General features: G+C 71.0%; 57 protein-coding genes (2 of these 57 cut by a window edge). 33 read left to right on the forward strand and 24 right to left on the reverse strand.

Translation table 11 applies throughout. The features are described from left to right. Positions 1–608 carry the 3' portion of a P1 family peptidase gene (locus F0L46_RS15735; RefSeq protein WP_149819221.1) on the forward strand. It extends 391 nt beyond the left edge of the window, so the window shows 608 of its 999 coding nt (coding positions 392–999); its start codon lies off the left edge, out of view; its stop codon occupies positions 606–608. Between the two features lie 42 nt (positions 609–650). Here F0L46_RS15735 and F0L46_RS15740 read toward each other — a convergent pair whose 3' ends face one another. Continuing rightward, a complete protein-coding gene (locus F0L46_RS15740; RefSeq protein WP_188311988.1) occupies positions 651–1112 on the reverse strand; it encodes a hypothetical protein in 462 nt (153 codons plus the stop codon). A gap of 81 nt (positions 1113–1193) precedes the next feature. After that, positions 1194–1376, reverse strand: coding sequence for a hypothetical protein (locus F0L46_RS15745; RefSeq protein ID WP_149819223.1), 183 nt, complete (start codon positions 1374–1376; stop codon positions 1194–1196). A 26-nt stretch (positions 1377–1402) separates the two neighbouring features. Here F0L46_RS15745 and F0L46_RS15750 point away from each other — a divergent pair, with 26 nt between their 5' ends. Beyond that, positions 1403–1747, forward strand: coding sequence for a hypothetical protein (locus tag F0L46_RS15750; RefSeq protein ID WP_149819225.1), 345 nt, complete (start codon positions 1403–1405; stop codon positions 1745–1747). 60 nt (positions 1748–1807) lie between these two features. Here F0L46_RS15750 and F0L46_RS15755 read toward each other — a convergent pair whose 3' ends face one another. Together F0L46_RS15755 and F0L46_RS15760 are read right to left on the reverse strand one after the other, a co-directional pair. Then, positions 1808–2029 carry a hypothetical protein gene (locus F0L46_RS15755; protein WP_149819227.1) on the reverse strand — a complete coding sequence of 74 codons (222 nt, stop codon included), beginning with the start codon at positions 2027–2029 and terminating at the stop codon, positions 1808–1810. Positions 2030–2171: 142 nt separating this feature from the next. Next, on the reverse strand, positions 2172–2921 hold the full coding sequence (locus tag F0L46_RS15760) for a hypothetical protein (protein WP_149819228.1): 750 nt from the start codon (positions 2919–2921) through the stop codon (positions 2172–2174). Positions 2922–3167: 246 nt separating this feature from the next. Here F0L46_RS15760 and F0L46_RS15765 point away from each other — a divergent pair, with 246 nt between their 5' ends. Then, a complete protein-coding gene (locus tag F0L46_RS15765) occupies positions 3168–4223 on the forward strand; it encodes a glycosyltransferase family 4 protein (RefSeq protein WP_149819230.1) in 1056 nt (351 codons plus the stop codon). Here the strand turns inward: F0L46_RS15765 and F0L46_RS15770 are convergent. Further along, the gene (locus tag F0L46_RS15770) at positions 4169–4540 is read right to left on the reverse strand and encodes a gamma-butyrobetaine hydroxylase family protein (protein WP_149819232.1); all 372 of its coding nucleotides are present in this window, start codon (positions 4538–4540) and stop codon (positions 4169–4171) included. The genes F0L46_RS15765 and F0L46_RS15770 overlap by 55 nt on opposite strands. Before the next feature lie 88 nt (positions 4541–4628). On the opposite strand from F0L46_RS15770, the gene moaA reads away from it, so the two are divergent. The 8 genes from moaA (at position 4629) to F0L46_RS15810 (ending at position 12151) form a co-directional block, all read left to right on the forward strand. Then, on the forward strand, positions 4629–5663 hold the full coding sequence (gene moaA / locus F0L46_RS15775; protein ID WP_149819233.1) for a GTP 3',8-cyclase MoaA: 1035 nt from the start codon (positions 4629–4631) through the stop codon (positions 5661–5663). Between the two features lie 305 nt (positions 5664–5968). Beyond that, positions 5969–6424, forward strand: a complete 456-nt coding sequence (locus F0L46_RS15780) for a (2Fe-2S)-binding protein (RefSeq protein ID WP_149819235.1) — start codon at positions 5969–5971, stop codon at positions 6422–6424. A 9-nt stretch (positions 6425–6433) separates the two neighbouring features. Next, positions 6434–8611 (forward strand): xanthine dehydrogenase family protein molybdopterin-binding subunit, encoded by a 2178-nt coding sequence (locus F0L46_RS15785; protein WP_149819237.1) that lies wholly within the window; start codon positions 6434–6436, stop codon positions 8609–8611. Between the two features lie 183 nt (positions 8612–8794). Next, positions 8795–9406: a glutathione S-transferase family protein gene (locus F0L46_RS15790; RefSeq protein ID WP_149819239.1), complete on the forward strand. Its 612-nt coding sequence runs from the start codon at positions 8795–8797 to the stop codon at positions 9404–9406. Positions 9407–9408: 2 nt separating this feature from the next. After that, on the forward strand, positions 9409–9864 hold the full coding sequence (locus tag F0L46_RS15795) for a hypothetical protein (protein WP_149819241.1): 456 nt from the start codon (positions 9409–9411) through the stop codon (positions 9862–9864). After that, positions 9833–10453, forward strand: a complete 621-nt coding sequence (locus F0L46_RS15800) for a uracil-DNA glycosylase family protein (RefSeq protein ID WP_240540021.1) — start codon at positions 9833–9835, stop codon at positions 10451–10453. The genes F0L46_RS15795 and F0L46_RS15800 overlap by 32 nt, the downstream gene beginning before the upstream one ends. 232 nt (positions 10454–10685) lie before the next feature. After that, positions 10686–10895, forward strand: a complete 210-nt coding sequence (locus F0L46_RS15805; protein WP_149819243.1) for a hypothetical protein — start codon at positions 10686–10688, stop codon at positions 10893–10895. A gap of 83 nt (positions 10896–10978) precedes the next feature. Further along, positions 10979–12151: a PIN domain-containing protein gene (locus tag F0L46_RS15810; protein ID WP_149819245.1), complete on the forward strand. Its 1173-nt coding sequence runs from the start codon at positions 10979–10981 to the stop codon at positions 12149–12151. Positions 12152–12209: 58 nt separating this feature from the next. Here the strand turns inward: F0L46_RS15810 and F0L46_RS15815 are convergent, their stop codons facing one another. Continuing rightward, positions 12210–12830 (reverse strand): PRC-barrel domain-containing protein, encoded by a 621-nt coding sequence (locus tag F0L46_RS15815; protein WP_188311989.1) that lies wholly within the window; start codon positions 12828–12830, stop codon positions 12210–12212. Between the two features lie 276 nt (positions 12831–13106). On the opposite strand from F0L46_RS15815, the gene rpsD reads away from it, so the two are divergent. Beyond that, the gene (gene rpsD, locus F0L46_RS15820; RefSeq protein ID WP_149819248.1) at positions 13107–13724 is read left to right on the forward strand and encodes a 30S ribosomal protein S4; all 618 of its coding nucleotides are present in this window, start codon (positions 13107–13109) and stop codon (positions 13722–13724) included. A gap of 274 nt (positions 13725–13998) precedes the next feature. Here the strand turns inward: rpsD and F0L46_RS15825 are convergent, their stop codons facing one another. Then, entirely contained in the window at positions 13999–15825 is a 1827-nt protein-coding gene (locus F0L46_RS15825; RefSeq protein WP_188311990.1) for an aminopeptidase P family protein, read from the reverse strand. 312 nt (positions 15826–16137) lie between these two features. On the opposite strand from F0L46_RS15825, the gene F0L46_RS15830 reads away from it, so the two are divergent. Continuing rightward, positions 16138–16359: a hypothetical protein gene (locus F0L46_RS15830; RefSeq protein WP_149819250.1), complete on the forward strand. Its 222-nt coding sequence runs from the start codon at positions 16138–16140 to the stop codon at positions 16357–16359. 153 nt (positions 16360–16512) lie between these two features. Here F0L46_RS15830 and F0L46_RS15835 read toward each other — a convergent pair whose 3' ends face one another. Further along, positions 16513–17439 carry a 50S ribosomal protein L11 methyltransferase gene (locus F0L46_RS15835; protein ID WP_149819252.1) on the reverse strand — a complete coding sequence of 309 codons (927 nt, stop codon included), beginning with the start codon at positions 17437–17439 and terminating at the stop codon, positions 16513–16515. A gap of 239 nt (positions 17440–17678) precedes the next feature. Here F0L46_RS15835 and F0L46_RS15840 point away from each other — a divergent pair, with 239 nt between their 5' ends. Continuing rightward, entirely contained in the window at positions 17679–18530 is an 852-nt protein-coding gene (locus F0L46_RS15840) for a hypothetical protein (RefSeq protein ID WP_149819254.1), read from the forward strand. An 81-nt stretch (positions 18531–18611) separates the two neighbouring features. Then, positions 18612–19490 (forward strand): manganese catalase, encoded by an 879-nt coding sequence (locus F0L46_RS15845; RefSeq protein WP_149819256.1) that lies wholly within the window; start codon positions 18612–18614, stop codon positions 19488–19490. Between the two features lie 179 nt (positions 19491–19669). On the opposite strand, the gene F0L46_RS15850 is transcribed toward F0L46_RS15845, so the two are convergent. Beyond that, positions 19670–20194: a thermonuclease family protein gene (locus tag F0L46_RS15850; RefSeq protein WP_188311991.1), complete on the reverse strand. Its 525-nt coding sequence runs from the start codon at positions 20192–20194 to the stop codon at positions 19670–19672. Positions 20195–20297: 103 nt separating this feature from the next. On the opposite strand from F0L46_RS15850, the gene F0L46_RS15855 reads away from it, so the two are divergent. After that, entirely contained in the window at positions 20298–21812 is a 1515-nt protein-coding gene (locus tag F0L46_RS15855; RefSeq protein WP_149819260.1) for a sensor histidine kinase, read from the forward strand. A gap of 259 nt (positions 21813–22071) precedes the next feature. On the opposite strand, the gene cobT is transcribed toward F0L46_RS15855, so the two are convergent. Then, entirely contained in the window at positions 22072–23094 is a 1023-nt protein-coding gene (gene cobT, locus F0L46_RS15860) for a nicotinate-nucleotide--dimethylbenzimidazole phosphoribosyltransferase (RefSeq protein ID WP_149819262.1), read from the reverse strand. Positions 23095–23254: 160 nt separating this feature from the next. On the opposite strand from cobT, the gene cobS reads away from it, so the two are divergent. From cobS to F0L46_RS15875, 3 genes are all read left to right on the forward strand, one after another. Next, positions 23255–24100: an adenosylcobinamide-GDP ribazoletransferase gene (gene cobS, locus F0L46_RS15865; protein ID WP_188311992.1), complete on the forward strand. Its 846-nt coding sequence runs from the start codon at positions 23255–23257 to the stop codon at positions 24098–24100. A gap of 105 nt (positions 24101–24205) precedes the next feature. Next, entirely contained in the window at positions 24206–24403 is a 198-nt protein-coding gene (locus F0L46_RS15870; protein WP_149819266.1) for a DUF1289 domain-containing protein, read from the forward strand. Between the two features lie 2 nt (positions 24404–24405). Beyond that, positions 24406–25107, forward strand: coding sequence for a retropepsin-like aspartic protease family protein (locus tag F0L46_RS15875; protein WP_149819268.1), 702 nt, complete (start codon positions 24406–24408; stop codon positions 25105–25107). Positions 25108–25295: 188 nt separating this feature from the next. Here F0L46_RS15875 and F0L46_RS15880 read toward each other — a convergent pair whose 3' ends face one another. The 7 genes from F0L46_RS15880 to F0L46_RS15910 form a co-directional block, all read right to left on the reverse strand. Further along, on the reverse strand, positions 25296–25730 hold the full coding sequence (locus F0L46_RS15880) for a RidA family protein (RefSeq protein WP_149819270.1): 435 nt from the start codon (positions 25728–25730) through the stop codon (positions 25296–25298). Beyond that, positions 25727–26185 carry an acyl-CoA thioesterase gene (locus tag F0L46_RS15885; RefSeq protein ID WP_149819272.1) on the reverse strand — a complete coding sequence of 153 codons (459 nt, stop codon included), beginning with the start codon at positions 26183–26185 and terminating at the stop codon, positions 25727–25729. Before F0L46_RS15885 ends, F0L46_RS15880 begins: the two co-directional genes overlap by 4 nt. Before the next feature lie 5 nt (positions 26186–26190). Further along, positions 26191–27831 carry a benzoate-CoA ligase family protein gene (locus tag F0L46_RS15890; protein ID WP_149819274.1) on the reverse strand — a complete coding sequence of 547 codons (1641 nt, stop codon included), beginning with the start codon at positions 27829–27831 and terminating at the stop codon, positions 26191–26193. Positions 27832–27883: 52 nt separating this feature from the next. Then, a complete protein-coding gene (locus tag F0L46_RS15895; RefSeq protein ID WP_149819276.1) occupies positions 27884–29080 on the reverse strand; it encodes an acyl-CoA dehydrogenase family protein in 1197 nt (398 codons plus the stop codon). 272 nt (positions 29081–29352) lie between these two features. Beyond that, positions 29353–30180, reverse strand: coding sequence for an enoyl-CoA hydratase family protein (locus tag F0L46_RS15900; RefSeq protein ID WP_149819278.1), 828 nt, complete (start codon positions 30178–30180; stop codon positions 29353–29355). Beyond that, a complete protein-coding gene (locus F0L46_RS15905) occupies positions 30177–30674 on the reverse strand; it encodes a MarR family winged helix-turn-helix transcriptional regulator (RefSeq protein ID WP_188312009.1) in 498 nt (165 codons plus the stop codon). The genes F0L46_RS15900 and F0L46_RS15905 overlap by 4 nt, the downstream gene beginning before the upstream one ends. An 8-nt stretch (positions 30675–30682) precedes the next feature. Then, a complete protein-coding gene (locus F0L46_RS15910; protein ID WP_149819282.1) occupies positions 30683–31447 on the reverse strand; it encodes an SDR family NAD(P)-dependent oxidoreductase in 765 nt (254 codons plus the stop codon). A 272-nt stretch (positions 31448–31719) separates the two neighbouring features. On the opposite strand from F0L46_RS15910, the gene F0L46_RS15915 reads away from it, so the two are divergent. The 5 genes from F0L46_RS15915 to F0L46_RS15935 all read left to right on the forward strand — a co-directional run bounded on the left by F0L46_RS15915 (position 31720) and on the right by F0L46_RS15935 (position 36459). Continuing rightward, positions 31720–32895 carry an ABC transporter substrate-binding protein gene (locus tag F0L46_RS15915; protein WP_149819284.1) on the forward strand — a complete coding sequence of 392 codons (1176 nt, stop codon included), beginning with the start codon at positions 31720–31722 and terminating at the stop codon, positions 32893–32895. Between the two features lie 207 nt (positions 32896–33102). Further along, positions 33103–34023 (forward strand): branched-chain amino acid ABC transporter permease, encoded by a 921-nt coding sequence (locus F0L46_RS15920; RefSeq protein WP_149819286.1) that lies wholly within the window; start codon positions 33103–33105, stop codon positions 34021–34023. Between the two features lie 38 nt (positions 34024–34061). After that, positions 34062–35015, forward strand: coding sequence for a branched-chain amino acid ABC transporter permease (locus F0L46_RS15925; RefSeq protein ID WP_240540030.1), 954 nt, complete (start codon positions 34062–34064; stop codon positions 35013–35015). Then, positions 35008–35760, forward strand: a complete 753-nt coding sequence (locus tag F0L46_RS15930; RefSeq protein WP_149819290.1) for an ABC transporter ATP-binding protein — start codon at positions 35008–35010, stop codon at positions 35758–35760. Before F0L46_RS15925 ends, F0L46_RS15930 begins: the two co-directional genes overlap by 8 nt. After that, a complete protein-coding gene (locus tag F0L46_RS15935; protein WP_149819292.1) occupies positions 35761–36459 on the forward strand; it encodes an ABC transporter ATP-binding protein in 699 nt (232 codons plus the stop codon). A 319-nt stretch (positions 36460–36778) separates the two neighbouring features. On the opposite strand, the gene F0L46_RS15940 is transcribed toward F0L46_RS15935, so the two are convergent. Beyond that, positions 36779–39130 (reverse strand): bifunctional salicylyl-CoA 5-hydroxylase/oxidoreductase, encoded by a 2352-nt coding sequence (locus F0L46_RS15940; protein ID WP_149819294.1) that lies wholly within the window; start codon positions 39128–39130, stop codon positions 36779–36781. 448 nt (positions 39131–39578) lie between these two features. Here F0L46_RS15940 and F0L46_RS15945 point away from each other — a divergent pair, with 448 nt between their 5' ends. From F0L46_RS15945 to F0L46_RS15950, 3 genes are all read left to right on the forward strand, one after another. Beyond that, entirely contained in the window at positions 39579–39815 is a 237-nt protein-coding gene (locus F0L46_RS15945) for an Lrp/AsnC ligand binding domain-containing protein (RefSeq protein ID WP_149819296.1), read from the forward strand. Between the two features lie 95 nt (positions 39816–39910). Then, positions 39911–40078, forward strand: coding sequence for a cyclic nucleotide-binding domain-containing protein (locus tag F0L46_RS27155; protein WP_306461775.1), 168 nt, complete (start codon positions 39911–39913; stop codon positions 40076–40078). Positions 40079–40081: 3 nt separating this feature from the next. Further along, on the forward strand, positions 40082–40639 hold the full coding sequence (locus F0L46_RS15950) for a Crp/Fnr family transcriptional regulator (protein ID WP_306461776.1): 558 nt from the start codon (positions 40082–40084) through the stop codon (positions 40637–40639). A gap of 15 nt (positions 40640–40654) precedes the next feature. Here F0L46_RS15950 and F0L46_RS15955 read toward each other — a convergent pair whose 3' ends face one another. The 3 genes from F0L46_RS15955 to F0L46_RS15965 all read right to left on the reverse strand — a co-directional run bounded on the left by F0L46_RS15955 (position 40655) and on the right by F0L46_RS15965 (position 42320). Beyond that, the gene (locus F0L46_RS15955) at positions 40655–41023 is read right to left on the reverse strand and encodes a hypothetical protein (protein ID WP_149819298.1); all 369 of its coding nucleotides are present in this window, start codon (positions 41021–41023) and stop codon (positions 40655–40657) included. A 140-nt stretch (positions 41024–41163) separates the two neighbouring features. After that, positions 41164–41547: a GtrA family protein gene (locus F0L46_RS15960; protein WP_240540022.1), complete on the reverse strand. Its 384-nt coding sequence runs from the start codon at positions 41545–41547 to the stop codon at positions 41164–41166. Beyond that, on the reverse strand, positions 41544–42320 hold the full coding sequence (locus tag F0L46_RS15965) for an SDR family NAD(P)-dependent oxidoreductase (protein WP_149819300.1): 777 nt from the start codon (positions 42318–42320) through the stop codon (positions 41544–41546). The genes F0L46_RS15960 and F0L46_RS15965 overlap by 4 nt, the downstream gene beginning before the upstream one ends. A 448-nt stretch (positions 42321–42768) precedes the next feature. On the opposite strand from F0L46_RS15965, the gene F0L46_RS15970 reads away from it, so the two are divergent. From F0L46_RS15970 to F0L46_RS15980, 3 genes are all read left to right on the forward strand, one after another. After that, entirely contained in the window at positions 42769–43530 is a 762-nt protein-coding gene (locus F0L46_RS15970) for a Crp/Fnr family transcriptional regulator (RefSeq protein WP_188311993.1), read from the forward strand. Between the two features lie 225 nt (positions 43531–43755). Beyond that, entirely contained in the window at positions 43756–45810 is a 2055-nt protein-coding gene (locus F0L46_RS15975; RefSeq protein ID WP_149819304.1) for a hybrid sensor histidine kinase/response regulator, read from the forward strand. Between the two features lie 250 nt (positions 45811–46060). Then, the gene (locus F0L46_RS15980) at positions 46061–49438 is read left to right on the forward strand and encodes a PAS domain-containing protein (RefSeq protein WP_149819306.1); all 3378 of its coding nucleotides are present in this window, start codon (positions 46061–46063) and stop codon (positions 49436–49438) included. A gap of 10 nt (positions 49439–49448) precedes the next feature. Here F0L46_RS15980 and F0L46_RS15985 read toward each other — a convergent pair whose 3' ends face one another. From F0L46_RS15985 to mutY, 3 genes are all read right to left on the reverse strand, one after another. Then, positions 49449–50375 (reverse strand): DUF2336 domain-containing protein, encoded by a 927-nt coding sequence (locus F0L46_RS15985; protein ID WP_188311994.1) that lies wholly within the window; start codon positions 50373–50375, stop codon positions 49449–49451. Between the two features lie 278 nt (positions 50376–50653). Further along, positions 50654–51172, reverse strand: coding sequence for a glycine cleavage system transcriptional repressor (locus tag F0L46_RS15990; protein WP_149819309.1), 519 nt, complete (start codon positions 51170–51172; stop codon positions 50654–50656). A 52-nt stretch (positions 51173–51224) separates the two neighbouring features. After that, entirely contained in the window at positions 51225–52355 is a 1131-nt protein-coding gene (gene mutY, locus F0L46_RS15995) for an A/G-specific adenine glycosylase (RefSeq protein ID WP_149819311.1), read from the reverse strand. Between the two features lie 56 nt (positions 52356–52411). Here mutY and F0L46_RS16000 point away from each other — a divergent pair, with 56 nt between their 5' ends. The 3 genes from F0L46_RS16000 to smc all read left to right on the forward strand — a co-directional run. Beyond that, a complete protein-coding gene (locus tag F0L46_RS16000; protein ID WP_149819313.1) occupies positions 52412–52915 on the forward strand; it encodes a DUF721 domain-containing protein in 504 nt (167 codons plus the stop codon). Positions 52916–53020: 105 nt separating this feature from the next. Next, entirely contained in the window at positions 53021–53650 is a 630-nt protein-coding gene (locus F0L46_RS16005) for a DsbA family protein (RefSeq protein ID WP_149819315.1), read from the forward strand. A 306-nt stretch (positions 53651–53956) separates the two neighbouring features. Continuing rightward, positions 53957–55322, forward strand: partial view of a chromosome segregation protein SMC gene (gene smc, locus F0L46_RS16010; protein ID WP_149819317.1) — the 5' portion only. The gene runs 2087 nt beyond the window's last position; the window shows 1366 of its 3453 coding nt (coding positions 1–1366); its start codon is at positions 53957–53959; the stop codon falls past the right edge of the window.

The following is a 55322-nucleotide window of genomic DNA, read 5'->3' on the forward strand; positions in this document are numbered from 1 at the left end:
CGGCGGCCGAGGCGGCGGCCGTGGATTTCAGCCTCGGCAGCGTCGGGGCCGGCTATGGCGCCACCACGGTCGATCTCAAAGGAGGCGTCGGCTCCGCGAGCGCGGTCCTGCCCTCCGGACATCGGGTCGGGGCGCTCGCCGTGGTCAACGCGCTCGGGTCCGCCCTGGCGAACGAGGGGCCGCATTTCCTCGCCGCGCCCTACGAGGTGGAGGACGAGTTCGGCGGGCTCGGCCTGCCCCCGGATCTGCGGCTACGGGCCCCACGCTGGAAAGGCGGCGCGCAGCCGGCCACGACGCTCGCCGTCGTGGCGACGGATGCGGTTCTGACCAAGGCTCAGGCAAGGCGGCTGGCCTTCGCGGCCCAGGGCGGGCTCGCCCGCTCGCTCACCGTCGCCCATGCGCTCCTCGATGGGGACACCGTCTTCACGGTCGCCACGGGACGGCGTGGGCTGGACGGCGGAGCCTCCGACCTCGTCGCGATCGGCGCGGCGGCGGCGGCGTGCCTCGCCCGGGCGGTGGCGCGGGGCGTCTACGAGGCACGGTCCTGGCCCGGCTCGATCCCCTCGTGGAGCGAGCGCTTCGGCTCACCGGGACGGAACGGGGCATGAAAAAAGGCGGGCCCGGTGCCCGCCTTCTCGTTCGATGCCGTCTCAGTAATAGGAGCGGCGCACGACCCGGCGGGTGGTGTAGACCGGGCCGTGATGCACCACGCGGCGCACGACCCGACGGTGCCCGTAATAGACCGGCTGGCGATAGACCACCCGGCGGGGCGCGTAATAAGCCGGCTGCCGGTAGACGACCCGGCGCACCACGCGGCGCGGCGCGTAGTAGACCGGCTCACGGTAGACCACCCGGCGCACCACGCGACGCGGCGCGTAGTACACGGGCTCGCGAACGACGACACGGCGGACCACGCGACGGGGACGGTAATAATCGCCATAGCCGTAGCTGGCCGGGGCATAGTTGTAGCGGGGGCCGTAGCCATAGCCGTAAGCCGGACCGCCGATGCCGACGGAGACGCCGAAGCCCTGGGCCTTCGCCTCGGGGGCGCCGAACGACGCGACGGCCGCGGCCAGCGCGCCGACGACGCCCATGAGAAGCTTCTTCTTCATCACGTTCTCTCCCACATGCGGATCACGGGAATCCCCGCTCCGCTCGCAGGTCAACGCAAAGCACCCGAATTGGATCCCGCATCAAAACGTGAGGATCGAGACTAGAGCTGGAGTAGATGAACGGATGTTCATGTCGAGCACGCCGGTAAAGGCCAAGTAGACGATCATGGCAATACGAGTTGCGGCATGATTTCCGGGAACATCGAGATGTACGGCACGTTGACAGGATCTCAGGCCGGCGACCATCCCGTCGATCGTCCGCACGGCCACGTCATTCTTGGAGGAAGCCAATGCGCAAGACCACGTTCACGCTCGCGCTCGCCGCCGCAACCGCTCTCGGCCTCGGCGCCGCCTCGGCGCAGCAGCGCCAGATGCAGCACGACATGTCCGGCTCGTCCATGGGCGGCTCGTCGATGAGCGGCTCCCGCACGATGCAGCGTGAGGGGTCGGGCACGTCGCGGACCATGGAGCGCTCGACCCGCGGCGCCGAGACCCGCCAGACCCGCGAGCCGCGCAGCACGGGCACCGTCAGCCCCGGTGCGTCGCGCTACGCGCCCGGCCAGGTGAAGAAGCGCGAAGGCGAGACGAGCGCACGCGAGTTCGCGCCCGGCCAGCGGATGAACAACACCCGCTAACCCGACGCCCAAAGCCTGGAAGAGCCGTCTCCGCCCCGCGGAGACGGCTTTTTCGTGCGCTCAGCCGCGAACCTGCAGCGCGGTGGCGGGAGCCGGCGCGGCCGGGCGGCAGGCCGCCTGATAGAGGTAGAACGGCGCGCGCGAGGTGTCGCACACCACCGTGTAGCCCGGCGGCGGGGGCGGGAGCGGGTCGCGGGCGACGATCTGGTTGGGTCCGGTCGCGCAGGCGGCGAGCAGGAGAGGCGTCGAGAGGAGGAGAACGGCGCGGGCCGTGAAACGCATGGGTGCTTCCCCGCTGGGCAGGATCGTGACGGCACCCTGCCGCCCGGCGCGCTTCCGTTCAAGGGAGATGGCCGCGCCCGGCTCACGTTGGGGCGGGAGCGCGGCTTTCCGGCAACGCTCCCCGGCTTACGGACGGCGCGCGTCAGCAGCCGCGGCAGATGCTGCCCATCACCGAGCGGCGGATCCGCTCGTTGGATCGCTCCAGGGCCTCGAGCTGGCGCCGGTTGGCGTTCACGTCGGCTCCGGCATTGGAGGCGTTCGCTCCGGCGACGTTGGCGTTCGCGCCGCGCCCGGCCGTGCCCGTCCGGTTGGCCGTTCCGCCGCTCGACCCCTCCGATCCCGGGCCGGTGACGGACCGGTTCGGGTCGGTCACCCTGCCGGTCGCAGGCACGCGGGTATTCGCGCCCGACGAGCGCGGCGCCCCGGACAGGGCCGCCGGCGCCGACGGGTTGGCGGGAGAGGAGGTGGCCGTCGGAGCCCCCGTGCGCTCGGAGCCCGGCGGGGTCGATTCCGTGCCCCCGGTCGGGGTGCCGCCGGCGCCGACGCTCCCCGAGGAGAGCGAGGTGCCGCCCCCGGTGGGTCCGCCGACGGGCTCCTGGCCCGTGCTCGCCGAGCCGAGGGGCGGGGTCTGGGTCGAGGCGCCGCCGGAGGGCGAGGAGCCCGAGAGGGACGAGCCGGACGCCGGGTTGAGGGGCGAGGCGGTGGGAGCGTTGTTCGTGGTGGACGACGCGCCGCCCGTGCCGCCGGAGGAGAGGGAGCTGCCGCCCGTCGATCCGCCGACGGACCCGCCCGAGGATCCGGAGGAGCCGCCCCCGGACGAGCTCGTCTGCGCGAGAGCTGCCCCGCATCCGAGCAGCAGGGCCACCGTGGAGAGCATCAGCTGTCGGCGCATCGATCCAACCCTCATGTCACTGTTCGTCGCGACACCAACGCCGAACCAGGCGTTTGCGTTCGACGTTCCCCGTCAAGAGGCGCAACCGCCTCCCGATGCGTCCCGCCGGCGGCTGGCCCTCGCCGGCCGGGACACCTACAATGGAGGCCATGCGGCGGGGCGGGATGGGACGATGCAGGGGCGGACCGAGCCATGGAGCGGCGTCGTGACCGCGCCCGGGGCCCCGTGCGCCGGAGAGCGGCCGCGATGCGCCTCCTGATCGCCACCGATGCCTGGCACCCGCAGATCAACGGCGTGGTGCGCTCGCTGGAGGCCATGGCGGCCCATGCTCCGGCGCAGGGAGCCGCCGTGTCGTTCGTCACGCCGCGAGGGTTCAATACCCTGCCCATGCCGGGCTACCCCGAGATCCGAATGGCGCTCGCCACCCCGGGCCAGGTCTCCCGGCGGATCGACGCGCTCGCGCCCGACTGGGTCCACATCGCGACGGAGGGGCCGATCGGCCTCGCGGCCCGCGCGGCTTGCCTTGCCGCCGGGCGCCCGTTCACGACGAGCTACCACACCCGCTTTCCCGAATATCTGGCGGCCCGCGCGCCCGTGCCCGAGAGCTGGTCCTACGCGGCGCTGCGGCGCTTCCACCGGGCGGGCCGGGCCTGCATGGTCGGCACGCCCTCGCTCGCCCGCGAGCTGGAGGCGCGGGGCTTCACGGGGCTCGTGCCCTGGACGCGCGGCGTCGACACAGCCCTGTTCCGCCCTCGAAGCCATGCCTGCCTCAGGGGGCAACGCCCGGTCTTCCTCTGCGTCGGCCGCCTTGCCGTGGAGAAGAACGTCGCGGCCTTCCTCGCCCTCGACCTGCCGGGCACGAAGGTGGTGGTCGGCGACGGGCCTGCCCGGGCCGACCTGGAGCGGATCGATCCGCGGGCGCGCTTCCTCGGCGCGCTCACGGGCGAGGCGCTGGCGCGCGCCTACGCGGCCGCCGACGTGTTCGTGTTCCCGAGCCTCACCGACACCTTCGGCCTCGTGCTCCTGGAGGCGCTCGCCTCGGGGCTGCCCGTCGCGGCCCATCCCGTCACGGGCCCCCTCGACGTGGTAGGCGACACCGGCTGCGGCGTGCTCGATCGGGATCTGCGGGAGGCGTGCCTTGCCGCCCTTGACGTGGACCGGGCGCGGTGCCGGGAGCGCGCGCTGCTCTTCTCCTGGGAGGAGAGCGCCCGCCAATTCTTCGGCAACATCCGGGCGGCGGCCGCGCCTCAGGCTCGGCGGGGCTCGCGCGACAGCCCCTTGGCGTCGAGCTCGGCGAGGTAGTTCGCCCAGCGCTCGGCCTGCTTCTCGCCGAGCTCGGCGAGATAGGGCCAGCCGAAGATCCCCGTGTCGTGCATGTCGTCGAAGGTGATGCGCACCGCGTAGTTGCCCACGGGCTCCACGCCGATGATCTCCACGTTGCGCTTGCCCGGCACGGTCTTGCGCTCGTCGGGGCTGTGGCCCTGGACCTCCGCCGACGGGCTCGCGATGCGCAGGTACTCGGCGGGCAGCTCGAAGCGCCGGCCGTCGTCGAACGCGATGGTGAGGGTGCGGCGGTCTCCCGCGACGCGCAATTCCGTCGGCCAGCTTGCTGCGGTCATCACTTGGCCCCACATGCGTATAATTGACGCCCACGGCCCTGATACTAATCTCTCGGCCGCCGGCCAATAAGAACCCGACGAGGAAACGATGACGATGCGGGGCGCACCCGACACCCTGGCCACGGACGCCAGCCCTTTCGTCGACCCGTTCGGCCGGGCGATCTCGTACCTGCGCGTCTCGGTCACGGACCGGTGCGACCTGCGCTGCGTCTATTGCATGTCCGAGGACATGCATTTCCTGCCCAAGCGCGACCTCCTCACCCTGGAGGAGCTCGACCGGGTCTGCACCGTCTTCGTGGAGCGCGGGGTGCGCAAGCTGCGCATCACCGGCGGCGAGCCCCTGGTGCGCCGGGACATCATGACCCTGTTCCGCTCCCTCTCGCGCCACCTCGACAGCGGCGCCCTGGAGGAGCTGACCCTCACCACCAACGGCACGCAGCTCGCCCGCCACGCCGCCGAGCTCGCGGCCTGCGGGGTGCGGCGCATCAACGTGTCCCTCGACACCCTCGACCCCGCAAAATTCCGCTCCATCACCCGCTGGGGCGACCTGAAGCGCGTCATGGAGGGCCTGGACGCCGCGCAGGCAGCGGGCCTCAAGGTGAAGATCAACGCGGTGGCGCTCGCGGGCGTCAATGAGGACGAGATCGAGGGCCTGATGCTGTGGGCGCACGGGCGCGGCATGGATCTCACCCTCATCGAGGTGATGCCGCTCGGCGAGGTCGAGCCCTCCCGCGTCGACCAGTTCCTATCGCTCGCCACGGTGCGCGGGCGCCTCTCGGAGCGCTATACCCTGGATGACCTCGCCGATCGGACGGGCGGCCCCGCGCGCTACGTGCGGGTGGCGGAGACCGGCGGCAAGCTCGGGCTCATCACGCCGCTCACCCATAATTTCTGCGAGAGCTGCAACCGCGTGCGCCTCACCTGCACGGGCACGCTCTATATGTGCCTCGGCCAGGAGGACGCCGCCGACCTGCGGGCGCCCTTGCGCGCCTCCGAGGGCAACGAGCGCCTTGTGGCCGCCATCGCCGACGCCATCACCCGCAAGCCCCGCGGCCACGACTTCGTCATCGAGCGCAGCCGCAAGGCGGCGGTGGGCCGCCATATGAGCGTAACGGGGGGCTAAGCCCCGCAACAAACCCTTCCAGCTGTCGCCACTTTCCCGGACAAGCTGCGCGAAAGCGCGGCGCAGATCCGGGACCCAGCGCAAGACTCGCTGCGAAGCCGCACAGCTGAGAGCCGCTGCGCGGCTGGCTCCCGGATCGGCGATCCGCTCCCCCTGCGGCTGCGCTCCTCTTGCCTGGGAAAGCGGTAGAGGGCGGGGTCATGGTGCACGGGCTCCACCCCTCACGCGATCGTTGGTCGCCCCAGGCTGGCCGGCGCCTCTCCCCCACATTACCTTGGGCCTATGAGCCACCTGCAAGGCCGCACATGATCGAGATCACCGTCAACGGCGTCGCCCACCGGCTCGACGTCGACCCCGACATGCCGCTGCTCTGGGCGATCCGCGACCATGTGGGGCTGACGGGCACGAAGTTCGGCTGCGGCATCGCGCAATGCGGCGCCTGCACGGTGCACCTTGACGGCGTGCCGACCCGCGCCTGCGTGACCCGGGTCGGCGACGTGGGCGGGCAGGCCGTGACCACCATCGAGGGCACGGGCGGGCCCGTGGCAGAGGCGGTGCGCGCCGCCTGGCGCGGGATCGACGTGGTGCAGTGCGGCTATTGCCAGTCGGGCCAGATCATGTCCGCGATCGGCCTCCTCTCGCAGAACAAGGCCCCATCCGACGACGAGATCGCCGCCGCCATGGACGGCAACCTGTGCCGCTGCGGCACCTACCAGCGCATCCGCACCGCGATCCGCGATGCGGCCCGCACGCTCGCCTGAGGGGATGCCATGACCCTGCCCTCCCCCTCCCGCCGCGGTTTCCTCGTCGGCGCGGCTGCCGTCGGCGGCGCTCTCGTGGTCGGCACCTACATGTCCCTCGGGCGCCCGGGCCGGGCCGTGGCGGCGACGCCCGCCTCGGGTCCGGTGAAGCCCAACGCCTTCATCCGCATCGCGCCCGACGACACGGTCACCGTGCTCGTCAAGCATCTCGAGATGGGCCAGGGCGTCTCCACGGGCCTTGCGACCATCGTCGCCGAGGAGCTCGACGCCAGCTGGGCCCAGATGCGCGCCGCGCCCGCCCCGGCCGACGCGGAGCTCTACGCCAACCTCGCCTGGGGTCCCGTCCAGGGCACCGGCGGCTCGACCTCCATCGCCAATTCCTGGACCCAGCTGCGCCTGGCGAGCGCCGCCGCGCGGGCCATGCTGGTCGCGGCCGCGGCGGAGGCCTGGGGCGTGCCGGCCTCCGAAATCGCCATCGCGGCTGGGGTGATCCGTCACCCGGCGAGCGGGCGCACCGGGGGCTTCGGCGCCTTCGCGGCCCGCGCCGCCGCCCTGCCCGTCCCCGCCGACATGCGGCCCAAGGATCCCGCGGCGTGGGTCCATATCGGCCAGCCGCGCCCGCGCCTCGACTCGTCGGCGAAGACCGACGGCACCGCCGTCTATTCCCTCGACGTGCGCCGCCCCGGCATGCTCACGGCGGTCGTGGCGCACCCGCCGCGCTTCGGCGCCCGGGTCCGCTCGGTGGACGAGACCGCGGCCCGCGCGGTGCCCGGCGTGGTCGACGTGGTGCGCATCCCCACCGGCGTGGCGGTCTTGGGCCGCGACACCTGGTCGGCGATGCGCGGGCGTGATGCCCTTGTCGTCACCTGGGACGACGCCCGCGCCGAGACCCGCTCCAGCGCGGCGCTCGCCGCCGAGTATCGGGCCCTCGGCGGGCGCCCCGGCGCTGTCGCCGCGAGCCGCGGGGACGCGGGCGCGGCGCTGGCAAAGGCCGCCCGGGTGATCGAGGCGGAGTACGATTTTCCCTATCTGGCCCACGCGGCGATCGAGCCCCTCAACGGCACCATCGCCCGCAACCCCGACGGCTCGGTGGAGGCCTGGGGGGCGTTCCAGATCCCCACCATGGACCAGGGCACCATCGCGTCGATCCTCGACCTCACCCCGGACCGGGTGACGCTACACACCCTGCCGGCAGGCGGCTCCTTCGGCCGGCGCGCCAGCACGACCTCGGACTGGATCGCCGAGGCCGCGTGGATCCTCAAGGCCTCGGGCGGCGGCGCGCCGATCCACCTCGTCTGGACCCGCGAGGACGACATGCGGGCCGGCCATTTCCGCCCCATGGCGCATCACCGGGTCAGGGCGGGGCTCGACGCCGCGGGCCGGATCTGCGGCTGGGAGCACCGGATCGTCGCGAAGTCACTCCTCATGGGCACGCCCTTCGAGGCGATGCTCGCCGGCGGCGTCGACCCGTCCACCACGGAGGGCGTCGCCGACACCCCCTATGCCATCCCCGATCTCAGGGTCGAGGCCCACAACGCCCGCGAGGGCGTGCCGGTGCTCTGGTGGCGCTCGGTGGGGCACACCCATACGGCGCACGTCATGGAGACCATGATCGACGAGCTCGCCCGCGCGGCGGGTCAGGACCCCGTTGCCTTCCGCCTGGGCCTCCTCGGCAACGCGCCGCGTTCGGCCGCCGCCTTACGGCTCGCGGCCGAGCGGGCGGGTTGGGGCGAGCCCCTGCCGGCGGGGCGGGGCCGGGGCGTCGCGGTCCATGCTTCCTTCGGCTCCGTCGCCGCCATGGTGGCGGAGGTGACCGCCGATGGGCCCCGTCTCCGGGTCGATCGCATCGTGGCGGCGGTCGATTGCGGCGTCGCCGTCAACCCGGACGTGATCCGGGCCCAGGTCGAGGGCTCGGTGGGCTTTGCTCTCTCTGCCGTCCTGCGCAACCGCGTCACCCTCGCGGACGGCGTGGTGCAGGAGACGAACTTCGACGCCTACGAGCCCACCCGCTTCAGGGAGATGCCCCGGGTCGAGGTGCACATCGTCCCCTCGGGGGTGGATCCGACGGGCATCGGCGAGCCCGCCGTGCCCCCGCTCGCCCCCGCCATCGCCAACGCGGCCGCCGCCGCCACGGGCACGCGGATGCGCTCGCTGCCGCTCGAGGCGTCGGCACGGCGCGGCGCGTGATCTGGCGCACGTCGTTTCGCGTGGAACCCGGGCATGGTCGTCGGCGTTGAATGCACGACCCCAAAGTAGACCCTTCGGGCCCGGCAGAGATGCCGGGCCCTTCTTTTTGCCGCCAGAGTGTCGCGGCGCGGCCCTCCCCGGCGCGGTTGATCCCCGCCCCCGCTCTCGCGTATCCAGGGCCGCATGAAGCTCCATGACAGCGGGCGGGCGCCCAATCCCCGCCGGGTCCGCATCTTTCTCGCCGAGAAGGGCGTGACGATCCCCCTCGTCCCGGTCGATATCGGCCGCGGCGACCACAAGAGCCCCGCCTTCACGGCCCTGAACCCGTTCCAGCGCTCGCCGGTCCTGGAGCTCGACGACGGCACGGCGATCGCCGAGTCCGTCGCCATCTGCCGCTATGTCGAGGAGCTGCATCCCGCCCCGGCGCTCTTCGGGACGGACGCGCGGGAGCGGGCGATCGTCGAGATGTGGCAGCGGCGCCTGGAGTTCGGGTTGCTCGCCGCCATCGCCGCCGTGTTCCGCCACCTCCATCCCGCCATGGCCGAGTGGGAGGTGCCGCAGGTCGCCGCCTGGGGCGAGGCGAACCGGCCGAAGGTGGAGGAGACCCTGCGCATCCTCGACGCGCACCTCGCCGACAAGCCCTTCGTGGCGGGCGAGAGGTTCTCCATCGCCGACATCACGGGGCTCGTCGCCCTCGACTTCCTCAAGCCCGCCCGGCTCGCGATCCCCGCCGATCTGGCGCATGTGCGGCGCTGGCACGAGACGCTGCGGGCCCGCCCCAGCGCGGAGGCCTGACCATGCGCGCCACCCTGGCGGGGATCGCGCTCGTGCTGCTCGCGGCTTCGGGTGCCCGGGCGCAGGACGTGCCGGGCGAGACCCTGCGGGGCGAGATCAGCGGCCAGACCCTGAGCGGGATGCATACGGGCGGCGTGGTCTTCTCCGAATACCACTCGCCGGACGGGCGCGTGTTCGGCTTCAACAACGGGGAGCCCGTGCAGGAGGGCTGCTGGGACATCCGCCGCGACGCGGTCTGCTACTATTACGCCAAGGGCTCGATCCCCGGGACCTTCTGCTGGCGCATGGCGCGGGCCGGGCCCGACGGCTACCGGATGCGCTCGGTCGAGACCGAGGCCGTCGGCATCGCGCGGCTGGCGGCCGGCAATCCGCAGAACCACACCGACCGGGGCAAGCCCTGGACCTGCGAGCCCCTGATGTCCCGCCGTGACCCGCTCCTTCAATACGCTCGTCGCTGACCTGCGGGCCTGCCGGATCTGCCGCGACGCGCCCCGGTTCGGCGGCCCGATGCCGCACGAGCCGCGCCCGATCATCCAGGGCAGCCCGGCGGCGCGGCTGTGCATCGCGAGCCAGGCGCCCGGCACCCGGGCGCATGCGAGCGGCATCCCATTCCAGGACCCGTCGGGCGTGCGCCTGCGCGACTGGCTCACCCTCGACGAGACGGCCTTCTACGACGCGAGCCGCGTCGCTATCGTGCCCATGGGCCATTGCTTCCCGGGCCAGGACGCGCAGGGGGGCGACCTGCCGCCGAGGCGCGAATGCGCGCCCGTCTGGCGCGAGCCCGTCTTCGCGGGCCTGCCGAACCTGGAGCTCATCCTCGCCATCGGCCAATACGCGCAGGCCTGGCATCTGGGCCCCGAGCGGCGGCGGGGGCTCACCGAGACCGTGCGCGACTTCCGGACGATCCTCGCCGCCGACCGCCGGCCCCGCATCCTTCCCCTCCCCCACCCGTCCTGGCGCAACAGCGGCTGGCTCAAGCGCCACCCCTGGTTCGAGGCCGAGCTCCTGCCGGTGCTGCGGGCCGAGGTGGCGCGGCTGATGGGGTAATGATCGAGCCACCGATCTCCCCTCCCCCTTGTGGGGAGGGGCCGGGGGTGGGGGTCGTAAAGTCGGAGCTCTCGGGCAGATGAGGGAGCACGCAGGCCGGTACAGCCCTATCCTGGACCGGGACTTCTCGCGTCCCGACCCCCACCCCTAACCCCTCCCCACAAGGGGGAGGGGGAAATCCCGCGACAGCGGGGCCTTTTCGTGCGCCCTCCCCGGCCCTACCTCTGGGGTCATGCGCACCACCACCATCATCCTCGGCCTTGCGACCCTCACCCTCGTGATCGGCCTCTACGTCTCGGGCAGCCCGGAGCAGGGCGAGAAGCTCGCCCGCATGCAGCAGGACATCGCCTTCAAGGGCGAGGGGCGCGAGATGGCGCTGCTCGTCCTGGCCCTCGGCCTCGCGGCCTTCATCGGATATCTGACGGTCTCGCGGCGCCAATAAGACAAATCAACTCGAAATATGTTTACAATCATATCGACGATTGTTAATTCTTCTGACAAAATGAATTTTGTTCATAGGACCAGATGACTAGCGACCACTTTCCCCTACATGTCTGCTTTCCTGACGCAACTGCATTGTTCTCGCGGCGAGTGAAAACCGTCGATGAGATCGCCGAAAGATGCCTTGTTGCTTTAGACACAAACGTCTTACTGGCCCCATATAGCCTTGGTGATAAGGATATATCAGAAATTGAAAAAACATACTTGAAACTTTCAACTGACGGAAGAATATTCATACCTGCTCAGGTCGCACGTGAATTTGCGCGTAACAGAGCAAACAAAATTGGAGAAATTGTTAAAACTATCTTGGATCAAATAAGTAGACTTGGCAATTCAATGCCAACTCAGTTCACCTTCTTGAAATCAATCCCAGAATACGAGAATGCGATCGAAATATCAAAGATAATAGAGGAGCAGCAGAAGAATCTAAGCAAGAAGCTCAAGTGCGTCATCGACCGCATTAGGACGTGGGACAACACAGATCCTGTTTGGGATATGTATCGGAAAGTTTTCGCAAATTGCGTCGAAGAAATCACCAAAGAGGATCAAGATAAGATTCCTAGAGAGCTCAAATTTCGGTCAGATCATAAGATACCCCCAGGCTTCAAAGATGATCATAAACACGATGGAGGTAGCGGCGACCTTATCATCTGGAAAACTCTTATCAAAGTAGCTGAGCATCGAAAAAGTGACTTGATCTTCGTAACGATGGATCAGAAGGGCGATTGGTGGACCCAAGCTGCCGGAGGACCTCTTTTTCCTCGTCGGGAGTTGTTAGAGGAGTTCGCCTCCTGCACTGGAGGCAAAAGTATACAGTTCCTTCGTTTTTCTGATTTCCTTGAAAGATTTGGAGTCGAAACGTCCGTTGTCGAGAAAGTGCAAGAAGTTGAGAGTGAGGAAGCACGTTCTGTTATCTCCAATGATGAGAACGAGCCAGCAACAATACGTGAAAATTTCAGCCCTTATGAGGCTGAAATTGTAAACCGCATGTCATACCTCAAACGACGCCTCTCTGCCAAATTATACTCGCTCCGTAGGTATCTACAACAGGGAAGAACAGACAAAATACAATTGGTTTCTGAAGAAATTAGACATTTAAAAAGTGAGATATTCATCCTTCTTTCTGTTATCGAACCTGGTAAAGAGCAGGAGTCATTGATGATTATAATTTATGACATATCGCAAAAACACAAGTGACAACGCTAAAACGATTTATACCGTGATTTATCCTGACTATATACACGGATGATTCTTCTTATTCTGTTCCCGACTTGAATGCGGGCGCCTTCTCAAGCTGCTCGCGGGTGAGGCGAACCTGGGCGCGATCGGGCTCGCCGTCGCCCACGATGGCCGTCGCGGTCGCCGTGGAGCCCGTGGTCACCGGGCCGCTGCCAGGGTTGACGGATCCCGAGCTGGACTCGGCGGCAAGCACCTCGCGGCTGATCTGGGCGCCCGGCATGGCTTGCGCGGCCGCGTTGCCTTCGCGCAGGGGCGGCGCCTCGCTGGGACGCATGGACGAGTCCACGGCCGCGGTCTGGGCCGAGTCGCCCGTGTTCCAGAGGAACTGGTCGAAGCGGACCGCCACCTTGCGCTCGCCCACCCCGAGCACGCCGCCGATCCCGAGGATGACGGCGCTCACCCGCCCGTCCTTCCCGATCAGCACCTCCTTCACCTCGCCCACGCGCTTGAAGTCGAGGTCGATCACCGGGATGCCCTCGAGCTTCGAGGCTCGGAGCCCCGTCGGCGTTCCCGTCACGAAGGCGTCGGCAGCCGGGTCGGCCTGGGTCTGGCCCATGCCGGGAGAGGGAACCTGGGCCCGGGCCGCGCCCGCATCGAGGGCGAGGGCCGCGAGGCCGGTGAGGAAAAGCACGCGCATGAGGGGCTCCGGGGAAGCGATGCCGTCACGGGGGCAACGACGCCGCGCGCCTTCGGTTCGGCCACGCTCCGGATTTTGCGGCGGGCCTCGCGCCCTGTGGCCGACGGTTGACATCGGCGGCGTGCGCGGGTATCCCCACGCCGTCGCGCGGGTCCCATTCGGGGCCCGCGTGGTTTTTTACGCTCCCGCGGCCCGGCTCCGGTCGGCCTGTCGTCCCCAACGGGGAAGAGGAGGGCGCGTTCCTCGACAATAGTCGAACCATCAGAGGACACGCGAATGTCGAAGCGCATCGAGGCGAAGTACAAGATCGATCGTCGCCTGGGCCAGAACATCTGGGGCCGCCCGAAGAGCCCCGTCAACAAGCGCGAATACGGCCCCGGCCAGCACGGTCAGCGCCGCAAGGGCAAGCTCTCCGACTTCGGCACGCAGCTGCGCGCCAAGCAGAAGCTCAAGGGCTACTACGCCAACATCACCGAGAAGCAGTTCCGCCGCTACTACGCCGAGGCCGTCCGCATGCGCGGCGACTCGGGCGAGAACCTGGTCGGCCTGCTGGAGCGTCGCCTCGACGCGGTGGTGTTCCGCTGCAAGTTCGTCGCGACCCCCTTCGCGGCCCGCCAGTTCGTCAACCACGGCCACGTGCGCGTCAACGGCCGCCGCGTCAACATCCCGAGCTACCTCGTGAAGCCCGGCGACGTGATCGAGCTCAAGGACGCCTCCAAGCAGCTCGAGGTGGTGCTCGTCGCCTCCCAGCTCGCCGAGCGTGACGTCCCCGACTACATCGAGGTCGACCACTCCAAGATGCAGGCCCGCTACACCCGCGTCCCGACCCTCTCCGAGGTGCCCTACGCGGTGCAGATGGAGCCGAACCTGGTGATCGAGTTCTACTCGCGCTAAGGATCATGGGATCCAAGGATGGAGGGCCGCCCCGGCGACGGGGCGGCCTTTTTCCATTGTGGGGGTGCCGCGCTGCCAGCACCTCTCCCCGCCGTGCGGGGAGAGGGCTCCGGCTGCGGAATGGCAGCCGGAGCAAGCCCGAAGGGCGAGGGTGAGGGGGCATCTCAGGAAAGAGCTAACCCGGATAAGGCCCCTCACCCCCGGGCTGCCGCCCTCGCCGCGGCCCCCGATGAAGGGGGCCGCGGCCCTCTCCCCGCATGCGGGGGGAGGTGAGCTAGCCCACCCGCCGCGTCGCCCGCTCCAGCCACCCGCGCGTCTCGCCGTCCACCAACGGCCCGAGCGTCTCCCGCACCCGCGCGTGATAGGCGTCGAGCCAGGCGATCTCGTCCCACGTCATCAGCGCCGGCTCCACGAGGCGCAGGTCGAAGGGCGCCAGCGTCAGGGTCGCGAAGCCCAGCATCTCCCGGTCGCCGCCCGCGATCTCGCGGCGCTCCACGAGGATGAGGTTCTCCAGCCGGATGCCGTAGGCGCCGGCCTGGTAGTAGCCCGGCTCGTTGGAGAGCATCATCCCGGGCTCCAGCGGCGTGGTGCCCGTCTTGGCGATGCGCTGCGGGCCCTCGTGGACGGAGAGGAAGCTCCCCACCCCGTGACCCGTGCCGTGGTCGAAGTCGAGGCCCGCCTCCCACAGGGGGCGGCGGGCGAAGGCGTCGATCTGAGCGCCGCTGGTGCCTTTCGGGAAAACGGCGGTGGTGATCCCGATGTGGCCGCGCAGCACGCGGGTGTAGCGGTCGCGCATCTCGGGCGTCGGCTCGCCCACCGCGATCGTGCGGGTGATGTCGGTGGTGCCGTCCTCGTACTGGGCGCCGGAATCGATGAGGAAGAGCTCGCCCGGCTGGACCACGCGGTCGGTGCTCCGCGTCACCCGGTAATGGACGATGGCGCCGTTGGGGCCCGAGCCCGAGATCGTCGGGAAGGACACGTCCCGCAACGCGCCCGTCTCGGCGCGGAAGGCCTCCAGCCGCTCCACGGCCTCGATCTCGGTGAGCCCGCCCGAGGCGGCGCGCCCGTCGAGCCAGGCGAGGAAGCGCGCGAAGGCGGCGCCGTCGCGGGCGTGCGCCGCATGACTACCGTCGATCTCGGCGGCGCTCTTCACGGCCTTCATGAGCGAGATCGGGTCGGGCCCGACCTCGACGCTGCCCCCCGCCGCCTCCACCTGCCGGGCAAGCGCCGAGGCCGCCGTGGCGCCGTCGAGGCGCACCCGGGCGCCCGTGTGGCCGAGCGCGTCGAGGGCGGCGGCGAGAGCGCCCGGAGGCGCGATATCGGCGATCGCACCCACCGCGTCGCCCGCCTCGTTCGTCACCTTGGCGGGGTCGAGGAACAGGGTCGGGCGGCCCTCGCGGGGGATGATGGCATAGCCGAGCGGCAGGGGCGTGTTCGAGACGTCGCCGCCGCGCAGGTTGAAGGTCCAGGCGAGGTTGTGAGGGTCGGAGACGACGAGGGCATCGCCCTTCAGCTTCGCCAGCGCGGCGCGGATGCGCTCGATCTTGCCGGCGTTCCCCTCCCCCGCGAGCGCCTCCGGATGGGGCCGCACGGGAGCGAGCGGCGCGGGCGGCCGGTCGGTCCACACGAGGTCGACGGGGTTCCGCTCAACGGCGACGGCCTTACCGCCGGCGCGGGCCGCAGCCTCTTCCAGGCGGCGCACGCCGTCGCGCGTATGCAGCCACGGATCGTAGCCGAGCACGCCGCCCTCGGGCAGGTTTGCCTCGATCCACGCCTCCGCCGTCATCTCGGCGAGGGCCACGGGGGTCACGATCGACACGTCCGTCTGCGCGGGCGCCTGGAGCGTATAGCGCCCATCGACGACGAGGGCCGCCTTGTCCAGCAGGATCACGGCGGTGCCGGCCGATCCCGTGAAGCCCGTGAGCCAGGCCAGCCGCTCCGCGTTCGGCGGCACGTATTCCGACTGGTGCTCGTCGGCGCGCGGCACCACGAAGCCGTGGACGCCCATCCCCCGCAGGGCGTCGCGCAGGGCGGCCACGCGGGGCGCGCAGGTGGCGGGGCTGGTCGGATCGTCGAAGGTCTGGAAGCGGCTCGTCATCATGGGTCCCTGTCGGCGGGCCGGAACGCTAGCCGGGAGCCGCCGCCGGGTCGAGAGGCCTTCGCAGGATCGCGGGGCTGGCGCGGGGAATGGCCGGGGACATGTTCGGCCCCACGCGATGAGGGGTCGGACAGCCGCCGCGGCATGCATCTGGCGCACGATGATTAACGCTTTATGCGAGCATCATGCGTTGTAAGCATGACGCTCATGCGGCCAAGCCTCTGCCCCGCCTTCCACGCCCCGCCTACATTCCCTTCAACGACAGAGGAGACGACCAGGGCTGTCGCACAGAGCAGACGCTCAGGAGATGGACCCATGGCTCACGCGCTTTCGCCCCACTTCGACTTTTCCGCCGAGGCCACCCCGGCCCGCCGGTCGCTCGGCCGCCGCGTCCTCGACGCGCTCACCGCGTACCAGATGGAGCGGGTGCGCCGGGAGCTTCGGCTGCATGGCCACCTGTTCGAGACCGATTTCGTCCAGGGCGACCTGCGCCGCATCGGCTTCTCCAACGCCGACACGCTGCCCTTCGGCAAGTAAGGGGGCCGTCGATGCTGTTTTTACAGATCTGGCGCGGCCTGCGCCTCGTGGCGCAAGCGTACCGCGAGGCGCGCGCGATGGAGCGCGAGGCGCACAAGCGCTATCCGAGCATCGGCGTCTGACGCCGACGAACCATGACGGGGCGTGGCGGTCCTAAAGCCACGCCCTATGACGGGGCGCCGCGCCGCCGCGCTTGAGCGTGAGCGCGGCCCACCCCTCCAGGTCCCGCCTCTTGGCGAGCGCGAAGCCCTGCGCCGCATAGGCCGAGAGCACCCCCGGCACGTCCCGCGCGAGCAGCCCCGAGAGCACGAGCGTGCCCCCGGTCGCCACCGTGCGGGCGAGGGAGGGCGCGAGCAGGCGCAGGGGCTTGGCCAGGATGTTGGCGAAGACGAGGTCAAAGCCCCGGCTCAGATCCGCCATAGGGCTGCGGGTGCCCGGCCCCACATAGAGCGCCAGGTGGGGCCCGATGCCGTTGAGGCGGGCGTTGTCCCGCGCCACCGCCACTGCCACCGGATCGATGTCCCCTGCCACCACCCGGGATTTGAGCGCCCGGGCCGCCGCGAAGGCGAGGATGCCGGTGCCCGTGCCGACATCGAGCACCGAGCGGGGCCGCCGGCGCTTCAACTCGTCCACCAGCGCGAGGAGGCAGCCTCGCGTCGTGCCGTGATGGCCCGTCCCGAAGGCCAGCGCCGCCTCGATCTCGATGGCCCAGTCGTTGAGCGCCACCCGGTCGCGGTCATGCGAGCCGTGCACGACGAAGCGCCCGGCCCGCACGGGGTTCAGCCCCTCCAGCGACGCCGCCACCCAGTCCTTCTGCTCGATGGCCTCGAACACGGCCTCGTCGACCACGTCGCCGACGATGGGCCGCACGATCTCGCGGATCGCGCTCTCGTCGGGCTCGCTGGCGAAATAGGCCTCCAGCAGCCAGGTTCGCCCGTCCTCCGTCTCGAAGGCGGCGACCGCGGTCTCGGCAGGATCGAACACCTCGCCGAGGATGTCGGTCATGGCGCGCGCCGAGCGCTCGTCGGTGACGAGGCGCATGATGTGGGTAGGGCGGTTGGGATGGAGACCTTCGAGCATGGGAGCGCCTTAGCATCCGTGGGCGCGGGACGCCACGTTCTGTTGGGGGTGGGTTAACGAGCACTCGCCGCTGTCATCCCCGGCCGGAGCGCGCTTGTCGCGTGGAGGGGAAGCCGCCTCCGGCCGGGGATGACACGGTGGAGGTCTCCCTCGACCTTCACCCCCTCCATTCCCACACCCCGAACCCTCCCGCCCCTCCCGCGTTGACCCGCGCTCAAGGTTGGAAGGGACCGGACCCCATGGTGGTGCATGCGCGTATCGCGATCCTGGCGGGGTGCCTCGCCGCCGCTCCGGTGAAGGCCGACGAGATGCTCGCGGTTTATGGCGCCTGGGTGATGGGCGGGGCCGAGTGCGGCACGGTGTTCGCCAACGACCGCGGGCGCATCGTCTTCGCGCAGCCCGACAAGCCGGGCGCCGCCGCGGGCTTCATCGTCGACCGGGGCAGCGTCTCGAACAACGACGCCATCTGCAAGGTGCGCGAGTTCACGGTGCGCGACAACGTGGTGTCGTTCAACGGACGCTGCGCGCTCGGCCGGCGCACTAAGCGCCAGGCCTTCACCATGCGCGAGCTCAACGGGCGCTTCCAGGTGAAGGTCGGCGGCGAGTTCATCGACATGAACCGGTGCGCCATCGGCGACCTGCGCGATCTCGCCGCGATCGTCGCCGAGCGCGAGCAGCGGGCGCGGGAGAACGTGCCGCCGCTGCAACGGGTGAAGGGCCTGTGGGCCACGCGACCCGAGGTCTGCGCCACCGCCTTCCGGCGCGACGCGAAGGGCGAGGTCGCGATCGCAGGGCCGGTGGGCGAGCCCGACATGGCCATCATGGTGGGCGAGGAGCGGATCGCGACCCCGGGCTCGGATTGCGTCGCCCAGCAGGTCCTGCGCAACCCGAAGGGCGGGCGCGATTTCCAGGCAACTTACCTATGCACCGCGGAAGGCCGCGAGTTCGCCACGACCGAGACGATCAGCGCCATCGACGGCGAGGTGATCGAGCGGGTGCCCTCCGCCCGCAATCCCGTGCCCCAGCGCCTGGTGCGCTGCGAGGAACCCGCGCCGGCCGCACCGCGCCGCCAGGGCGCCGTCCGGCCCTGACCCGCCTTTTCCCCGGCGCCATGAGGGAACGAGGTCCGGCGGGCTCCGTTCTTGGGCCTCACCCGAGAACAGGAGAGGCCCATGTTCTTCCATTCGAAGCAGCTTGCGTTCCAGTCCAAGCCCGACAAGCCGGACCCGATCTTCGCCAAGATGCTGCAGGAGCCGCTCGGCGGCCAATGGGGCGAGATCAGCGTGATGATGACCTACCTCTTCCAGGGGTGGAGCTGCCGCGGGCCGGCGAAGTACAAGGACATGATCATGGACATCGGGGCCGAGGAGATCGGCCACGTGGAGATGCTCGCCACCATGATCGCCCGCCTCCTGGAGACCTCGCCCATCGATGACCAGGAGGACATGGCCAAGAACTCCATCGTCGGCGCCGTCATGGGCGGCGCGCGGGTCGAGGACGCCATCGTGGCCGGCATGAACCCGCAGCACTACATCGTCTCGGGGCTCGGCGCCCGCCCGGTGGACAGCTCGGGCAACCTCTGGAACGCGGGCTTCATGACGGCCAGCGGCAACCTGCTGGCGGATTTCCGCTTCAACGTCACGGCCGAGAGCCAGGGCCGGCTCCAGGTGGCCCGCCTCTACAACATGACGAACGACTCAGGCGTCCGGGAGATGCTGTCCTTCCTCATCGCCCGGGACACGATGCACCAGAACCAGTGGCTCGCGGCCATCGCCGAGCTGGAGGCCGACGGCCTGGAGACGACCCCGGTGCCCTCGAACTTCCCGCAGGAGCGCGAGCACAGCCCTGCCTCCTACCAGTTCCTCAACCATTCGGAGGGCACAGAGAGCCGGGAGGGCGGCTGGGCCGAGGGGCCGAGCCCGGACGGGCGCGGCGAGTTCAGCTATGTCGAGAACCCGGGCGGCTCGTCCGACACCGGCGACCTGTCCCAGGTCGACCCCCGCGTCTACGGCACCCCCGCGATGCCCGTGCCCGCCGCCGCCAAGAAGTAGCGCGCCGCCCTCTCCCCTCCCCCTTGCGGGGAGGGGCAGGGGGTGGGGGTCGCGACGCCAACCGCCGTCGGTCCAGGATAGGGCTGTACGAGCGTGCGTGCGCCCCACCTCCCCGCCAGCTCCGACTTTTCGACCCCCACCCCCAACCCCTCCCCGCAAGGGGGAGGGGAGCACCCGTTTCAGTCGTCCTCGACCCCGCCGAGCATCGAGGCCGCATGAGCCTTCCGCCACTCCTTGGGGCGGTCGAAGGTGCCGGCCCACAGGCCGCGGCGGGCGGCGCGGGCCTCGCGCTCGAGGCTCGTGTGAGCCCTGTAGCCCACCGCCCAGCCGTCCCGCACCATGGCCTCGCCGAGATCGACGCCGGCCGCCTGGCAATGGGCGAGATGGCGGCGATAGCGGTCGCGGCCCTCCAGGCGGCAGGTGACGCTCTCGCCGCCGATGAGCCGCGCCAGGTGGCGGCGCGCCTCCTCGCCGCAGCGATAGGCCTCCATGCCGCGCAGGCAGACCTGGGCCATCTCCGGCGCGTCGATGCCCATGAGGCGGATCGCGGCCCCGGCGAGCCGCAGCGAATCACCGTCCACCACGCGGGGCTGACCGGCGAGCGAGGCCGGCTCCTCGCGTCCCCACAGCAGGGCGGCCGCGATCGCCGCGCCCGCCAAGAGCCCGACGAGGAGCCGGCGGCGCCGCGGCCCGCGCGATCGCATCAGGTTTCGTGGCTGGAATGAGGTGAGCATTAACGATTCGACACCATGATGGGCCGGCTCGTCCCGCGCGTGATCCGCCGGGCGAAGCCTGCTGCGTGGGACCATGGTCGAAAGCTCGACGCATCACCAGACGCGAGGACGCGACGTCGCCGCCGAAGAGGCGCTGCGGCGGCGCAAGATCGCGCACGAGATGCGGGCGGCGCGCGAGAAGCTCACCTCCTCGACGGGCCTGGAGCGCTCCTTCGACTACGAGCTGCTGCGCCTCTTCGCCCAGTACCGGATCGGGGCGGCGCTGCCGCTGTTCGGGCTTGCCGCCGCGGTCGCGGCGCTCGCCGGGCTGTGGGTCCCCCTGGAGCCGGTCCTGATCTGGCTGGGCCAAGCCGTCGCGACGACGGGCCTGCCCGTGGCGCTCGCCCATCGTTTCCTGCGCCAAGAGGAGAGCTCCGTCTCGCTCCCCCGCTGGCGCCGCATCTTCATCCTGAGCGAGCTGCTGCAGGGGGCGGGCTGGGCGCCGATCGTGCTCCTGCTCGTGAAGACCGACACGCCCGTCGTCTACGGCTTCGTGCTCTTCGTCACCCTGATGGTGGCCGCCGTCACGGCGACGCTGTCGGCGACGGTCCGGCTCGCGGTCTATGCGGGCATCGCGCCGCTTGCCCTGGCCCTCGTCTTCGCCGTCGCGAGCGCGGCGCAGCGGATGGACACGCTGCTGCTCGCCCTGATGTCGGTGAGCGCGCAGCTCTTCTTCGTGCTGCTGGCCCACCGCCTCTATTCGAGCGCTGTGGCGACGCTGCATTCGCGCGCCGAGAAGGACGCGCTGTTTGCCGAGCTCGAGCAGGCCAAGGCCAATTCCGACGAGGCCCGCCGCCGCGCGGAGGAAGCCAACCTCGCGAAATCCCGCTTCCTCGCCACCATGAGCCACGAGCTGCGCACGCCGCTCAATGCCATCCTGGGCTTCTCCGAGGTGATGAAGAACGAGGTGTTCGGCCCCCACGCCTCGCCCTCCTACAAGGATTATTCGGGCGACATCCACGCCAGCGGCCAGCACCTCCTCACCCTCATCAACGAGATCCTCGACCTGTCGCGCATCGAGGCCGGGCGCTACGAGCTCAACGAGGAGGCCCTGCGCCTGTCCCACGTGGTGGAGGACGCCCGCCACATGCTGAACCTGCGCGCCAAGGCCAAGAACCAGACCGTGAAGGAGGTGGTCGACCCGTCCCTGCCGCGGCTGTGGGCCGACGAGCGCGCCGTGCGCCAGATCGTGCTCAACATCCTCTCGAACGCGATCAAGTTCACGCCCCAGGGCGGCGAGATCACGATCAAGGTCGGCTGGACGGGATCGGGCGGGCAATATGTCAGCGTGCGGGACAACGGGCCGGGCATCCCCGACGAGGAGATCCCGGTGGTGATGTCCTCCTTCGGCCGCGGCTCCTGGGCGCTGAAGACCGCCGAGCAGGGCTCGGGCCTCGGGCTCCCCATCGTGAAGGGCCTCGTCGACCTGCACGGGGGCACGTTCCAGCTCAAGTCCAAGCCCCGCGAGGGCACGGAGGCGATCGTCACCTTCCCGGCGAGCCGCGTGATGGACGCGCTCCCGCCCGTGGACGACATCCGGGCGGCGTGAGAGCGGTGCCGCCGTCATCCCCGGCCGGAGCGCGCTTGTCGCGCGGAGGGGAAGGGGATCTAGCGCGATGATGCTGCCGCGGAGCGGCACGCCAAGGGCCCTGGACGGGCATAATGGGTCGCTCTGCGACATCAGATCTGCTGGATCCCCTTCTTGGCACGCAAGCGTGCTTCCCCTCCGGCGGACAAGCCGCCTCCGGCCGGGGATGACCGGTTGAGCTCCTTCTGGGCGCTCCGCTGCCTTTCGGCTTGACGCCCCCTCACCCCTCCCGCTTCGACACCCCTGCCTGGTCGAAGGTCGCCATGTCGGCGTGGATCGCGGCCGCGGACTTGACGAGGCTCATGGCGAGCGCGGCGCCGCTGCCCTCGCCGAGCCGCATGCCGAGCGCCAGGAGCGGGATCTTGCCCAGGCGCTCCAGCACGTCGCGATGCGCGCCCTCCGCCGAGAGGTGACCCGCCACGCAATGGTCGATGGTGGAGGGGTGGATCGCGAACAGGATCGCCGCGGCGGCCGTCGCCACGTAGCCGTCGAGGACCACGGGCACGCGCTGCGCCCGGGCGGCGAGGATCGCGCCCGCCATGGCGGCGATGTCGCGCCCGCCGAGCCGCGCGAGCACCTCGAGGGGATCGTCGAGATGGCCCGCGTGCTGCGCGAGCGCCGCCTCCACCACCGCGACCTTGCGGGCGAGCCCCGCGTCGTCCACCCCCGTGCCGCGCCCGACCCAATGAGCCGGGGTACCGCCGAAGAGCGCGGCGTAGATCGCCGCCGCGATGGTGGTGTTGCCGATGCCCATCTCGCCGATGCCGAGGAGATCGGTCCCGCCTGCCACGGCCTCCATCCCGAAGGCCATGGTGGCGACCGCGTCCTTCTCGGACATGGCGGGCCCCTCCGTGATGTCGCCGGTGGGCAGGTCGAGGGCGAGGTCGAACACCTTGAAGCCGAGCCCGTTCGCGGCGCAGATCTGGTTGATGGCGCCCCCGCCGGCCGCGAAGGTCTCCAGCATCTGCCGGTTCACCTCCGCCGGGAAGGCCGACACGCCCTTCGCCGTGACGCCGTGGCTTGCCGCGAAGACGCAGACGAGGGGCCGTGCCACGGTGGGCGGCGCCTTGCCCTGCCAGGCGGCGAGCCACTCGGCGAGCCATTCGAGGCGCCCGAGGCTGCCCGCGGGCTTCGTGAGCTGCCCGTCGCGCGCGCGCACCGCCTCGACGGCCGCCTCGTCGGGGCCGGGCATCGAGACGATCAGCTGGCGGATGTCGTCGAAGGGGGAGGCTGCGGTGGACATCGGGCGTCCTTGGCGATCGGGTCTGAGGGCGCGGAGCTATAGCGGGCCGTGGTCCGGGGGTGAAGGCATTTCGCGGCTCCCACCCTCGAAACCCGCGCCGCGGCGTTCCCCTGGGCGGCACCGAGCGTCTATGGTGCGCCCGCACGCCGCCGGACACCCCATGAGCCCCGATCCCCACACGCACGCCCCCGCAAGCCCGCGCGAGACGGGCTGGCGCGCCGTCGCGGCGGATGCGGTGCGCTGCCTGCGCTTCTATTCGCGCCTGCCCGCGCCCGTGCTGCCCTGGGAGGGCGACCCGCACGCGGCGCCCGACTTCGCCGTCACGCCCCGCGCCCTGCCGATTGCGGGCGCCGTCATCGGCGCGGCGGGCGCGCTCGTCCTCGGCCTCGCCCATGCCCTGGGCTTCGGTCCCGCCCTGTCGGCGGCGCTCGCCGTGGGAGCGCTCGTCGCTGCGACGGGCGCCTTCCACGAGGACGGCCTCGCCGACACCGCGGACGGGTTCTGGGGCGGGCACACCCGCGAGCGGCGCCTTGAGATCATGCGCGACAGCCGCATCGGCTCCTACGGGGCGGCGGCTCTGGTCCTGTCGCTCATCGTGCGGATCCTGGCGCTCGCGACCCTCGTCGAACGGGCGGGGCCGCTCGCCGGCGCCATGGCGCTCGTCGTCATGGCGGCGCTGTCGCGCACGGGAGCGCTCGACGTGATGATCGCGCTCGACCCTGCCCGCAGCTCGGGCGCGTCCCATGCCGTCGGCCGCCCGCTCCCGCGCACCGTCGCGACGGCGTGGGCGCTCTGCGCCGCGCTCGGCCTCGCGCTGGGGCTCGTGGGGGGGCTGCCGCTCCCGGGCCTGGCCCTCGCCTTCGCCGCCGCGGCGCTCACGGCCTGGGGCATGACCGCGCTCTCGCGGGCCCGTCTCGGCGGCTATACGGGGGACGTGGTCGGGGCGACGCAGCAGGTGGCGGAGATCGCGGCGTTCCTGGCGCTGCTCGCGTGCCTGCGCCCGTGAGGCGAGGGAACGGTGGATGAACCGGCCCTTCCCCGGCCTGCGGCCGACGGCCCCCTTGATCGCGCGGCCCTGATGCCGACATTCAAGCGTGAGCTTGGATCACCGATGAACCGCATCTCGTCGCCCTGCATCCGCGTCTGCACCCTCGATCAGGCCACCGGGCTCTGCCTCGGCTGCGGCCGCTCGAGCGAGGAGATCACCCGCTGGTACCGCCTCACGGAGGAGGAGCGGCTCGCCATCATGGCCGTCCTCGACGAGCGCCTGCGGCAGATGGCCGAAGCGCCGCCGCCGGGAGACGGCTGAGCATGTGGCTTGCGGGCATCGGCTTCGTCCTGTTCGGCCTCGCGGCGCTCGCCACCGTGCACGGGGAGCGGCCGGTCGCGGGCCTCGAGCCCAAGGACTTCGCGATCGCCCTGGCCCTCACGGGGGCGGCTTGCGTCGCCACGGGCTGGATGATCGACGACTGGCGCGGGCGCATGCGGGACGGGGTGCGGGCGCTGTTCGCCTGGACCATGGTGCTGTTCGGCCTTGTCGGCCTCTACGCCTACCGGTTCGAGATCAACGGCGTCGCCTCGCGGATCATGGCGGAGCTGCGGCCCGGCAGCGTCGAGGTGACGAGCTCGGGCGAGGTGAGCGTGCCGCGCCGGGGCGACGGCAGCTTCATGTTCGGCGCGAAGGCCAATGGCCGCGACCTGCGCTTCATCTTCGACACGGGGGCGAGCCTCGTGGTGCTCACCCACGAATCCGCCACCCGGATCGGCATCGACCCCAAGGCGCTCGCCTTCACGGTGCCGGTGGCCACCGCCAACGGGCGCACGCTGGCGGCGCCCCTGACCCTCGATACCTTGAGCGTGGGCAGCATCGAGGCGCGGCGCGTGCGCACCCTCGTGGCCCAGCCCGGCGTCCTGCACGAGAACCTGCTCGGCATGAGCTTCCTCGACCGCCTCGCCTCCTTCGAGGTGCGCGACGGGCGGCTCTATCTGCGGGGGCGCCAGCCGGCGACGTGAGGGAGCTGTGGGAGGGCTTGAGCCGCCCCTCCACCCTCGCCCTGAGGTGCCCGCCAAAGGCGGGCCTCGAAGGGCAGTCCAGGGATCACAGGACGGCTGTTGAACCGTGGTGCGTACTTCGAGACGCCCGCTGGCGCGGGCTCCTCAGCATGAGGGGGGGGGGGTTGGAGCGCGGGCCCTTCGTCCCCTCACACCACCGCCGTCGCCTCGATCTCGATGCGCGCCGCCCTCTCCACAAGGCGCACCACCTGCACGAGGGCCATGGCCGGGTAATGCGGCCCGACCACCTCGCGATAGGCGCGCCCGAGCTCGCGCAAGTTCGCGAGGTATTCCTCGATGTCGACCACGTACCAGGTGAGGCGCACAAGGTGGCGTGGCTCGGCGCCGCCCTCCGCCAGGATCGCCTTGATGTTGAGAAGCGTCTGGCGCGCCTGGGCGACGAAGTCGTCGGGGAAGCGCTCCGCCTCGTCCCAGCCCACCACGCCTCCCGTCACGACGATGCGCCCCTCGGCCGTCATGCCATTGGCATAGCCCTTCGGCACCGGCCAGCCCGGGGGCTGGAGGACGCGGGGTCTGGCATCGGCCTCGGCGGCGGCGATCAGCCCCTCGCGGATGGCGCTCATCGGCAGTGCTCCTGGTAGGCTTCGACGGCGGCCCGCAGATCCTCGGGCAGCGGGATCGACCGATGCCGGTCGAGGTCGGTGGTGGCGACGACGAGGCGGGCGACGAGCGCCCCCTCCCCGCCTGCATAGGCCGGCACGGAGAGGGTCAGGGACCCGCCCCCGATCCGCTCGACGAGGGGCACGAAGGTGAGGGTCTCGCCCATGCGGCCCGGGCGGGCGTAGTCGATGCCAGCATGGGCATAGCCGAGGCCCACCCGGCGGTCGCGGATGAAGGCGTGGTAGTCGAGGCCGAGCGCCGCCGAGAACCAGTCCTCGACCACCCCGTTCAGCATGTCGAAGTAGCGGGCGAAATAGACGATGCCCGCCGGGTCGCAATCGGAGAAGCGCACGCGCACGTCCGTGCGCCAGGCCAGGGCCGGAAGCGCCTCATAGGGTGGCGGAGCATTGCGCGCCATGGCACCTACCCGGCCGCTGGGGCCGGCACCGCGCCCGCCATCTGGCGCAGGGCGAAGCGCTGGAGCTTGCCGGTCTGGGTCTTGGGCAGCGCCTCCACGAACTCCACGGCGCGGGGATACTTGTAGGGCGCGATCTCGGCCTTCACATGCTCCTGGAGCGCCTTCGCCATCTCGGGGCCGGGCGCCGCGCCCTCGCGCAGGACAACGTAAGCCTTCACGATCATGCCGCGCTCGCCGTCGGGCGCGCCGACAACGCCGCACTCGGCGACGTCGGCATGGGCGAGGAGCGCCGCCTCGACCTCCGGTCCGGCGATGTTGTAGCCCGCCGAGACGATCATGTCGTCGGAGCGCGCCTGGTACCAGAAATAGCCGTCCTCGTCGTGATGGTAGGTGTCGCCGGTGACGTTCCAGCCGTCCTGGACGTAGCGGGCCTGGCGCTCGTCGGCGAGATAGCGGCAACCAGTGGGGCCGCGCACCGCAAGCCGCCCCGTGGAGCCGGGGGGCAGGTCGCGGCCCGCGTCGTCGATCACCTTCGCCTCGTAGCCCGGCACGGGCTTGCCCGTCGCGCCGGGGCGGATCTCGTCCTCGCGGGCGGCGATGAAGATGTGCAGCATCTCGGTAGCGCCGATGCCGTCCATGAGCTTCAAGCCCGTCGCCTCGTGCCAGGCCTCGAAGGTGGCCTTCGGCAGGGCCTCCCCCGCCGAGACGCATTTGCGCAACGACGAGATGTCGGCGATGGCGAGCTTCGGCAGCATGGCGCGATAGGCGGTGGGCGCCGTGAAGCAGATGGTGGCGCGGTGTCGCTCGATTGCCGAGAGGAGGTCGTCGGGCCCCGCCTTCTCGAGGAGCACCGTCGAGGCCCCGACCCGCATGGGAAACAGGACGAGGCCGCCGAGGCCGAAGGTGAAGGCGAGCGGGGGCGAGCCGATGAAGCGGTCGGAGGCCTCCGGCCGCAGGACGTTGCGGGAGTAAGCGTCGCAGATCGCGAGCATGTCGCGATGGAAGTGCATCGTGCCCTTAGGCTCCCCTGTGGTGCCCGAGGTGAACCCGATGAGGCAGACGTCGTCGGCGGCCGTGTCGACTGCCGTGAAATCGGGGGAGGCCTCGGCCATGAGGGCTTCGAGAGCGTCGGGGGCGCCGCTGCCCCAATAGACCACGCGGCGCAGGTCCGGGCAGAGCGCGCGGGCCTTTTCCATCTCGTCGGCGAGGCGGTGGTCGCACAGCGCCAGGTCGATGCGCGCCTTCGTGACCGGGTAGGCGATCTCGCGGGCCCGCAGGAGCGGCATGGTGGCCACCACCACCCCGCCGGCCTTGAGCACGGCGAGATAGGTCGCGACCAGCATGGCGTTGTTGGCCGAGCGCAGCAGGACCCGGCCGCCGGGGAGGAGGCCTAAGGGGCCCGTGAGCACGTTGCAGATCCGGTTCACCCGCGCCTGGAGCTCGGCATAGGTGAGCGTCTCGGAGCCGGAGATGAGGCAGACCTCGCCGCCCCTGCCCTCCTCGACCCAGCGGTCGAGGAAGTGGGTCACGCAGTTCAGGCGCTCGGGATACTGGAGCTCGGGGCGCCCGAACGTGAAGGCAGGCCATCGCTCCCGCGGCGGCAGGTTGGCCTGCGCGAAGGTGTCGACATGGGCAGTCCTGGCCATCGTCAGCTCCTCCAGTGTGTTCCCCTCTCCTCGCGGACCGGAGGAGGCGTTCTCATTCCGCCGCGCGCGGCAGCGCCGCCTCGGCGGCGTACTTCATCAGCTCGCGGGCGATCACGATCTTCTGCACTTCCGTTGCGCCCTCGTAGATCCGCAGGGCCCGGATCTCGCGATAGAGCTCCTCGACCTTCACGCCCTTCATGACGCCCAAGCCCCCGAAGATCTGCACCGCCCGGTCGATCACGCCCTGCGCCGCCTCGGTGGCGTGCATCTTCGCCATCGCGGCCTCGCGGGTGACGCGCGGGGCGCCCCGGTCCTTGGTCCAGGCCGCGCGGTAGACGAGAAGCGCGGAGGTGTCGACGGCCGTGGCCATCTCGGCCAGCGCGGCCTGCGTGAGCTGGAGATCGCCCAAGGGGGCGCCGAACATCTGCCGGGTCGCGGCCCGCCCCACCGCCTCGTCGAGGGCGCGACGCGCGAAGCCGAGCGCCGCGGCGCCCACCGTGGAGCGGAACACGTCGAGCGTCGCCATGGCGACCTTGAACCCCTCGCCCGGCCCCCCGACCCGGTTCCCGACGGGCACGCGGCAGCCCTCGAAGCGCAGGGTCGCGAGCGGGTGCGGCGCGATCACGTCCATGCGCTCGGCGATCTGGAGGCCGGGCGTGTCGGCATCGACCACGAAGGCCGAGAGCCCGCGGGCGCCGGGCGCCTCGCCGGTGCGGGCGAAGACCACGTAATGGTCGGCGATGCCCCCGTTCGAGATCCAGGTCTTTGCCCCGTCGATCCGGACATGCCCCGGCCCGTCCGGCGTCGCGGTGGTCGACATGGCGGCGACGTCGGAGCCCGCGTCGGGCTCCGAGAGCGCGAAGGCCGCGATGGCCTCGCCCCGGCCCACGGGCGGCAGGTAGCGGGCCCTCAAGGCATCCGAGCCCGCGAGCGTGATGGGGCCGGTGCCGAGCCCCTGCATGGCGAAGGCGAAGTCGGCGAGGCCGTCTTGATAGGCCAGGGTCTCACGGGCGAGGCACAGGGTGCGGACGTCGAAGCCATCCGTCAGCCCGCCATAGGCCGCCGGCACGGTGGCACGCAGCCAGCCGGCCCTGCCGAGAGCCCGCACGAGACGCCGGCAGGAAGCGTCGACGTCGCCATGGTCGACAAGGGGCGGGACAGCATGGGCCGCCCACGTGCGCAGGTCGCCGGCGAAGCGCGCGTGAGGCGGCTCGAAGAAGGGCCAGGTGAGGAAGGTGGCATCAGGCATGAAGCGCCTCCTCCCCTCTCCCGGATGGGAGAGGGATGCACGACGTGCCAGGGGGTGAGGGTGGCCCCTTGGGGAGGTTCGCACATCCGCTCACACCCGTGTCATGGCCGGGCTCGCCCCGGCCATCCAGTCGACGCTCGCCCCTGGGTCCCCGGGACAAGCCCAGGGATGACGGTGGAGAGGCGGCGAGGGCTTGCGACACGATTAGCGTGGCACTCTCACCCCCGGCCCCTCTCCCATCCGGGAAAGGGGAGGTTTCGCGCGCGTCCATCTCAGTTCCCCTCGAACACGGGCTTCTCCTTCGCGGCGAAGGCGCGATAGGCACGAGCGAAGTCCTCCGTCGTCATGCACAGGGCCTGCGCCACGGCTTCCGCCTCGATGGCCTCCTCCACCGACATGGCCCATTCCATGGCGAGCATGCGCTTCGTCATGGTGTTGGCGTAGGTGGGGCCGCGGGCGATGTCGGCGGCGAGCGCGTGCGCCTGTGCGAGCGCATCCTCGGCGAGGCGGTTGAAGAAGCCCCAGGCGGCGCCCTCCTCGGCGGTCATGAAGCGGCCGGTATAGAGAAGCTCCGAGGCGCGACCCTGGCCGATGAGGCGGGGCAGGATCGCGCAAGCCCCCATGTCGCAGCCTGCGAGCCCCACCTTGTTGAACAGGAAGCCCACCTTGGCGCGGGGCGTGGCGAGCCGCATGTCGGAGGCCATGGCGATGATGGCGCCCGCCCCCGCGCAGATCCCGTCGACCGCGGCGATGACCGGCTGCGGGCAGGCCCGCATGGCCTTCACGAGCTCGCCCGTCATGCGGGTGAAGGCGGTAAGCCCCTTGGTGTCCATGGCGACGAGGGGCCCGATGATCTCGAACACGTCGCCGCCCGACGAAAAGTTGCCCCCCGCCCCCGTGATCACCACGGCCTTCACCGCGTCGTCCCGCTGCAAGGCCCAGAACAGGTCGGTGAGCTCGCGGTAGCTCTCGAAGGTGAGCGGGTTCTTCCGGTCGGGCCGGTTCAGGGTCACGGCCGCGACCGGGCCGTCGACCGCGAGCAGGAAGTGGCGGGCCTCGTAGCCGGAGAGCGGCAGGGTCACGGGATTGGCGGCGGTCACGGGCGGCTTTCTCCTGGCAGGGCGGCGTGGGCGGAGGACTTGGTCTTGGCGAGGAGCCGCATGAGGACATCCACCTCGTCGCGGGAGAGGCCCTCGAACATCTCGGCGATCCAGGCCTCGTGGGCGGCCGCCATGGCGCGGAACTCCGCGCGGCCGAGGTCCGTCAGGCGGATCACCTGGGCGCGGCGGTCGTGGGCGGCGGTCCGTCGCTCCAGATGGCCCGACTCGACGAGGCGCTCCACGAGGCCCGTGACGTTGCCGTTCGAGACCATCATCCGCCGCGAGACGTCGGAGAGCGTCATGCCCTCGGGCGCCCGGTCGAGCTGCGCCATGAGGTCGAAGCGGGGCAGCGTCACCCCGAACGTGTCGCGAAGGCGCGTGCGGATCTCCGCTTCGATGAGGTTGGTGCAGGTGAGCATGCGCAGCCACAGGCGCAGCTCGTCGGCGTGCTCGCCCGGTGCCTCCAAGGCCTTGGCCTCGGCGTCGAGGGGGATGGCGTCCATCAGACCTCCCCTCCCGCCACCGCGATGGCCTGCCCCGTGACCGAGCGCGCGCCCGCCCCGCACAGCCAGAGCACGGCCTCGGCGACCTCGGCGGGGTCGATGAGGCGCCCCTGCGGGTTGTGCCGCACCAGCTCCTTCAGGGCCTCCTCCCGGGACCGGCCGGTCTTTGCCGTGATGGTGTCGAGGCTCTGGGCCACGAGGTCGGTGTCGGTGAAGCCGGGGCACACGGCATTCACGGTGACGCCAGTGGCGGCGATCTCCAGGGCGAGCGCCCGCACGAAGCCGATCACCGCGTGCTTGGCCGCGCAATAGGCCGAGACGTAGGGGTACCCTTTGAGGCCCGCCGTGGAGGCGACGGCGATGATCCGGCCATAGCCGCGCTCGGCCATCCCGCCCGCGACGAGCCGCGCCGGGTGCACGACGCCCATGAGGTTCACGTCGAGCATGCGCCGGAAGAGCGCTTCGTCGGAGCGCGCGAGCGGTGCCGAGACGGCGGCGCCGGCGTTGGCGATCAGGATGTCGACGGGGCCGTGCCGCTCCTGCGCCCGCTCCAGGGCCGCCCGGACAGCGTCGGCGTCGGTCACGTCCGCCGTGACCGCACCCGCGCCGACGCCCTCGGCCACCGCGCGATCGAGGCCCGCCTGGTCGCGCCCGAGCAGGGTGACCCGGGCGCCGGCCCCGGTGAGCGCGGCCGCGACGGCGCGGCCGATGCCGCGCCCTCCCCCCGTCACCAGTGCGTGCCGCCCCTCGACCCCGCCCGTCATCGTCGCCCCATCGGCCCTTGAACTGCGCCACGGAATTATTTTAAGCTTCAAATATCCGCTGGCAACGGGGAAGTTCGAACCCGCGATGCCGGTCCCCCTCGGGACGGATCCCAGATTTTTCGCGCGGCAGGCTTGTCGGGCGGCGGATTTGGGCTCCACACTGGGACGCGACCGGAAAAGGGGGCGAAAACGCCCGAAATCCGGCGCCGACAACCAACGAGCGCGGCCCACCGCGCCGGGAACGGTCGAGTACCAACGCGGGAGACGATGACATGAAGACGTTCGTGAAGGCCGCCGGCGTCGCTGCGGCGCTGGGGCTCATGGCCTCGACGGCGCTGGCGCAGGGCGAGAAAGTGCGCGTCGGCCTGATGCTGACCCTGTCCGGTCCCTCGGCGGTGCTCGGCCAGCAGGCCCGCGACGGGTTCAATCTCGCGGTCAAGGAGATGGGCGGCAAGCTCGGCGGCCGCGAGGTCGAGGTGATCGTCGTCGACGACGAGCTCAAGCCGGACGTGGCGGTCACGAAGGTCAAGGGGCTCGTCGAGCGCGACAAGGTCGACTTCGTGGTGGGCCCCATCTTCTCGAACGTCGCGGGCGCCATCCACAAGCCCGTGACGGATGCGGGCGTGTTCCTGCTCAGCCCCAATGCCGGTCCCTCCGTCTTCGCGGGCAAGGGCTGCAACCCGAACTTCTTCGCCGTCTCCTACCAGAACGACCAGAACCACGAGGTCGCCGGCAAGGTCGCGCAGAACCGCGGCTACAAGCGCGTCTACCTCCTGACGCCGAACTACCAGGCGGGCCGGGACGCGATGGCGGGCTTCAAGCGCCATTTCAAGGGCGAGATCGTCGAGGAATCCTACGTTCCCCTCAACAATCTCGACTTCCAGTCCGAGCTCGCCAAGCTCGCGGCGGCCCAGCCGGACGCCGTCTTCACCTTCATGCCCGGCGGCATGGGCGTGAACCTCGTGCGCCAGTACCGGCAGGCGGGCCTCGCCGACAAGATCCCCTTCCTCTCCGCCTTCACGGTGGACGAGTCGACGCTGCCGGCGCAACAGGACGCGGCGATCGGGATGCTCGGCGGCTCCAACTGGGCCCCGAACCTCGACACGCCGCAGAACAAGGCGTTCGTGGCGGCCTACGAGAAGGAGTTCAACGCGGTCCCGGGCTCGTACTCGATGCACGCCTACGACACGGCAAAGCTCCTCGACAGCGCCGTGAAGAGCGTGAAGGACCTTTCGGACAAGAAAGCCGTGCGCGAGGCGATCGCGAAGGCTGACTTCCAGTCGCTTCGCGGCGACTTCAAGTTCGGCGCCAACGGCTTTCCCGTGCAGGACTTCTACCTCGTGAAGGCGGCGAAGCGCCCGGACGGCAAGTTCCAGACCGAGATCGTCGAGAAGGTCTTCGACGACTACGCCGACGCCTACGCCAAGGACTGCAAGCCGGCGAGCTGAGGCCCGACCCCTCTCCCCGCCCTCATCCTGAGGAGCGCCCGCAGGGCGCGTCTCGAAGGAGCAGGGAGAGGGGGTGAGGGGGCTTGGACGGTCGGGCTCCGCCGTCCAAGCCCCCTCACCCCCGCGCTGCCGCGCTCGCCTCAAGCCCCGGCAAGGGGGTTTGAGGCCCTCTCCCCGCGTGGCGGGGAGAGGTGACCAGGAGCCCCCATGTCCACCACCCTCCTCATCATCCAGACCCTCAACGGCCTGCAGTTCGGGATCATCCTGTTCCTGATCGCGGCGGGGCTCACCCTCGTGTTCGGGGTCATGGACTTCATCAACCTGGCGCACGGGGTGCAGTACATGGTCGGCGCCTATCTGGCGGCGGCCTTCACCGCGATGACGGGGAACTTCGGCCTGGGCCTCCTCCTGGCCTTGCCCACGGCGCTCGCCTTCGGCCTCGTGCTGGAGGTCCTGATCTTCCGGCACCTCTACGACCGCGACCACCTCGACCAGGTGCTCGCCACTTTCGGCGTCATCCTGTTCCTGAACCAGGCGGTGAAGTTCGTCTGGGGCGCCGCGCCCCTTTTCGTGCCCGTGCCGGAGATCCTGTCAGGCTCCATCGAGATCGCGCCGGGCCTGCTCTACCCGGTCTACCGCCTCGCCATCATCGCGGCGGGCCTCGGGGTTGCGGCGCTCCTCTACGGGCTCGTGAACCACACCCGGGCCGGGATGCTGGTGCGGGCAGGCGCCACCAACGCCCCCATGGTCTCGGCGCTCGGCGTCGACATCCGCCGCCTCTTCATGCTCGTGTTCGGGTTCGGGGCGATGCTGGCGGGCTTTGCCGGCGCCATGGTGGCGCCCATCCTCTCCGTCGAGCCCGGCATGGGCGACAACCTGCTCATCCTCGCCTTCGTGGTGATCGTCATCGGCGGCATCGGCTCGGTGCGCGGCGCCTTCATCGCGGCGCTCGCCGTGGGGCTCGTCGACACGCTCGGACGCTCCTTCGCCTCCAACATCCTGCGCCTGTTCCTGGATTCGGGCGCCGCAAGCCAGACCGGCCGGGCGCTCGCCCCGATGCTGATCTACATCCTCATGGCCGCGATCCTGTTCTTCCGGCCCTCAGGGCTCTTCCCGGTGAGGCGGTGACGTACGTGAACGAGATCGCCACTCCCTCCCCCGCCGCCCTGGACGTGCCCCGCGCGCCCGCGCTCCGCCGCTACGGCGTGCCGGTCCTCGTCTTCGCGGCTTTCGCGCTCGCGCCCATCGCGGCGGCGCAGGGGGCCGAGGGCTACATCCTGTCGCTGCTCACCCGGGTGATGATCTTCGCCATCGCGGCGATGTCCCTCGACCTGATCCTCGGCTACGGGGCGCTGGTCTCCTTCGGCCACGCGGCCTTCCTCGGCATCGGCGCCTACGCGGTGGGCATCCTGGCGAGCCACGGCATCGAGAGCGCCCTCGTGCAGCTCCTTGCGGCGCTCGGGGCCTCGGCGCTGTTCGCCCTCGTCACGGGCGCGATCTCGATGCGCACGAAGGGCGTCTACTTCATCATGATCACGCTCGCCTTCGGGCAGATGCTGTACTTCCTCGCCACCTCGCTCTCGGCCTATGGCGGCGACGACGGCCTGACGCTGCCCTCCCGCAGCCTCCTGTTCGGCGCGAACCTGCTCAAGGGCGACCACGCCTTCTACTACGCGGTGCTGGGCTGCCTGCTGGGCTGCTACCTGCTCTGCCGCTCGGTCGTGGCCTCGCGCTTCGGGCGGGTGCTGCGGGGCGCCAAGGAGAACGCGGTGCGCATGCAGGCGATCGGCTTCGCGCCCTACCGCTTCCAGCTCGGGGCCTACGTCCTGGCCGGCACGCTGTGCGGCCTCGCGGGCTTCCTCCTCGCCAACCAGACCGAGTTCGTCAGCCCCGCCTACATGACCTGGCAGCGCTCGGGCGAGCTCATCGTGGTGGTGGTGCTCGGCGGGCTCGCCTCCCTCCACGGGGCGATCATCGGCGCCGCCGCCTTCCTCCTCCTAGAGGAGGTGCTGTCGGGCTATACCGAGCACTGGAAGATGATCTTCGGCCCGCTCCTCGTCCTCGTGGTGCTCTATGCGCGGGGCGGCATCCTCGGGATGATGGGAGGACGTCATGGCTGACGCGATCCTGCGCCTGGAGGGGCTGCGCAAGGCCTATGGCGCGCTCAAGGTCACCGACGACGTGACCCTCGACGTCCGGCCGGGCGAGCTGCACGCGATCATCGGCCCGAACGGCGCCGGCAAGACCACCCTGATCCACCAGGTCTCCGGCCTCGCGGCGAGCGATTCGGGGCGCATCCTGTTCGACAGCGCCGACGTCACCCGCCTCACCATGGCGCAACGCGTGCACAGGGGCCTCGCCCGCTCCTTCCAGATCACCTCCATCCTGCCGGGCTTCTCTGCGCTGGAGAACGTGGCCCTCGCCGTCCAGGCCCGGTCCGGCTCGAGCTTCCGCCTCTTCGGCGACGCCTCGCGGGAGCGGGGCCTCAACGAGGAGGCGATGAGCTATCTGGCCCAGGTCGGGCTGGGCCACCGGGCCATAATCCCCTCGGGCCAGCTCTCGCACGGCGAGAAGCGCGGGCTGGAGCTCGCGATCGCGCTTGCCACCCGCCCGATGCTCCTCCTCCTCGACGAGCCGCTCGCCGGCACGGGGCACGAGGAATCGGAGCGCGTCGTCGAGACCCTGCGGGGCCTCAAGGGCCGCTACACCATCGTCCTCATCGAGCACGACATGAACGCGGTGTTCTCGCTCGCCGACCGGGTGTCGGTGCTCGTCTATGGCCGCGTCATCGCTACGGGCCGCCCCGACGAGGTGCGGGCGAACCCCGAGGTGCGGGCGGCGTATCTAGGCGAAGAGGCGGCTTAGATGCTCACGGTCTCCAACCTGCAAACCTCCTACGGCCCCGCCAAGGTCCTGTTCGACATCTCCTTCGAGGTGCGGGCCGGCGAGGTGGTGACGCTGCTCGGCCGCAACGGCATGGGCAAGACCACCACGGTGGGCTCCATCATGGGCCTGCTGCGCCCACATGGCGGCGAGGTGGTCTTCGAGGGGCGGCCCCTGCGCGGCCAGCCCGCCTATCGCATCGCGCAAGCGGGCCTCGGCCTCGTGCCCGAGGGCCGGCAGGTCTTCCCGACGCTCACTGTCGAGGAGAACCTCGTCGCGACGGCGGCGGCCCGCCACGGCGCCCCGCGTTGGACGCTGCCGCGGGTCTACGAGCTCTTCCCCCGGCTCAAGGAGCGGCGCTCGAATCTCGGCTCGCAATTGTCGGGGGGCGAGCAGCAGATGCTTGCCGTCGGGCGCGCGCTCATGACCAATCCGAAGCTCCTCATCCTGGACGAGGCGACGGAGGGCCTCGCCCCCCTGATCCGCGCCGAGATCTGGGACTGCCTGCGCCGGCTGAAAGGCGACGGCCAGTCGATCCTCGTCATCGACAAAACCATCGACGCGCTCATCCCGCTCGCCGACCGGCACGTGGTGATCGAGAAGGGGCGCGTGGCGTGGATGGGAACGAGCGCCGAGCTCGCGGCGGACCCGAGCGTGAAGGATCGGTTCCTGCACGTGTGAGGGCTCAGAGGGGTCGGCGTCATGGCCAACCGCGTGTTCAACAATCCGGATTTTTGTTGAACATGGACGCAGGACTCGACGCCCTCCCCTCTCCCGGATGGGAGAGGGGCCGGGGGTGAGGGAGCACGCGGGGGGGGTGCTTCGACACCTCCGCTTGTCATGGCCGGGCTCGACCCGGACATCCAGTCGAGGCGCGGGACCTGGGTCCCCGGGTCAAGCCGGGGGATGACGGTAGCGCGGCGGTGAGCTCTTGCGAACCTCCCGGCGTGGCACCCTCACCCCCGGCCCCTCTCCCATCCGGGAGAGGGGAGGCCCACCCCTACTCCGCCGCCAGCTTGGCGCCCGCGGCTTCCGCCTTCAGCTCCGCCCGCGTCTTCGGCTTCGCCTTCACCTTCAGGTCCTCGAGATCCGCCCGGTCGCGCACGGAATTGCGCAGGATCTGGTCCTGGCCGGCGAGATATTGCGGCGGGCAGTGGGTGCGCACCCCGTACCAGGCCGCGGCCCGCATCGTGAAGAACGGGTCGACGAGGTGTGGGCGGCCGAGGGCCACGAGGTCGGCGCGGCCCGCCGCGAGGATGGTGTTGACCTGGTCGGGGGTGGTGATGTTGCCCACGCACATGGTGGCGACATGGGCCTCGTTGCGGATCTCGTCGGAGAACGGCGTCTGGAACATGCGCCCGTAGAGGGGCCGCGCATGCGACACGGTCTGCCCCGTGGAGACGTCGACAAGGTCGACGCCGGCATCCGAGAACATCCGCGCGATCTCCACGGCCTCGGCGCTCGTCAGACCGCCTTCCGCCCAATCGGTGGCGGAGAGGCGTACGGACATCGGCTTGTGGGCGGGCCAGGCGTCGCGCATGGCGCGGAAGACCTCGAGGGGGAAGCGGACCCGGTTCTCGGGCGAGCCGCCATACTCGTCCGTGCGGCGGTTGGTGAGGGGCGAGAGGAAGCTCGCGAGCAGGTAACCGTGGGCGCAGTGCAGCTCCAGCATGTCGAAGCCGCAGGCCTCGGCGCGCCGCGTCGCTTGCACGAAGTCCGCCAGCACCTTGTCCATGCCGGCCCGATCGATCTCGCGGGGGACCTGGCTGTCGGGGAAGTAGGGCACGGGCGAGGCCGAGCAGATGTCCCAGGCGCCCTCCTCCAGGGGCCGGTCGATCCCCTCCCACATGAGCTTCGTCGCGCCTTTGCGCCCCGAATGGCCGAGCTGGAGGCAGAACTTCGCCGCCGAATGCGCGTGGACGAAATCGACGATCCGGGTCCAGGCCGCCTCTTGCGCGTCGTTCCACAAGCCGGCGCAGCCGGGGGTGATGCGCGCTTCCGGCGAGGGGCAGGTCATCTCGGTGAAGACGAGCCCCGCCCCGCCCGTGGCACGCGCGCCGTAATGGACGAGGTGGTAGTCGTTCGGCACGCCCTCCACCGCGCTGTAGGTGTCCATGGGCGAGACCACGACCCGGTTCTCGACCACGAGATCGCGCAGGCGCATGGGCTGGAACATGGGCGGCGCGGGCTTGTCGACGTCGACGGCGAAGCCCTGGCGCCGGGTCTGCTCGGCGAAATGGCGGTCGACCTCCGCGACGAAGCCCGGGGCTCGCAGGCGCAGGTTGTCGTAGGTGATCGCCTTGGCCCGCGTCATCACCCCGAAGGCGAACTGGACGGGATCGAAGCTTAAGAACCGGTCCACGTGCTCGAACCAGACGAGCGACACGTCGGCCGCGTGCTGGATCTTCTCCACTTCCTCGCGCCGGCCGGTCTCGTAAGCCCCCAGCGCGCCCGGCACGTCAGGGTGCTTCCTGAACGCCTCGTAGAGGGCGATGGCGTCCTCCATGGCGAGCTTGGTGCCCGACCCGATGGAGAAGTGGGCGGTCGCCTTGGCGTCGCCCATGAGCACCATGTTGTCCTTCACCCAGCGCTTGGAGCGGATCATCGGGAAGGAGCGCCACAGCGACCGGTTCGTCATAACCGGGTGGCCGTCGAGGAAGCCCGCGAAGATGCGCTCCATGAGCCGCGCCGAGTCCTCCTCCGACATCCGGTCGAGGCCCGCGCGCTGAAAGGTGTCCGGATCGGTCTCGAACACCCAGGTCGAGCGCTCCGCCTCGTATTGGTAGGCGTGGGCGATGAAGGGGCCCCACTCGGTCTCCTCGAAGAGAAAGGTGAAGGCGTCGAGCGGCTTCGTGGAGCCCATCCAGGTGAACTTGTTGGGCCGCAGGTCCACCTCCGGCGCGAAGTGCTCCTTGTGCATCTCGCGAAAGCGCGAGTTGATGCCGTCGGCGAGCACCACGAGGTCGGCCCCCGCGAATTGCGCCAGATCGTCGATCTCGGTCTGGAACACGAAGGCGACGCCGAGCTCGCGGGCGCGCTCCTGGAGGATCATCAGCAGGGTGCGCCGCGAGCAGCCGCAGAACCCGTTGCCGCCGACGCGATGCACCGTGCCCTTCACGTGGATCGCGATGTCGTCCCAGTAGGCGAATTCCTGGGTGATGCGCTGGTAGCTCGGCCCGTCGTAGCGCTCGAAATTGTCGAGCGTCGCGTCGGAGAACACCACGCCGAAGCCGAACGTGTCGCCAGCCCGGTTGCGCTCGTAGACCGTGATCTCGGCGCCTGGATCGCGCCTCTTCATTAGGATCGCAAAATAGAGCCCCGCCGGCCCGCCACCGATCACCGCGATCCTCATCGCCTGCCGCTCCCGCGCCCCAAGGTGCCACGAGATATTTTAGGCTTAAAACAATTCCGCCGACAAGCGCGACGGATTGTCGAGGCCGGGGCGGCTTGGAACAAGCGCGACCTGTCATCCCCGGCCGGAACTCGCGCAGCGGGTGGAGGGGAAGGGGATCCAGCGCAATGATGCTGCCGCAGAGCGGCTCCTTACGGCCCGCGAAGGGCCCTGGACGGGCATAATGCGTCGCTACGCGACATGAAGATGCGCTGGATCCCCTTCTTGGCACGCAAGCGTGCTTCCCCTCCGCGCGACAAGCGCGCTCCGGCCGGGGATGACAGGGGAGCGCTTCGCCCTCACCTGTGCGGGTGGGTTCGCGGCCGCGTGTCGGACCCCAGCGTCTCACCCGTTCACGCCGCGCCCGCCCCGTGCCATACAGGAACCCCGCGCAACCCGGAGAGCCGCCGTGCAGACCTTCTTCGTCGAGATCAAGTGCAAGCTCGGCAAGACCTACGACGTGGCGAGCGCGCTCGCCGACCGCGAGATCGCCTCCGAGATCTATTCCATCGCCGGGGACTACGACATCATCGCCAAGTTCCATCTCGACCGGGAGGTCGACATCGGCCGCTTCGTGGCCGAGAAGGTGCAGACCATCCCCGAGATCCACGACACGAAAACGATCATCACGTTCAAGGCGTTCTGAGCCGTTCCTCGCGCCGCGCCTCGCCCGGGAGGCCGGTCATCCGCAGGCTTCGTCCCCATGAGGGGGCACGTGTCCGTTCTCTCAAGGAGCCCTGCGTGGCGAGCCCCCTCATCCGCAAGCTCGAATGCTTCCATCCCCTGTCGGAGGCGGACAAGCGGGTTCTGGACGCCGCCAGCACCGACATCCGCACCTTCGGACCGCGCGAGGACATCATCGTCGAGGGCGACAAGCCGAGCCACGTGCACCTGATGATCGAGGGCTGAGCGATGCGCTATAAGCTCCTCGCCAACGGCAACCGGCCGATCATGGCCTATCTCATTCCCGGCGACCTGTGCGACGTGCACGTCTCGCTGCTTGCGCAGATGGATCATTCCATCGCCACGCTCTCGCCCTGCCGGATCGCCTACATCCCGCGGGAGCGCATCGACGCGATCATGAACGACCATCCGCGGCTCGCCCGGGCGCTGTGGTGGGCGACCCTCGTGGACGAGGCGATCCTGCGCGAATGGCTCGTCAATCACGCCCATCGCCCCGCCGACCAGCGCCTCGCCCACCTCCTGTGCGAGATCCTGCTGCGCTCGAAGGCGGTGGGCCTCACCGACGACGACAGCTTCGAGCTCCCGATCACGCAGGACGAGCTCGGCGACACGATGGGCCTGTCGACGGTGCACGTGAACCGCACGATCCAGCATCTGCGGGCGACAGGGCTCATCACGAGCCAGGGCCGGCGCGTCGTCGTCGACGACCTGGAGCGGCTGATGGAGTTCTGCGGCTTCAACCCCAACTATCTGCATCAGCAGAGCGAGGCCGCGCGGCGGCGGTGAGGCCGCCGGATCGGGTCAGGGCCGGTCGGTCGCCATCCAGTTCTCCGTGCCGATCTCCTGGAGGCCGAGCTCGGTCCAGACCCCCTCGCCGACGCGGTCGTCGCGCACGTCGAAGACCGCGAGGCCCGGTCGCCCTCCCCCGCCGATCGCCTGATAGACCACGGTGAGCTTGTTATCGACCAGCACGCCCGTGCCGACATGGGTGGCGTTGCCGATGCGCCAGGCGATCGTGAAGGTCTGACCCGTGCGCTTGACCACGGCCTCGCCCTCGTAGGTCCGCTCCTGGCCCGGGATGCGGCCCTCGACCTTGTAGCGGCCCTCGACGGCGAGGGCGGGGAGAGCCGAGACGGCGGCGAGGGCGAGGGCGAGCGTGATCGCTTTCATGCGTCTGGTCTCCTGATGCGCCCCCGGGGCCCCGCTTCGCGGCAGGCGCCGGCATTCGAGCCCAACACGCGGGACACGTCCAGGGATCCACCGCCCGCGACGCGGGCGGGCGATCGCGATGAAGCGCCGCAGGGCCGGGCTCAGGCGGCCCGGAACGTCCACCATTTGTGGGCCGCGAAGCTCCAGACGAGCACGAGTCCGGTGGTGAGGATCTGGGCGGGCAAATAGGGCATGCCGAGGCGCCCCGTGAGGGCGTGCATGGCGAGGCCCGTGAGCACGAAGCCCACGCCCGCCACCAGCGCGAAGCGCCAGGCGGCCTCGGTGTGGGGCCGGTCCGAGCGGTAGGTGTGGCGGCGGTTGAGGGCGTAGGAGAGCAGGCCGCCGCCCACATAGCCCGCGAGGGTCGCCGGCACGGGCCCCGCCGCCCCCGTCTCGACGAGGGCGACGAGAAGCCCGTAATGCACGATCGCCGCGAGGACCCCGACGCCGACGAAGGCCGTGACCTGACGGGCCAGCGCCCTCACGCCTGGAGCCGCCCCGCGAGCTTGCGGGTGAGCGACCGCGGCAGGATGCGCGCCAGGTTGGCGCCGATGGCGTTCGAGGCGCCGGGCAGCACCACGGCATGGCCCGCCGTGAACCCGTCCACGCCGGCCTCCGCCACGTCGCGGGCCGACATGGCGGCGCTGCGGAACAGGCGGGAATCCTCCATACGGGCGCGGGAGGCGAATTCCGAGTGGGTCGGACCGGGGCACAGGGCCGTCACCCGCACGCCGTGCGGCTTCGCCTCCTCGTGGAGCGCCTCCGAGAGCGAGAGCACGAAGGCCTTGGTGGCGTAGTAGAGCGCCATGTTGGGACCGGCCTGGTAGGCGGCCGTGGAGGCCACGTTGAGGATCCCGCCCTCGCCCCGCGCGATCATCGCCGGCAGCGCCATGCGCGACAGGCGGGTGAGCGCCGTGATGTTGAGGGACACCATGCCCATGAGCTCGTCCATGGGCTGCTCGGCGAACGGGCCGCGCAGGCCGAAGCCGGCATTGTTGACGAGGTTCGAGAGCTCCACGCCGCGGCTCTCCACCTCGCGCATGAGGGTGTCGGGACCCGCCGGATCCCCGAGATCCGCCGTCACCACCTCGACCCGGCCGCGATGCGCCCGCTCGAGCTCGCGGGCGAGCATCTCCAGCTTGTCCCGCCGCCGCGCGGTCAGCACGAGATGATGGCCCCGCGCGGCGAACACCCGCGCCAGCTCGGCCCCGATCCCGCTCGAGGCGCCCGTCACCAAGGTCCACCGCGTCTTCGGCATGCCCATCCTCCTGGTTCGTTGACGCTACGGGATGGCATGGCGCCGCCGCCGGTGCAATGGGCGAGCAAGCCCGACCCGGAGCAATCGGCCGTGCGAGGTTGAGGCGCGCTGCTCTATGGTGGGTCGGCTCGTCTTCGCGAAGGGGTTTCCTCGACGGCGTGCATCCAAGGAGGCCGGATCGCGCCACCTCGGCCATGAACGGCGGCCCCGGCGCTCCCGCCCTTGAAGCGAAATGGGCGAACGATCCCAGGCCGTCAGGCCCTCGCAAGGCGGACTCGCATGCGTGATGGCGTCTTTTTCCTAATGGATGTCGGATGTCAGACAGACAAGCATGGCAAGACTGGGCTAAGGCCGCCATAGCTCAGGCGGCCACTATAAAGCGATAGAAAGAGCCGGGCGAGCTTGCGGGGCGACGATGAGGCGTAAAGGCGATCGAACGACGGACGGCATGCTGCTGCTTCGGGGGCAGGTCGTGACCAATCGCCTGATCGCATCCCTCATGCCGCAGGACCTGTCGCTTCTCGAACCACATCTGGAACCGGTGGTTCTCACCCGCGGCGAAGTCTTGTTCGAGCCGGGCGACGACGTCGTCGCGACCTACTTCCCCGCCGCCGGAACCATGGCCTCCCTCGTCCTGCCGCTCGCGGACGGGCGCTGCGTCGAGGCGGCCACCATCGGCCGCGAGGGCGCCATCGGGGGCATCGTGTCGGCCGGCAACAAGCCCGCCTTCGCCCGCGCCGTCGTTCAGATGCCCGGCACGGCGCTGCGCATCGAGGCAGCGCGCATCGACGAGGCGAAGGACCGCTCCAAGACCCTGCGCGACCTCTTCGCCCGCTATGCCGACGCCCTTCTGGCGCAGGTGCTCCAGTCGGTGGCCTGCAACGCGCTGCACTCCATCGAGCAGCGCTATTGCCGCTGGCTCCTCATGACCCAGGACCGGGTCGGCGGCAGCGACCTCATGCTCACCCAGGAATTCCTCTCCGAGATGCTGGGTGTCCAGCGCACGACCGTGACGGCGTCGGCGCGGATCCTCCAGGAGAAGGGCATCATCCAGTACCGCCGCGGCCGCATCACGATCACCGACCGCCCGCGCCTGGAACGCACCGCCTGCGAGTGCCACGACATGGTCCGCCGGCACTACGAGCGCGTGATGCCGGCCTTCAAGGCAAAGGCGGTCGCCGAGCCCGAGCCGCAGGACGATCTCGGCTGAGACGGCCGGGTTGGCTTTTTCGGCACCTGGAGCGTTGACGACCTGAGGCGGCGTCGTGCCGCACCGTCAATCCGCACCCGGGCGAGCGATCAGGAGGCGCCCGGGCGCCTGCAACAGCCCAGGGGAAGTCGCCTGCCACTGCCCGTCCCGACACCGCGACCGGAGGATCGATCGGCAGGGCGCCGTCCGGCGGCCCCGTTCTACGCGCTCATCGTCGCCTCGATCGTGCTGCCGCTCGTGGTGTTCGGCCTCGCGGCGGCGGAGAACCGGGACCACCTGGAGCACACGGCGGAGATCGAGGCGCGCCGGGTCGCGCGGGTCTTCGCCGAGCACGCCCTGAAGCTCTTCGAGACCGACGAGCAGATCCTGCGCCGGGTCGACACCCGGATCCGCGGCATGTCCTGGGACGAGGTCCGCGCTTCGGGGGAGGTCACGACCTTCCTGCGCCGCGTCGCCTCCGAGACGGCGCATCTGCGGGGCGCGGGTCTCATCGATCCCGCCGGGCGCCTCGCGCAGCTGAGCGAGGAGGAGATCCCGGTCCTCGACCTGTCGGACCGCGACTATGTGCGCGAGGCGCCCGCAGAGTCGCCGCAGTCCTTCGTCTCGAGCCCCATCGTCGGCCGCATCAGCGGCGAGTCGCTGTTTCGCCTGTCGCGGCACACGCAGGAGGGGCCCGAGGGCGGGGTGATCTTCGTCGCCATGGACCCGCGCTACCTCGTCGAGTTCTACCGCACCTCCACGCGCCCGGGCGACTCCGTCACCATGGCGCGCGCCGACGGAACGGTGCTCGTCCGGGATCCGCCCGTGACCACCGGCACGGAGGTGCTCAGCCCCGGAAGCGGGCTCATGCGCTCCATCGCGGGCGCCCCGCAGGGCGTCTACCGCACGACCTCCGAGCTCGACCGGATCGAGCGCATCCACGCCTATGAGAGGGTCGGCCCCTATCCGATCTACGTGAGCTACGGCCTGAACCTCACGGGCGTCCTCAGCGAATGGCACTGGAACCTGCTCGCCTACGGCCTCGTCGCCGCCCTCTCCTCCATCGGTCTCGTCGCCCTGAGCCTCGTTGCCCTCAGGGTGGCGATGCGGGAGCGGCGGTCGTTCGGGCGCTGGCAGGAGGAGGCGCAGCGGCGCGAGGTCGCCGAGGCCGCCCTGCGCCAGGCGCAGAAGATGGAGGCGGTGGGCCAGCTCACGGGCGGCGTCGCCCACGACTTCAACAACCTGCTCACCGTGATCATCGGCAATCTCGACATGGCCCGCCGCCGCATGCGCACCCCCGACGAGCGGGTGTCGCGCGCCATCGAGAACGCGCTCCAGGGCGCCAACCGCGCCGCGTCCCTCGTGGAGCGCCTGCTCGTCTTCTCCCGCCGCCAGCCGCTCGCGCCAAGGGCCGTGGACCTCGCGGCCTTGGTGTCGGGCATGGAGGACCTGCTGCACCGCTCGCTCGGCGAGAACGTCGCCCTCACGGTCGCGATCCCGCCCGGCCTGTGGCCCGTCGCGACGGATCCCAACCAGCTCGAGACGGCCCTCGTGAACCTCGCCGTGAACGCCCGCGACGCCATGCCCGAGGGCGGCCGCCTCGCCGTCACGGCCCGGAACGCCGAGACCGGCGGCGTGCCCGACCTGGAGCCCGGCCCCTACGTGGTGATCGAGGTGACCGATACGGGCACCGGCATGCCGCCCGAGGTGGTGGAGCGCATCTTCGAGCCGTTCTTCACCACGAAGCCCATCGGCCAGGGCACGGGCCTGGGGCTCTCGCAGGTCTATGGGCTGGCCCGCCAGTCCGGCGGAACCGTGATCGTGGACAGCCGGCCCGGCCAGGGGACGGCGATCCGCCTGCTCCTCCCCCGCGCCGACGCGGAGCACCGCGGCGCCGACGAGCCCGCCGAGCACCCGTCGGTGGGGGGCGGCCGCGAGACGATCCTTCTCGTGGAGGATCAGGAGGACGTGCGCCGCTTCGCCGTCGAGACGCTGCGCGACTTCGGCTACGAGGTGCTGGAGGCCGGCGACGCGGCGAGCGGCTTCGCGCTGCTGGAGCGGCACGGACGGATCGCCCTGCTCCTCACCGACATCGGCCTTCCTGGCACCAGCGGCCGGGCCCTCGCCGAGCAGGCGGCGCGGCTGCGGCCCGATCTGCCCGTCATCCTGATCACCGGCCATGCCCGCGAGGAATCGGTGCCCGCCCGGGTCGGCCTCCTGCGCAAGCCGATCTCGTCGGAGGGCTTGGCCCGCGCGGTCCGCGGCGCCCTCGACGCCCCCGCCGACGCTGCGGCGGAATGAAGCAGGCACCCCTCGGAAAGCCTTGCGGACGCTACGGAATGCGGAGCCTTACGGACGCGTCCGATTTTGCGTCGGAGGAGGCCGGCGAATAACGTCTCGAATCGGCGACACAACAGGCCGCGCGTCACAATTTCGGCAGCGCGGGACGTGGACGCGCCGTCGGGGGCACCATGCCGATACGTCTTCTCGCCCGCGCGGCCACCCGCCGCGACGGTGCTTCAGCGCACGCGGGCCGGGTGGGCACGCCGTCATGACGGCGCGCGCCTCCACGCCGCCCCGCGAGAGCCGCTCGCTCTGGGGGCAGCTCACCGCCGTCGGGCTCGCCCTCGTCATCCCGACGCTCGTCTTCGTCGGCGTTCTCCTGTGGCACTACGCGGCCGCCGAGCGCGCCCGGGTCGAGGAGGAGGCGCGGAGCGCCGCGCGCAGCCTCCAGGTCGCGGTCGACCGCGAGATCGTGGGCATCGAGGGCATGCTGGAGGCGCTCGCGACCTCGCCGAGCCTTGCCGCGGGCGACCTGCCCACCTTCTACCGGCAGGCCCGCCAGCTCTTCGACCGGACCGGCATCCATATCAGCCTGCGCAACACGCAAGGGGTGATCGTCCTGACCACCCGCGTGCCCTATGGCGGGACCATCGAGGCGTCCCACCTCCTGCGCGACGCCGACCGCGAGGTCCTGCGCACGGGCAAGACGTCCGTGAGCGACGCCTTCTCGGGCCAGGTCAGCCATATGCCCACGATCCAGGTGATCAACCCGGTCGTCCGCGAGGGCGGGATCGCCTACCTGCTGGGGGCGAGCTTCCACCTCGACCGCATGGCGGGGGCGCTTGCCCGCGAGACCCTGCCGGAGGGCTGGATCGGCGGGCTCATCGACCGCCAGGGCGTCCTTCTCGCCCGCACCCGCGACCACGAGGCCCATGCCGGGCGTCCGGCGCCCGCGGGGCTCCAGGCCCGAGCGGTCGGCCATTCCGGAACCTATATGGGCACGAACCCGGACGGCTCCAGCGCGCTCGCGGCCTATGCCCGCTCGCCGCTGACGGGCTGGTACACGGCCGTGAGCGTGCCCGGCGACATGGTGCAGGCCCCCTTGCGGCGCTCGCTCCTCCAGATCGTGGGCCTTGGCCTCGGGCTCGGCGGCCTCGCCATCGCGCTCTCGCTCCTGGTCAGCCGACGGATCGCGGGCGCCGTGGGGGCCCTTCGCGACGCCGCCGCCGCCATCAGGCTCGGGGAGGCGGTGGCCCCCGTCGCGACGGACCTCGCGGAGGTCGACGACATCGGGCGGGCGCTCGCCGCGGCCTCCGTCGAGCTCAAGGCCCGGGAGGCGCGCCTGCGCCGGGTGCTGGAGAGCACCGGCGACAGCGTGTTCGTCCTCGATCGCGAGGGACGCTTCACCTATCTTAACGAGCGGGCCCGCGCCCACCTAGCGCCCGGCCGCGACCTCGTCGGCCGCCGCGTCCGGGAGGTCTTTCCTGAGGACAGCGCCGCCGATCTGTGGCGGGCCTTCCACGACGCCGCGATCACCGGCCGGCCGACCCGCGCCGACCAGTTCTATCGTCCTCTCGCCCTCTGGTTCGAGGCCCACGCCTATCCCTCGGACGAGGGCCTCACCGTGTTCTTCCGGGACGTGACCGAGCAGCGCTGCGCCGCCGGAACGGTGCGCGACAGCGAGGAGCGGCTCCGCCTGGCGCTGTCGGGGGCCAAGGCCGGCTATTGGCAGCTCGCTCTCGACCCGCCCTCCATGTACTGGGACGAGGGCTGGCGCGGCCTCTACGGCTTCTCGCCCGACGAGACCGCGAGCGAGGAGCTCTGGCGCTCGCGCATCCACCCCGACGACCGCGCCCGCATCGACGCCAACATCCGCGACGGGCTCGCCGGAACGGCGGCAGGCTGGACCCAGGACTACCGCATCGTCCACCCGGACAAGGGCGAGCGCTGGATCCACGACCGGGTCCGCATCCGCCGCGACGCGGCGGGCCGCCCGGTCTCCCTCGGCGGCCTGCACTTCGACTTCACGGACCGCAAGCGCATGGAGGACGCCCTGCGCGAGAGCGAGGCCCGCCTGCGCCTCGCCCAGACCGCCGGCGGCATCCTCACCTGGGAATGGACCATGGCCTCGGGCGAGGTCGCCTGGTCCGGGCCCCTCGACGTCATCGGCCTTCCGCCCGGTGCGCCGGATCCCTCCTTCGAGGATTTCGTGGCCCGCATCCATCCGGACGACCGGGCGATGGTGCGCGAGCGCGTCGCCGCGGCGCTGGAGGGCGCCTCCTTCGAGGCCGAGTTCCGCCTGCACGACCCCGGCGGCGGCGTGCGCTGGATCGCGGGACGGGGCGAGGCGATCTCCGACGCTCCCGGCAAGGCCGTCCGGATCATCGGCTGCAATTACGACATCACGGCGCGCAAGGAGGCCGAGGAGGCCCTCGCCCGCCTCAACGCCAACCTGGAGCGGCGCGTCGCGGAGGGGACCGAGAAGCTCGTCCAGCTCCAGAAGATGGAGAGCATCGGGAGGCTCACGGGCGGGATCGCCCATGATTTCAACAACCTGCTCGCGGTTGTTCTCGCGAACCTCGAGGTTCTGCGCCGGCGCCTGCCCGAGGGCGACGACCGGGCTTCGGCGCTCGTGGACAACGCCGTTCAGGGCGCCGAGCGCGGCGCCGCCCTCACCCAGCGCCTTCTCGCCTTCGCCCGGCGTCAGGACCTGCGGCCCGAGGCCGTCGATCTCCCGGGCCTCGTGGAGGGGATGGCGGATCTCCTCAAGCGCTCGCTCGGGCCCGACATCCGCATCGAGACGCGCTTTGCCGCCGGGCTCTATCCCGCCCTCGTCGATGCCCACCAGCTGGAGCTCGCCATCCTCAACCTCGCGGTCAACGCCCGCGACGCCATGCCCAAGGGCGGGCGCCTCACGATCCAGGTCGACGAGGAGATGGTAGGTGACGGCGAGGCGCTTCCCCCCGGGATCTACATGCGGGTGCGGGTGACGGATACCGGCACGGGGATGGACGAGGCCACTCTGCGCAGCGCGACGGAGCCGTTCTTCACCACCAAGGAGGTGGGCAAGGGCACGGGGCTCGGCCTGTCCATGGTGCACGGCCTTGCGGCACAGTCGGGCGGGGCGTTCACCCTGCTCAGCGCGCCGGGCCGCGGCACCACGGCCGAGATCCTCCTGCCCCGCGCGGCGCAGGCCAAGCCCCGCGTGGTCTCCCCCGCGCCGGAGCCCGCCCCTGGCGGCGCCGGCCCGGCTCTGTCGATCCTCGTGGTGGACGACGATCCCCTCGTCCTGTCGGGCACCAAGTCGATGCTGGAGGACATGGGGCACCGGGCGGTCACCGCCGATTCGGCGATCGAGGCTCTGGCGCTTCTCCATGGCGGGCAGGGTTTCGACATCGTGATCACAGACGAGGTGATGCCGGGCCTGCGCGGCCTCCAGCTCGCCGCCGCCATCGCCCGCGACTGGCCGGGCCTGCCGGTGGTGCTGGCGACGGGCTACGCCGACCTGCCCGAAGCGACGGACGACCTCGTCGCCGCGCGCCTCGACAAGCCGTTCCGCTTCGCCGATCTCGAGGCGGTGCTGGGCCGGATCGGCGGTGCCCGCGCCGCGGCTGCGAGCGCGGCCCCGACCCGCCTCGCGAGCTGACCGGGCCGGTTCAGCCCGGCCAGCCCTTCACCACCCGCAGCGACGAGCGCATGCGCAGCGCCCGCAAGGCCCGCTCGGCGGCGCGCGGCGACACGCCCTGGTAGGCCGCCTGCTGCGCCGCGACGGGCGCCCCCGGATCGAGGCAGCGGCGCAGGACGCGCTCGGCGAGCGGCCAGCGGATGTCCGCCATGCGCAGGCACAGGACCATGGCGTCGAGGGCGCCGGCCCGGAACGCCGCCGCCGTCTGGCCGAGCTCGTCGCGGCCGAGATAGGCCACGAGCGCCACGATCCGCGCGGTCTCGTCCTCCCTGAGGCAGCGCGCGAGATCGCTCTCGCGCGGCTCGCGCGCCGCCCGCAGGGCCGTGAGCCAGTCGGAGGCGGCCTCGATCGCGGCGGGCGCCAGCGGGCCCTCGGGATCGGCGCTCTCGACGGCCTCGATGCCGAGCCCGCGCCGCACCTCGCCCGGCACGTCGGGCCGCCTGGCGAGCGCATCCTTGATCCGCCCGTCGCCGCGCGCGAGGCGCGCCAGGCGCGCCATGCCGTCCTCCGAGAGCCGCGCCGTATCGTTCGCGGCGAGGGTGCGCAGCACGGGCGCCGCGCCCCGCGCCAGGACCATGTCGCTCACCCGCGGCGTGATGTGCCGCCGCCCGGCGATCGCGGCGAGGTGCCCCTGCCCGCGGGTCCAGGCGATGGCGACGAGGACAGGCTCGGGGAGAAGCGGCGAGTGCCGCAGCACGGGGGCCGCCACATGGGAATCGGGATCGTGGGCGAGCAGCAGCACGCTGCGCACGGGCCCCGACGGCACACGCGCCAGGCGCTCGGAGAGCTGGCCGCGCACCACCGGGTCGACCTTGCCCACCAGCTCGCACATGGCCGTGTCGTAGAGCTCCGCCTCCCGGGTGCTCAAGGGCGCGTCGAACCGCGACGCGAGTTTCAAGGCTACGGCGCCCCGCCGCGGCGGCACGACGCCCGCGACCATTTCGGCGAGCAACGGAGGACAGGGTACGTCGTGCGGCATCAGGATCCCCATCTTGGCAGCGCCGGGTAACGGCTCGCGGCGGCGAATCGTTGCGTGACGCCTCCTTGATGACGCTCCTTGGCTGAACGAGGTCTTGGCGCCGATGCTCCGATTTGAGGCGAATACCCGTCGAATTGCTCGGATGTCCGAGATTGTTCTTGCGCGGCAGGGGTTGAGGGGCGCCGGCGCCCGGCGCCTCATTCGATGTCGCGCAGCACGATCTCGGCCATGATGTCCTGGCCGATCGCCTCGAAGGTCTCCCGCAGCACGTCTGCGTCGAGGCCTTCGGGCAGGGCGAGGCGCGCGCGGGCCGAGAACAGCGGCTGGCCCGACATGGAGCCCTCGAAGAGGGAGGTCTCCAGCTCGTCGATGCTCACGCCCTTCTCGGCGAGCGCCGCCGCGATCTCGCGCACGATGCCCGGCGTGTCGGCGCAGGTGAGCTCCAGGGTGGCGGCCCGGGTGGGCGGTGGCGCTCCTTGCGAGCGGCGGGCCACGACGGTGATGCCCTGCTGGGCCAAGCCCGCCAGGGCGCCCTCGAGCGGCGCCACGGCGCCGTCGGGCAGGGCCACCCGCACGATCCCTGCGAACTCGCCGCCGAGCCGCGCCATGGAGCTGTCGATCCAGTTGCCGTCATGCGCGGCCACCGCCTCGGCCAGCGTCCGCACCAGGCCGGGCCGGTCGGTCGCGATCACGCTGAGCACCATCTCGACGGTCATGGGAGTCCTCATCCTTGTCGCCCGCCAGTCGACGCCCGGGCGGGCCGGGGTGTCAAGCGGGCTCGGCCTCGTCCGGCGGGGCGGCCTTGCGGCCCTTGCGGGCGGGTGCGGCCGCGGGCACGTCGAGGGCGTGGCTCAGGACCTTGCGCATGGCGTTGGGCAGGGGCTCGTCGGCGAGACCAGCGCGGGGCGTCCAGCGCATCCCCTCGGGCGGGGGCGTGGCGGCGGGCACGCGGGCGAAATAGACCGTGAGCTCCAGGGGAAAGTGCGTGAAGACGTGGCGCACGTGCCCCGGCAAGCGCTGCCAGCGCGCGTCGAGGGGCGCGTCGAGCACCGCCTTACCGACGTCGTAATCGGCCTCCCAGGCGCTGGTCGGCACCTCCGCCATGCCACCGAGGAGCCCCTTGGGCTCGCGGGTGCGCAGGAGGACGGCGCCGTCGTTGCGCAGGGCCACGAAGGCCGCCCCCCGGCGCAGCTCCCCCTCGCGCTTCGGCGCCTTGCGGGGGAAGGTCTCCTGCAGGCCCTCCGCCCGCGCCCGGCAGGGCGTCATCCAGGGGCAGAGCGCGCAGGCCGGGCGCTTAGGGGTGCAGATCGTGGCGCCGAGATCCATGAGGGCCTGCGCGAAGTCGCCTGGCCGGTCGGGGGGCACGAGGCCCGCGACATGGCCCTTGATGACCGGCTTGGCCTTCGGCAGCGCCTCCTCGACGGTGAACACCCGCGACATCACCCGCTCGATGTTCCCGTCGACCGGCGCCGCGGGGATCTGGAACGCGATCGCCGCCACGGCGGCGGCCGTGTAGTCGCCGATCCCCGGCAGGGCGCGCAGGGCCTCCTCGGAGGCGGGGAAGCGCCCGCCATGGCGCTCGACGACCGCCTTGGCGCAGGCATGCAGGTTGCGGGCGCGCGAATAATAGCCGAGCCCCGCCCAGGCCCCCATGACGGCCTCGCTCGGCGCCTCGGCGAGCGCCTCCACCCCGGGGAAGCGCTCCAGGAAGCGGGCGAAATAGGGCGCCACCGCCGCGACCGTGGTCTGCTGGAGCATGATCTCGGAGAGCCAGACCCGGTAGGGATCGGGCGTCTCTCCGGGCAGCGCGCGCCAGGGGAGCCTGCGTCGATGACGGTCGTACCAGCAGAGAAGATCGGCGGGATCGGGCTTCAACCCCGCGCCGGAGGGGTTTACCATGATGGCCCCTTACCCGATCGCCCGCCGCGATCCAATGCGTCACGGACCCAAGCCGGATGGCCGCCCCGAAGCACTACCCTCCCCGCCCCCTGGCCGACCTCATCGACGCGTGCCTCGGGCCGGCGCTCGCCGCGCAGGGATTCGCCGCCTCCGACGTGATCGCGTCCTGGCCCGAGATCGTGGGCGAGCGCCTCGCCGCATTTACCCAGCCCCTCAAGGTGGAATGGCCGCGCAAGGCCCGCGGCGTCGAGGGGGAGGCGCGGGCGCCCGCCTCCCTCGTGGTTCGCGTGGAGGGCGCCTTCGCCCTGGAGATGCAGCATCTCGCGCCCCTCGTGATCGAACGCATCAACGCCCATTACGGCTGGCGCTGCATCGGCAGGGTGGTGCTCAAGCAGGGCCCCGTGCGGCGGGCCGCCCCCAAGCGCGCGAAGCCGAAGCCCCTCGACGACGCCACGCTCCAGGAGATCCGCGCCGCGACCGCGGGCGTGGGCGACGACGCCCTGCGTGCCTCCCTCGACCGCCTGGGGCGCGCGGTGGCGGGCACGAGCGGGAAGCGCTAGGGCAGCACGATGACGTGATCGGCGCCGCTTACCGGGGCGCTTGCCACAAAGTCGGCCCAGTTCTACCCCTTTGAAGAGAGACGACGGTTTTTGGAGCGATCGACGATGATGACGCGGCGTGAGACGCTTGGCCTGATGGTGAGCGTGGGTGCGACGGCCCTGCTCGCGAACCTGCCGGCCTGGGCGCAAGGCCCCGCCCCCGCAGGCGACCTCGCCACGGTCGGCCCGCTGGGCGACATGGCGCTGGGCCCGGAGACCGCCAAGGTCACGATCATCGAGTATGCCTCGCTGACCTGCTCGCATTGCGCGGCCTTCCACAAGGAGACCTGGCCGGAGCTCAAGAAGCGCTTCGTCGACACGGGCAAGGTCCGCTTCATCCTGCGCGAGTTCCCCCTCGACCCCCTCGCGCTCGCCGCCTTCATGCTGGCGCGCTGCGAGCCCGCGAAGACATGGGCCATGGTGGATCTCTTCTTCGAGCAGCAGCGCACCTGGGCCTTCAGCGAGAAGCCCCTCGATGCCCTCCAGCAGATGACCCGCCAGGCCGGTTTCTCACAGGAAAAGTTCGAGTCCTGCTTGAAGGACCAGAAGATTTATGACGCCGTCAACGACGTGAAGAACCGCGGCGAGCGCCTCGGCATCAACTCGACGCCCACCTTCTTCGTGAACGGCAAGAAATATAGCGGGAACATGCCGATTGCCGAATTCGAGAAGATCATCAACCCGCTCCTGGGCTGACCGCCGCGCCCCGGCGCGCGCGCGCGCTGGCGCCGCCGCGCTCCCTCCCCCCTTGCGGGGGAGGGCTGGGGTGGGGGGTGACGGCGGTGTCCTCACAAGAAGGTGCACCAGCCGATCGGTTGCCGTCTTTTCTGCTCCACCTCCGCCGTCACCCCTAACCCCTCCCCGCGAGGGGAAGGGGAAAACGTTGCATCCCTCGCCCACGCTCAGTCCCGTTCCGACGGCTAGCGGCGCACTCACGGGACCGATCACCAGCCGACCGCCCCCGCTCACCCCCCGCCAGGGGCTCACTACGGCGCGCCGGCCATGAAGCTCACGCGGCTGCGCATCGTCGGGTTCAAGTCCTTCGTCGAGCCCACCGAGTTCCTCATCGAGCCCGGCCTCACGGGGGTGATCGGGCCGAATGGCTGCGGCAAGTCGAACCTCGTCGAGGCCCTGCGCTGGGTCATGGGCGAGAGCTCCTACAAGAACATGCGCGCGTCCGGCATGGACGACGTGATCTTCGCGGGCTCGGGCCACCGGCCGGCCCGCAACGTCGCCGAGGTGACCCTCACCGCCGACAATGCGGGCCGCACCGCGCCCGCCGCCTTCAACGACGCCGACACCCTCGAGATCTCCCGTCGCATCGAGCGCGAGCAGGGCTCGAACTACCGCATCAACGGCCGCGAGGTGCGGGCCCGCGACGTCCAGATCCTGTTCGCCGACGCCGCGACGGGCGCCCGCTCCGCCGCCCTCGTGCGCCAGGGCCAGATCAGCGAGCTCATCGCGGCCAAGCCCCAGGCGCGCCGCCGCATCCTGGAGGATGCCGCCGGCATCGCGGGCCTCCACGCCCGCCGCCACGAGGCGGAGCTGCGCCTGAAGGGGGCCGAGGACAACCTGGTCCGCGTCGAGGACGTGCTCGGCGGGCTCGATTCGCAGGTGGACGGGCTGCGCCGCCAGGCCCGCCAGGCCGTGCGCTATCGCGGGCTCTCGGCGGAGATCCGCAAGCTGGAGGCGGTGATCCTTCTCGTCGGCTATGCGCAGGCGCGGGCCCAGGCGCAAGCCGCCGACGCCGAGCGAACCGCGGCTGCGGCGGCGGTGGCCGAGCGCACCGCGGCCCAGGCCGAGGCCGTGCGGGCGCAGGCGATCGGCGCCCATGCGCTGCCGGGCCTGCGGCAGGCTCAGGCCGCGGCGGCGGCGGCGGTCGCCCGCCTCACCCATGCCCGGGCGGCGCTCGACGCGGAGGAGCGCCGGGCCAAGGAGCGTCTGACGGAACTCAACCGCGCCGCCACCGAGATCGAGCGCGACCTCGCCCGCCAGCGCGCCGCCGGCACCGACGCCGCCGCGAGCCTCGCGCGGCTCCAGGAAGAGGCCGAGGAGCTGGCGGCGCGGCGCGAGGATGCCGGCCCCGCCAGGGAGGAGGCGCAGGAGCGCCTGGCGGCGTTGGAGGCAGCGCTCCAGGAGGGCGAGCGCGCCCTCGACGCGCTCCAGGCACAGGCCTCGGATGCGGGCGCCCGCCGCGCCGCCCTGGAGCGCGCCCGGCGCGACGAGGCCGGGCGGGTGGCGCGCTTCGCGTCCGAGCGCGCGGGGCTGGAGCGCCAGATCGAGGCGCTGTCGGCTGAAGCGGGCGAGCCCGTGGAGGATCTGCGCGCCGCCCTCGACGAAGCGGAGGACGCGGCCCTGTCGGCCGAGG

The organism is Salinarimonas soli (assembly GCF_008386575.1).
In the GTDB taxonomy this organism is placed as follows: domain Bacteria; phylum Pseudomonadota; class Alphaproteobacteria; order Rhizobiales; family Beijerinckiaceae; genus Salinarimonas_A; species Salinarimonas_A soli.

Coding starts and splice junctions, on each gene's coding strand:
- F0L46_RS15740 (WP_188311988.1), bottom strand. CDS start 1,112: ATGAAGAAGAAGCTTCTCATGGGCGTCGTCGGCGCGCTGGCCGCGGCC.
- F0L46_RS15750 (WP_149819225.1), top strand. CDS start 1,403: ATGCGCAAGACCACGTTCACGCTCGCGCTCGCCGCCGCAACCGCTCTC.
- F0L46_RS15755 (WP_149819227.1), bottom strand. CDS start 2,029: ATGCGTTTCACGGCCCGCGCCGTTCTCCTCCTCTCGACGCCTCTCCTG.
- F0L46_RS15760 (WP_149819228.1), bottom strand. CDS start 2,921: ATGCGCCGACAGCTGATGCTCTCCACGGTGGCCCTGCTGCTCGGATGC.
- F0L46_RS15765 (WP_149819230.1), top strand. CDS start 3,168: ATGCGCCTCCTGATCGCCACCGATGCCTGGCACCCGCAGATCAACGGC.
- F0L46_RS15770 (WP_149819232.1), bottom strand. CDS start 4,540: ATGACCGCAGCAAGCTGGCCGACGGAATTGCGCGTCGCGGGAGACCGC.
- moaA (WP_149819233.1), top strand. CDS start 4,629: ATGACGATGCGGGGCGCACCCGACACCCTGGCCACGGACGCCAGCCCT.
- F0L46_RS15780 (WP_149819235.1), top strand. CDS start 5,969: ATGATCGAGATCACCGTCAACGGCGTCGCCCACCGGCTCGACGTCGAC.
- F0L46_RS15785 (WP_149819237.1), top strand. CDS start 6,434: ATGACCCTGCCCTCCCCCTCCCGCCGCGGTTTCCTCGTCGGCGCGGCT.
- F0L46_RS15790 (WP_149819239.1), top strand. CDS start 8,795: ATGAAGCTCCATGACAGCGGGCGGGCGCCCAATCCCCGCCGGGTCCGC.
- F0L46_RS15795 (WP_149819241.1), top strand. CDS start 9,409: ATGCGCGCCACCCTGGCGGGGATCGCGCTCGTGCTGCTCGCGGCTTCG.
- F0L46_RS15805 (WP_149819243.1), top strand. CDS start 10,686: ATGCGCACCACCACCATCATCCTCGGCCTTGCGACCCTCACCCTCGTG.
- F0L46_RS15810 (WP_149819245.1), top strand. CDS start 10,979: ATGACTAGCGACCACTTTCCCCTACATGTCTGCTTTCCTGACGCAACT.
- F0L46_RS15815 (WP_188311989.1), bottom strand. CDS start 12,830: ATGCGCGTGCTTTTCCTCACCGGCCTCGCGGCCCTCGCCCTCGATGCG.
- rpsD (WP_149819248.1), top strand. CDS start 13,107: ATGTCGAAGCGCATCGAGGCGAAGTACAAGATCGATCGTCGCCTGGGC.
- F0L46_RS15825 (WP_188311990.1), bottom strand. CDS start 15,825: ATGATGACGAGCCGCTTCCAGACCTTCGACGATCCGACCAGCCCCGCC.
- F0L46_RS15830 (WP_149819250.1), top strand. CDS start 16,138: ATGGCTCACGCGCTTTCGCCCCACTTCGACTTTTCCGCCGAGGCCACC.
- F0L46_RS15835 (WP_149819252.1), bottom strand. CDS start 17,439: ATGCTCGAAGGTCTCCATCCCAACCGCCCTACCCACATCATGCGCCTC.
- F0L46_RS15840 (WP_149819254.1), top strand. CDS start 17,679: ATGGTGGTGCATGCGCGTATCGCGATCCTGGCGGGGTGCCTCGCCGCC.
- F0L46_RS15845 (WP_149819256.1), top strand. CDS start 18,612: ATGTTCTTCCATTCGAAGCAGCTTGCGTTCCAGTCCAAGCCCGACAAG.
- F0L46_RS15850 (WP_188311991.1), bottom strand. CDS start 20,194: ATGCGATCGCGCGGGCCGCGGCGCCGCCGGCTCCTCGTCGGGCTCTTG.
- F0L46_RS15855 (WP_149819260.1), top strand. CDS start 20,298: ATGGTCGAAAGCTCGACGCATCACCAGACGCGAGGACGCGACGTCGCC.
- cobT (WP_149819262.1), bottom strand. CDS start 23,094: ATGTCCACCGCAGCCTCCCCCTTCGACGACATCCGCCAGCTGATCGTC.
- cobS (WP_188311992.1), top strand. CDS start 23,255: ATGAGCCCCGATCCCCACACGCACGCCCCCGCAAGCCCGCGCGAGACG.
- F0L46_RS15870 (WP_149819266.1), top strand. CDS start 24,206: ATGAACCGCATCTCGTCGCCCTGCATCCGCGTCTGCACCCTCGATCAG.
- F0L46_RS15875 (WP_149819268.1), top strand. CDS start 24,406: ATGTGGCTTGCGGGCATCGGCTTCGTCCTGTTCGGCCTCGCGGCGCTC.
- F0L46_RS15880 (WP_149819270.1), bottom strand. CDS start 25,730: ATGAGCGCCATCCGCGAGGGGCTGATCGCCGCCGCCGAGGCCGATGCC.
- F0L46_RS15885 (WP_149819272.1), bottom strand. CDS start 26,185: ATGGCGCGCAATGCTCCGCCACCCTATGAGGCGCTTCCGGCCCTGGCC.
- F0L46_RS15890 (WP_149819274.1), bottom strand. CDS start 27,831: ATGGCCAGGACTGCCCATGTCGACACCTTCGCGCAGGCCAACCTGCCG.
- F0L46_RS15895 (WP_149819276.1), bottom strand. CDS start 29,080: ATGCCTGATGCCACCTTCCTCACCTGGCCCTTCTTCGAGCCGCCTCAC.
- F0L46_RS15910 (WP_149819282.1), bottom strand. CDS start 31,447: ATGACGGGCGGGGTCGAGGGGCGGCACGCACTGGTGACGGGGGGAGGG.
- F0L46_RS15915 (WP_149819284.1), top strand. CDS start 31,720: ATGAAGACGTTCGTGAAGGCCGCCGGCGTCGCTGCGGCGCTGGGGCTC.
- F0L46_RS15920 (WP_149819286.1), top strand. CDS start 33,103: ATGTCCACCACCCTCCTCATCATCCAGACCCTCAACGGCCTGCAGTTC.
- F0L46_RS15930 (WP_149819290.1), top strand. CDS start 35,008: ATGGCTGACGCGATCCTGCGCCTGGAGGGGCTGCGCAAGGCCTATGGC.
- F0L46_RS15935 (WP_149819292.1), top strand. CDS start 35,761: ATGCTCACGGTCTCCAACCTGCAAACCTCCTACGGCCCCGCCAAGGTC.
- F0L46_RS15940 (WP_149819294.1), bottom strand. CDS start 39,130: ATGAGGATCGCGGTGATCGGTGGCGGGCCGGCGGGGCTCTATTTTGCG.
- F0L46_RS15950 (WP_306461776.1), top strand. CDS start 40,082: ATGCGCTATAAGCTCCTCGCCAACGGCAACCGGCCGATCATGGCCTAT.
- F0L46_RS15955 (WP_149819298.1), bottom strand. CDS start 41,023: ATGAAAGCGATCACGCTCGCCCTCGCCCTCGCCGCCGTCTCGGCTCTC.
- F0L46_RS15965 (WP_149819300.1), bottom strand. CDS start 42,320: ATGCCGAAGACGCGGTGGACCTTGGTGACGGGCGCCTCGAGCGGGATC.
- F0L46_RS15970 (WP_188311993.1), top strand. CDS start 42,769: ATGCTGCTGCTTCGGGGGCAGGTCGTGACCAATCGCCTGATCGCATCC.
- F0L46_RS15980 (WP_149819306.1), top strand. CDS start 46,061: ATGACGGCGCGCGCCTCCACGCCGCCCCGCGAGAGCCGCTCGCTCTGG.
- F0L46_RS15990 (WP_149819309.1), bottom strand. CDS start 51,172: ATGACCGTCGAGATGGTGCTCAGCGTGATCGCGACCGACCGGCCCGGC.
- mutY (WP_149819311.1), bottom strand. CDS start 52,355: ATGGTAAACCCCTCCGGCGCGGGGTTGAAGCCCGATCCCGCCGATCTT.
- F0L46_RS16000 (WP_149819313.1), top strand. CDS start 52,412: ATGGCCGCCCCGAAGCACTACCCTCCCCGCCCCCTGGCCGACCTCATC.
- F0L46_RS16005 (WP_149819315.1), top strand. CDS start 53,021: ATGATGACGCGGCGTGAGACGCTTGGCCTGATGGTGAGCGTGGGTGCG.